Origin of the sequence: Streptomyces sp. NPDC005878, from assembly GCF_040629815.1 — a bacterium.
Classification (GTDB): Bacteria; Actinomycetota; Actinomycetes; order Streptomycetales; family Streptomycetaceae; genus Streptomyces.
The window spans coordinates 1-57671 of sequence record NZ_JBEXWK010000036.1; the positions used below are offsets into that span (position 1 = coordinate 1).

Here is a 57671-nt window from a genome sequence, read left to right on the forward strand (position 1 = left end):
GTCCGGGGCACATCCTGCTGGATCGAAGCGAAGTGGTCATAACGCGACACTCCGCCCAATCGCGTGCGGATCACAGATCCGCGCCCCACGTCTCGTAGGAAGCTCCCTACCGGTCCCGGTACATCACTGGTCCCGGTACATCTCCGCGACCAGGAACGCCAGGTCCAGGGACTGGCTGCGGTTGAGGCGCGGGTCGCAGGCCGTCTCGTAGCGCTGGTGCAGGTCGTCGACGAAGATCTCGTCGCCGCCGCCCACGCACTCGGTGACGTCGTCACCGGTGAGCTCGACGTGGATGCCGCCCGGGTGGGTGCCCAGGCCCTTGTGGACCTCGAAGAAGCCCTTGACCTCATCGAGCACGTCGTCGAAGCGGCGGGTCTTGTGGCCGGAGGCCGCCTCGAAGGTGTTGCCGTGCATCGGGTCGGTGACCCAGGCGACGACCGCGCCGGAGGCGGTGACCTTCTCCACCAGCTCGGGCAGCTTGTCGCGGACCTTGTCGGCGCCCATACGGACGATGAAGGTCAGCCGGCCCGGCTCGCGGTCCGGGTCGAGCCGGTCCACGTAGGTGAGCGCCTCGTCGACCGAGGTCGTGGGGCCGAGCTTGATCCCGATCGGGTTGCTGATGCGGGAGGCGAACTCGATGTGCGCGTGGTCGAGCTGCCGGGTGCGCTCGCCGACCCAGACCATGTGGCCGGAGGTGTCGTAGAGCTTGCCGGTGCGCGAGTCGGTCCGGGTCAGCGCCGACTCGTAGTCGAGCAGCAGCGCCTCGTGCGAGGCGTAGAACTCGACGGCCTTGAACTCGGCCGGGTCGGTGCCGCACGCCTTCATGAAGTTGAGCGCGTTGTCGATCTCGCGGGCCAGCTGCTCGTAGCGCTGGCCGGACGGGGACTGCTTGACGAAGTCCTGGTTCCAGGCGTGCACCTGGCGCAGATCGGCGTAGCCGCCGGTGGTGAAGGCACGGACCAGGTTGAGCGTGGAGGCGGACGCGTGGTACATCCGCTTCAGGCGCTCGGGGTCCGGGATCCGGGCGGCCTCGGTGAAGTCGAAGCCGTTGACGGAGTCGCCGCGGTAGGTCGGCAGGGTCACGCCGTCGCGGGTCTCGGTGCCCTTGGAGCGCGGCTTGGAGTACTGCCCGGCGATCCGGCCGACCTTGACGACGGGCACGGAGGCGGCGTACGTCAGCACGGCGCTCATCTGGAGGAGGGTCTTCAGCTTGGCCCTGATGTGATCGGCCGACACCGCGTCGAACGCCTCGGCGCAGTCACCGCCCTGGAGCAGGAACGCCTCGCCCTTGGCGACGGCCCCCATCCGGGCGCGCAGCTGGTCGCACTCGCCCGCGAAGACGAGCGGCGGATACGACTCGAGGTCCGCGATCACATCGCGCAGAGCCTCGGCATCGGGGTACTCGGGCTGCTGCGCCGCGGGAAGGTCACGCCAGGTGTTTACGTTCACGGTCACCCCCATTACCTTACGGGGTCGCCCCAGCGGTCCATACGCCCGCCCACCTGATGAGACACGCGGGCGGCCGCCCGGTGACGGGACCCGGCGACCCGCCTGCTAGCCTCTGCGCGTTTCAGAAGTGCTTCAGAAATCAACAGAGCGATGCAGGGGTGGGCGTTGAAGCGGAGACACCGCAGAGACCGCAGGAAGAAGCTGATCGCTTACGGAGTGAGCACGGCGGTCGTCGCCGGTGCGGCGATCACCGGGCTGGCGGTGGCCTCCCCCGGACCCGCCACCGCGCACACCGGGCCGGCGGGTGCGGCCACCGAGCTCCAGGCCCGGTTCGCCGACGCCGCGCGCGAGTTCCACGTACCCCAGAGCGTGCTGATGGCGGTCTCGTACCGGCAGACGCTGTGGGAGAGCCACGACGGGCAGCCGTCGACGACCGGCGCGTACAACGTCATGGGCCTGACCCGGGTGACGGCGGACGACGTCGAGCAGCCGACGGACGCCGAGCGTCTGTCGCACCTCAACATGAGCGGCGACCCGGCCGTCATGAAGCACTTCGACGCCCGGCGCGCCCTGAAGAAGGCGCCGAAGGCCGTCGACACGAGCGACCCCCGGCTGCACACGCTGGACGAGGCCGCCAAGCTGATCGACCAGCCGGTGGACGCGGTCCGCGAGGACGAGAACCAGTCCGTCCGCGCGGGCGCGGCGCTGCTGGCGAAGTACCAGAAGGACGCGACGGGCTCGCTGCCCGAGGACGCGGGCCACTGGTACGCGGCCGTGGCCCGCTACAGCCAGGCGCCGGACACCAAGGGCGCGTCGCTGTTCGCGAAGCGGGTGTACGAGTCGATCAGGACGGGCGAGGCCCGCGTCACCGCGGACGGCCAGCGGCTCGCCCTGCCGGCCGACCCGTCGGTGAAGCCGGTCAGGCCGGAGACGATGTCGCTGGCGGCGTTCACCGCGACGACGGCCCAGACGCCGGAGTGCCCGGCGGGGCTGAACTGCGACTTCCGGGCGGCGGCGTACAAGCAGAACAGCTCCACGCCGGACGACTTCGGCAACTACAACGAGTCGAACCGCCCGGCGAACGGCGAGGACATCCGCTACCTCGTCATCCACGACACCGAGGGCGGCTACGACGGGTCCCTGCGGACCTTCCAGGACCCCGCGTCGTACGCCAGCGCGCACTACATGGTCCGCGCCTCCGACGGTCTGGTCACCCAGCTGGTGGCGACCAAGGACGAGGCCTGGCACGCGGCCAACAAGACGATGAACATGCACTCGATCGGCATCGAGCACGAGGGCTATGCCATCAAGGACAACGCCACGTGGTACACCGAGCCTCAGTACGAGTCCTCGGCCGCGCTGGTGAAGTACCTGGCGAACCGGTTCTCCATCCCGCTCGACCGTGAGCACATCGTCGGCCACGACGAGGTGCCGGGAGTGCTGGACACCAATGTGAAGTCCCAGCACTGGGACCCGGGCCCGTACTGGGACTGGAACCACTACATGAGCCTGGTCGGCGCGCCCAGCGGCGACCAGGGCGCGGGCGGCCCGCTCAAGGCCGGCCAGCTGGTCCGCGTGGTCCCGCCGTTCACCACGGCCAACCAGCCGACGGTGACGTACAACGGCAGCACCTACAGCCGTCCGGCGAACTTCGGCTACCTGTACGAGACGCCGTCCACGTCGGGCACGCCGCTGGCCGACCCCTACCTCGGCAGCCAGACCGCGACCGAGGGCCCGAACTGGTCCAACAAGGTCGTCGCCGGCGGCCAGTACGTCGTCGCCGAGGCGCAGACCGACTGGACCGCCATCTGGTACGGCGGCAAGAAGGCCTGGTTCCACAACCCCGGCGGCACCTTCACCGCGCCGGTGGGCAAGACCGGTCAGCCGGTCCTCAAGCCGAAGGCGGGCGCCGCGTCCATCCCGGTGTACGGGCGCGCCTACCCGGAGGACGCGGCCTACGCGGGGACCAACGTCCCGGTCCAGGCCAACAACTCGGCCTCGCTGACCAAGTACACGGTCCCGGCCGGTCAGGCCTACGTCCAGGCGGGTCCGGCGCAGCTGGGCGACTACTGGTTCGCCGGTACGTTCGCGGGCACCGGCACCGGTGACCGCACCCTGGTCCAGGGCAAGACCAACGCGTTCTACCCCATCCGGTACAACCACCGGATGGCGTGGGTGAAGGCCACCGACGTCGAGCAGGCGACCAGCACCGCCCCCGACCCCGGCACCACCCGCTACAACCTGCTCGGCCGGGACTCCTCCGGCGTGCTCTGGCAGTACCAGGGCACGGGCAGCGCCTCGACGCCGTTCTACGGGCGGTACAAGGTCGGCGGCGGCTGGCAGGGGTACAACACCGTCTCCGCGATGACCGCGCTGCGCGCGGACGGCACCGGCGACATGGTGGCCCGGGACGGCACCGGCACGCTCTGGTACTACCAGGGCAGCGGCAACCCGGACGTGCCCTTCAAGGGGCGTCTCAAGGTCGGCGGCGGCTGGCAGACGTACAACTTCCTGACCGGCGCCCGTGACCTCAACGGGGACGGGAAGGCCGATCTGATCGCCCGCGACGGCACCGGCGTGCTCTGGTACTACCAGGGCACCGGCACCCCGGCGGCGCCCTTCGCCGCGCGCGTGAAGATAGGCGGCGGCTGGCAGGGCTACAACGCGATGGTCTCCACCGGCGACCTCAACCGGGACGGCAGGGCCGACCTGGTGGCCCGGGACTCCTCGGGCGTGCTCTGGTACTACAAGGGCACCGGCACGCCGACGGCCCCGTACGCCCCGCGCGTCCAGGTCGGCGGCGGCTGGCAGGGCTACAACGCCCTGCTCGGCCCGAGCGACCTGAACGGCGACGGCCTCCCGGACCTGGTGGCCCGGGACTCCTCGGGCGTGCTCTGGTACTACAAGGGCACGGGCAGCGCGACCGGCGCTCCGTTCGCCGCGCGGATCCAGGTGGGCGGCGGCTGGCAGATGTTCAACCTGCTGGTCTGAGCAGAATCGATTCAGCAGGGCCCGTCCGTCCCTCGTATCCCGAGGGGCGGACGGGCCTTCGCGCATTCCGCGCCTCTTCCGCTAGGGTGCGGGGCATGTTCGCGCACCCGAACCAGAACTGGTGGTGGACCGCTCATCCGGCGGCCCACTGATCGCGCGTACTCCAGACCACGCGAAGGCCGCCCGAGGGGCGGCCTTCTCTGTTTCCCGCGGCCGTTCCTCCTCCCCCAGCACCGGAAGGAACCCGCATGTCCCACCACCCCACCCAGACGCACGCGCTCCTCGGCAGACTCCTCGACGACGACGGTCCGCCCTTCGCGCTGATCCGGCGCCGTACGCCCGGCCGCGACCACGACGTGGTCGAGCTGCTGACCGGCGGCGTACGGGAGGTGGAGCGGCTCGCCGACATCCCCTGCGGCGAGCTGCCCTCCCTGGCCCTGGTGCCGTTCCGGCAGATCCGCGAACGCGGCTTCGACGTACGCGACGACGGCACACCGCTCGCCGTCCTGGAGGCCGACGAGCGGTACGAGCTGCCGCTGGAGGAGGTCCTGGCGGCGCTGCCCCGACACGAGGTGGCGGTCGAGGGCGGGGGCTTCGACGTCGGGGACGAGGAGTACGCCCGGATCGTGCGGCGGGTCATCGAGGACGAGATCGGGCAGGGCGAGGGCGCCAACTTCGTCATCCGGCGCACCTACACGGGCGAGATCCCCGGCTTCGGCCGCGCGGACGCGCTGGCGCTCTTCCGGCGGCTGCTGGCGGGCGAGCGGGGGGCGTACTGGACGTTCGTCGTCCACACCGGAAAGGGAAAGGGGCCTGAAGGGCGGGGGCGGGAGACGGGCGGGCGGACGCTGGTGGGGGCGAGCCCCGAGGCGCATGTGCGGATGGCGGGCGGGACGGTCGTCATGAACCCGATCAGCGGGACCTACCGCTACCCGGCGGCCGGCCCCACCGCCGAGGACCTGCTCGCCTTCCTCTCCGACGAGAAGGAGATCGACGAGCTCTCCATGGTCGTCGACGAGGAGCTGAAGATGATGTGCACGGTGGGCGACCGGGGCGGGGTGGTGGTCGGGCCGCGGCTCAAGGAGATGGCGCATCTGGCCCACACCGAGTACGAGTTGCGGGGGCGCAGCTCGATGGACGCGCGCGAGGTGCTGCGCGAGACGATGTTCGCGGCGACGGTGACGGGGTCGCCGGTGCAGAACGCGTGCCGGGTGATCGAGCGGTACGAGACGGGCGGCCGCGGCTACTACGCGGGCGCGCTCGCCCTGCTCGGCCGGGACGCGAACGGCGCCCAGACGCTCGACTCGCCCATCCTGATCCGTACGGCCGACATCGCGCCGGACGGGCGGGTACGGGTGCCGGTCGGGGCGACGCTGGTGCGCCACTCGGATCCGGCGGGCGAGGTGGCGGAGACGCACGCCAAGGCGGCGGGGGTGCTGGCGGCGCTGGGGGTGCGGCCGGGCCGCCCGGCCGCACCCCGGCCCGGGCCCGCCCTGGGCGACGACCCTCGGGTGCGGGCGGCGCTGGACGCGCGGCGGGCGGACCTGGCGCCGTTCTGGCTGCGGATGCGCGAGCCCGTCGCGCCCTCGGGGGGCGAGGCGTTGGTGGTGGACGCCGAGGACACCTTCACGGCGATGCTGGCGCATCTGCTGCGGTCGACGGGGCTGGGGGTGTCGGTGGTGCGGTACGACGCGGTGGGGCTGCGGGAGCGGGTGCTCGGGCACCGGGGGCCGGTGGTCCTGGGGCCCGGCCCCGGGGACCCCTCGGACGCGTCCGACCCGAAGATGCGGGTGCTGCGCCCGCTGGCGGCGGAGCTCCTGCGCTCCCATCGGCACGGGCTGCTGGGGGTGTGCCTGGGGCACGAACTGATCGCGGCGGAGCTGGGGCTGCCGTTGGTACGCAAGCGGGTGCCGTACCAGGGGGCGCAGGTGCGGATCGACCTCTTCGGCCGTCCGGAGCGGGTCGGGTTCTACAACAGCTTCACCGCGCGGTGCGGGGAGGGGGAAGCGGTGGCGCTGGCCGGGCGGGGGGTGGAGGTGAGCCGGGATGCGGGGACGGGGGAGGTGCACGCCGTGCGGGGGGACGGGTTCGCGGGGGTGCAGTTTCATCCGGAGTCGGTGTTGACGGTGCGGGGGGTGGGGGTGGTGGGGGAGTTGGTGCGGGGGGTTGTGTCCGGGGTTGAGTCCCCCGCCCCGCCCCTTCCCTGAACCCTCCGGGGGTGGGGGTGGTTGCCCTCCGGGGGCTCCGCCCCCGGACCCCTTGCGGGGCTGCGCCCCGGGGCTGCGTTGTTCGGCTGCGGGCCGTGGTGGGTTGCTCGCGCAGTTCCCCGCGCCCCTGAAAGGCCGGCCCTGCGGCCCTTGGCCCCCGGATTCCGTTCGGCTGCCGGTCTGTGGAGGTTGCTCGCGCAGTTCCCCGCGCCCCTGGAAGGCCTGGGCCTGCGGCCCTGCGCCCCGGGCCCCGTTTGGCTGCCGGTCTGTGGGGGTTGCTCGCGCAGTTCCCCGCGCCCCTGAAAGGCCGGGGCTGGAGGGGGTGGGGAACTGCGCTCGGGGGTTCGGGCCGGGGTCAGCCGAAGAAGACGCCTGCTTCCGCGTAGAGCTCCGGGTCCACCGTCTTCAGGCGGGCCGTTGCCTGGGCGATCGGTACCCGGACGATGGCCGTGCCCTGGAGGGCCACCATCTTGCCGAAGTCGCCGTCACGGACCGCCTCGATCGCGTGCAGGCCGAACCTCGTGGCCAGCCAGCGGTCGAAGGCGCTGGGGGTGCCGCCGCGCTGGACGTGGCCCAGGACCGTCGTCCTGGCCTCCTTGCCCGTGCGCTTCTCGATCTCCTTGGCCAGCCACTCCCCGACGCCGGAGAGCCGCACGTGGCCGAAGGAGTCGAGCGTCTGGTCCTTCAGGACCATGTCGCCGTCCTTCGGCATCGCCCCCTCCGCGACCACCACGATCGGCGCGTACGACGCCTTGAAGCGGGACGTGATCCAGCCGCAGACCTGCTCGACGTCGAAGCGCTGCTCGGGGATGAGGATGACGTTGGCGCCGCCCGCCAGGCCCGAGTGGAGGGCGATCCAGCCCGCGTGGCGGCCCATCACCTCGACGACCAGGACCCGCATATGGGACTCGGCCGTGGTGTGGAGGCGGTCGATGGCCTCCGTGGCGATGCCGACCGCCGTGTCGAAGCCGAACGTGTAGTCCGTCGCGGAGAGGTCGTTGTCGATGGTCTTCGGCACGCCCACGCACTTCACGCCGTACTCGTCGCTGAGCCGCGCCGCCACGCCCAGGGTGTCCTCGCCGCCGATCGCGATCATCGCGTCGACCTCGTTCTTGGCGAGGTTCTCCTTGATGCGGCGCACCCCGTCCTCCGCCTTGAGCGGATTGGTGCGCGAGGAGCCGAGGATGGTGCCGCCCCGGGGCAGGATGCCGCGCACGGCCGGGATGTCCAGCTTGACGGTGTCCCCCTCCAGCGGGCCGCGCCAGCCGTCCTTGAACCCTACGAAGTCAAAGCCGTACTCCTGCACGCCCTTGCGGACGACGCCCCGGATGACGGCGTTGAGCCCGGGGCAGTCACCGCCTCCTGTCAGTACTCCGACCCGCATGGAATTGTCCCTTCGCCGTGACGGACGCATGGGAGGCCGCGAGAGGCCTCCACGGGTCACGCTAAGGGTGACGCACGTCACTCCGGGATGGGGTGAAAGGTCAATTCCTTGAATTCAGCGGGGTGTTGACGGGTGGTCATTCACCCGTACGAGCGGAGCACGTCCGCGCGCGCGGGGCTCACACCCCGTCGAGGCCCTGCTCTATCGCGTACCGCACGAGCTCCACGCGGTTGTGGAGCTGGAGCTTGCCCAGGGTGTTCTGGACGTGGTTCTGGACCGTGCGGTGCGAGATGACCAGGCGCTCGGCGATCTGCTTGTACGACAGGCCCTTGGCCACCAGGCGCAGCACCTCGGTCTCGCGCTCGGTGAGCTGCGGGGCCTTCGGCTCGTCGGCGGCCGCGGGCGCCGGGTCCGAGGCCAGACGGCGGTACTCGCCGAGGACCAGACCGGCCAGGCCCGGGGTGAACACCGGGTCGCCGACGGCGGTGCGGCGCACCGCGTCGGTCAGCTCCTCGGTGCTCGCCGACTTCAGCAGATAGCCGGTGGCCCCGGACTTCACGGCCTCCAGGACGTCCGCGTGCTCCCCGGAGGCGGACAGGACCAGGACCCTGAGCGCCGGGTTGGCGCCGACGAGCTCCTTGCAGACCTGCACGCCCGGCATCCCGGGCAGATTGAGGTCCAGGACCAGCACGTCGGGCGTGACCGCCTGGGCGCGGCGGACCGCCTGCGGGCCGTCCCCGGCGGTGGCCACCACGTCGAACCCGGCCGCCGCCAGGTCGCGCGCCACCGCGTCGCGCCACATCGGGTGGTCGTCGACCACCATCACCTTGACCGTCTTCAGCTCACTCATACCTTCGCCTTCCCCCGTGGAACCTTCAGCTCTACTTCCGTCCCCTGGCCCGGCACCGAGATCAGCTCGGCGGTGCCGCCCAGGTCCCGCAGCCGGCCGCGGATCGAGAGGGCGACGCCCAGGCGCCCCTCCCCCTCGGCCTGTGCGAGCCGGCCCTCCGGGATGCCGGGACCGTCGTCCCGGACCGTCACGATCACTTCGTCCCCCCAGTCCTCGACCAGGATCCAGGCCTGGGCCGACTCCCCCGCGTGTCTGCGGACATTGTCCAACGCGGCACTGACAGCGGCCGCGAGCTCCCGGGCCGCCGGGGGCGCCAGCAGCACCGGAGCGCCCGGTTCCGCCAGCGAGACGCGCGATCCGGCGTGCGGGGCGAGCAGGGTGCGCAGGTCCACCTCGGCGCCTTCGGCCTCGGCCCGTGCCTCGGTCTCGTCGTCGTCGACCGTACGGACCAGGGCCCCCAGCGCCGGGTCCTCGGACGCGCGCGTGGTGGGCACCAGGCCGCTGGAGACCAGGGTCCGCAGGGCGACCTCCTGCTCCCCGGCCATCCGGCCGAGCTCCGCGGCCTCGCCGCCGAGCGCGGTGCCGCGCCGCTGCACCATGGCCAGGACCTGGAGCACGCTGTCGTGGATGTCGCGGGCCAGCCGCTCCCGCTCCCGGGTCGCCGCCTCGATCTCCAGGGCGCGGGCGAGGGTCGCCTCACTCGCGCGGGCGACCTCCACCACGTACCCGATGGCGATGGACGCGACCCACACGAGCAGCACGTTGTGGAGCGTGTCCCGGGTGGGGGTGCCGCGTTCGACCAGGTTGGCGGCGGCGACCAGCGAGGAGGCGAAGGCGGCCCAGCGCCAGCCCCCCTTGATCGCGAACGCGAGCACCGAGCCCGCCGTCCAGATGGTCGGCAGCGTCGGGCCGTTCACCGACTGGGCTTCGGCGTCCGCCAGCGGGGTGAGCAGGATGCCGGTGAGCGCGATCGTCAGGTCCACGCCGAGGAACCGCTTGGTGCAGCTCGCCGCGTTCGCCACCCGCGGCACCGTCGCCAGCGTCCACACCGCCAGCACCGACAGGAAGGCCACGGCCACCCAGGCGCGCTCGAAGTGCCGGTACTCGGACACGAAGACCAGCACCGCGTAGAGCATCGTCAGGACGCGGTACGCGGTGAGCGCGCGCCACAGCGGCAGCTCCACGGACATCCTGATGACGCGCTCGCGCTTCGCCATGCTCCCCCACCCCTGAAACGAACGGACGCGACCAGTACCGCGGCCCTAGTCGCCGGGCCGCTCCGCCCGCTTGGCCTGCTCGACTTCGCGGGCCTTCTCGGCCCGCTCGGCCGCCTTCTCCTCGTCGGCCTTCCGCTTGGCCTCGTCCGCGATCTGGCGCTTGGCCGCGGTCGCGTAGATGTCCACGTACTCCTGGCCGGAGAGCTTCATGATCTCGTACATGACCTCGTCGGTCACCGAGCGCAGGATGAAGCGGTCGCCCTCCATGCCGTGGTAGCGGCTGAAGTCGAGCGGCTTGCCGATACGGATGCCCGGCCGCATCAGCTTGGGCATGACCTTCCCGGGCGGCTGGATCTTCTCGGTGTCGATCATCGCGACCGGGATCACCGGCGCGCCGGTGGCCAGCGCCACGCGCGCGAGGCCGCCGGGCTTGCCCCGGTAGAGGCGGCCGTCGGGCGAGCGGGTGCCCTCCGGGTAGATCCCGAACAGCTCACCGCGCTCCAGCACCTCGATGCCGCTCCTGATGGCCGCCTCGCCCGCGCCGCGCGCGCCGGAGCGGTCCACCGGGAGCTGGCCGACGCCCTTGAAGAAGGCGGCCGTCAGCTTGCCCTTGACCCCCGGCGAGGTGAAGTACTCCGCCTTGGCGATGAACGTCACCTTGCGGTCCAGGACCGCCGGCAGGAAGAAGGAGTCCGAGAAGGAGAGGTGGTTGCTGGCGAGGATCGCCGGCCCCTCGGCGGGAATGTTGTCGAGGCCCTCCACCCAGGGCCTGAAGGCAAGCTTCAGCGACCCGCCGATGGAGAACTTCATAGCGCCGTAGATCAACTCGGTTGCCTTCCCTCTGTCCGTCGAACAGACCTTAACCCGTACGGGACCCGCCCTCCCGCGCGCGGGCCGGTGACGGCTCTGGTCGGTGTCAGTCCGGTCGCGTACCGTGAAGTACGACTCCCCCACCCCTGCTCATGAACAGGAGACCCCGGTGCCGGTCCTCCCTGGAGCCGAGCCGTTCCGCCACGAGGGCGGAGAGGTCGGCGTCCTCCTCTGTCACGGCTTCACCGGTTCCCCGCAGTCGCTGCGCCCCTGGGCCGACTTCCTGGCCGAGCGCGGGCTGTCGGTCGAGCTGCCGCTGCTGCCGGGACACGGCACGCGCTGGCAGGACATGCAGCTCACCGGCTGGCAGGACTGGTACGCGGAAGTGGACCGCGCCCTGCGCGATCTGAGCGGCCGGTGCGAGCAGGTCTTCGTCTTCGGGCTCTCCATGGGCGGCGCGCTGGCCCTGCGCCTCGCGGCGAAGCACGGGGACGCGGTCAGCGGCGTGGTGGTCGTCAACCCGGGCAACAAGGTGCACGGCCTGGCCGCGCACGCGCTGCCGGTGGTGCGCCACTTCGTGCGCTCCACCAAGGGCATCGCCAGCGACATCGCCAAGGAGGGCTCGGCGGAGGTGGGGTACGACCGGGTGCCGCTGCACTCGGCGCACGCCCTGCGCACCTTCTTCCGCCTGGTCGACCGCGAGTTGCCGCAGGTCACCCAGCCGCTGCTGCTGCTGCACAGCCCGCAGGACCATGTGGTGCCGCCGGCCGACTCGGCGCGGATCCTCGGCCGGGTCTCGTCCGCGGACGTCACGGAGATCCTGCTGGAACAGAGCTACCACGTGGCGACGTTGGACCACGATGCGGAGCGGATCTTCGAGGAGAGTTACGCGTTCATCGGCCGCCTCGCTCCTAGTGTCGGGATGAAGGGGAGCACGACCGGTGGCTGAGCACGAAGCGGACCGCGAGCCGCAGCCGATCGACGAAGAGGCTGCGTGGGCGGCGATCGTGGCCGGGTACGGCGACGAGCCGTCCGACCCGCCGGGCGCCAAGCCGTTCAAGTCGGTGGAGGACCTGGCGCTCCTGGAGAGCGAGCCCAACGTCACGCCCGAGGCCCCGGCGCGCCCGGAGCCGCCCGAGCCCAAGCCGCTGGGCAGCTCGGTGGTCTTCGCGCCCGGGGTGGGGGTGGGCGGGCCGCGCGACTTCACGGTGAAGGAGCCGTCCGACGACGGCGACGACGACGGCGACGAGGGCCACTTCGTCCCGCCGGAGCCGCCGCCGCTGCCGGAGTCGGACGTGACGGCCAAGTTCGCCTGGCTGGCGGTGATCGGCGGGCCGCTGCTGATGCTGCTGGCGGCGATCCTGCGGTGGGAGTTCACCTGGTGGCTGACCACGCTGGGCGTGGGCGGCTTCATCGGGGGCTTCGCCACCCTCTTCGCCCGGATGAGCCAGGACGACGAGGGCGAGGACGACCCGGGCCGGGGCGCGGTGGTCTAGCTCACCTCCCAGGGGCCCCTTGACTGCCCGGCGTTTGCCTGCGGCTGGGTGGGGGCTGGCCGCGCAGTTCCCCGCGCCCCTTGAATGCCGCTGCGCGGCAATCCCCTGGGGCGCCCCGAAGGGGTGCATCAAGGGGCGCGGGGAACTGCGCGAGCAACCGTCCACAGCCCGCAGACGAATGACGGCCCCAAGGGGCGCGGGGAACTGCGCGAGCAACCGTCCACGGCCCGCAGACGAACGACAGCCCCAAGGGGCGCGGGGAACTGCGCAGCAAGCCCCCCCCACCGGGCCGCCCCCCCGGAGGGTTCAGGGGAGGGGCGGGGTGGGGGGATCCGTCGGGACCCGTAGCGCCGCCAGCACCGGCAGATGATCCGTCGCCGCCAGCAGATCCGCCCCCGACACCCCTTCCAGCCCCACGGGAACCCCGCACCCCAGCACCTCCACCCCCGCCGTGGCGAAGACCGCGTCGATGCGCTGATGGGGATCGGCCGGGGTCGAGGTGTACTCGCCGCCCCAGGGCCGTACCGCCCAGCAGTCCTGGAGGCCGTCCGCCAGGCGGCGGAAGGCCCGGCCGTCGGGGCGGTCGTTCAGATCGCCGCCCGCGACCGCGTGCGGCACGTCCAGCGCCGCGAGGTGGTCGAGCAGCAGCCCCGCCTGGGTGTGGCGCTCGTCCGCCTGGAGGCTGAGATGGCAGCTGAGGACGCCGAGCCGGGCGCCCCCGACCCGTACGACCGCCGAGGCGAAGCCGCGCCGGTGCAGGCCCGGGGTGAGCGGGAGCAGGACGTCCTCGGTGCGCTCCACCACCGCCCGCAGCGAGCACAGCAGCAGCGGCCCCGCGGCCGTGGCGCCGCCGCTGAGGACCACCAGGTCGCTCGCCGCCGCGAGCCGCGCGGCGGCCTTGCGCCAGCGGAAGAAGCGCGGCGCCTCCTGGACGAGGACCAGGTCCGGGTCGCAGGCGCGGATCACCCGGGCCAGTGCCGCGGTGTCGTCGCGCATCGAGCGGATGTTGTAGCTGAGGACCCGGATCACGGCCGAGCCGTTCTCCGTACGGGACGCGGGAAGATCGGTGAGCGGCATGGGGCACAACATAGAGCAGCGCCCGCCGCGTCCGTGAGGGACGCGGCGGGCGCTCAACCACCGTACGGGGGGCGGATGCTCAGCCCTGGCGGGCCAGGTCCGCCGCGCCGACCAGACCGGCCTTGTTGCCGAGCTGGGCCGCGAGCACCTGGGCGTGCGGTCGCCACTGGCCGCCGATCAGCCAGCGCCGGAACGACTTGCGGATCGGGTCGAGGACCAGCTCGCCCTCGTCCGAGACGCCGCCGCCGACGATGAACGCCGAGGGGTCGAAGAGCGAGGCCAGGTCGGCCAGGCCCGCGCCCGCCCAGCGGGCCAGCTCGCGGAAGGAGTCCACCGCGACCGGGTCGCCCTGGCGGGCGGCGGCGCTGATGTGCTTGCCCTCGATGCCCTCGATGGTGCCGTCGCCGAGACCGAGGAGGATCTTGGCGTTCTCGGGGGTCGCGTTGGCGCGCTGGCGGGCGTACCGCACGAGCGCGCGCCCCGAGGCGTACTGCTCCCAGCAGCCCTGGCTGCCGCAGCCGCACAGCAGGCCGTCCGGCACGACCCGGATGTGGCCGAACTCCGCGGCCACGCCGAAGCGTCCGCGGCGCAGCTTGTTGCCGATGATGATGCCGCCGCCCAGGCCCGTGCCGAGCGTGATGCAGATGACGTCCTCGTGGCCCTGGCCCGCACCGAACCGGTACTCGCCCCAGGCCGCCGCGTTGGCGTCGTTCTCCACCACCACGGGGAGCCCGACCCGCTGCTCGACCTTGTCCTTCAGCGGCTCGTGGCGCCAGTGGATGTTGGGTGCGAAGAGGACGGTGGCGCGCTTGTCGTCGACGTATCCGGCGGCGCCGATGCCGACGGCCTCGATCTGGTGCCCCTTGCCGGCCCCTTCGACCGCGGCGCAGATCGCGTCCACGATGGCGTCAGCGGTCGGCGGCGTGGGCACCGTGTGCGTCTCGAGGATGTGGCCCTCCTCGTCGACCACTCCCGCCGCGATCTTGGTGCCGCCGATGTCGACGCCGATGGTGAGTCCCATTAAGTCCCTCAGTTTTCGGTCGAGCCCCGCTAAGGCCCACCGTACCCGAGGGCGGGCACCGGTCAGTCAGTCCAGGTCGATGTGCTCGGTCGGTCCCGCGCCCGCTCCGCCGTCGTCCTTCTTCGCGCCGCCGGAGGCACTGCCGGACGGGCCGGGGGTCCGGCCGGACGCCGGGCCGTCCGCCGTCCAGCGGCGTTCGGCGCCCTCGACCGCCGAGCGGTAGGCGGCCAGCAGCTCGCCGCCGGCCGCGGCGAGGTGGTCGAAGACGTCCGGGTTGCGCTCGATGACCGGCTCGACCACGGCCCTGGCCTGGCCGATCAGCTGCTGTACGGCGTTCTGCGCGGCCGCGCCGGGCAGGGAGGACTGCAGGGAGGCGACCTTGTCGGCGACGGCGTCGACCAGCTTGCGCAGCTCCTCGGCGGCCGAGCCGGGCGGCGCCCCGTGGGCGGCGCGGCGGCGCGCCTTCTCCGCGGCGAGGTCCTCGGCACACGCGTCGGCCCAGGCATCCGCGTCGGGTGCGGGGCGCTCGGTGGCTTCGCTCATGGCGGGCTCCAGCTGCTGAGGAGAAGGGTCTGTCCTTCCGACGTTACCCGAACGGGGGTACGGCGTTCAGGACGTCCGGGGCCACAGGTCGGGGTCCGGGGTGAACCGGATCCTCAGCACGCCGTCGGTGAGCCCGGCGCCGGAGACCGTGCAGCGGCGCAGCGCGGAGGGCAGGGGGGCGATCCGGCGGAACGGTCCGGCGGTGAGCAGGAGTTCGTCGCCCCGGCGGACCAGGCCGAGCTCGTCCTTGCGGGCGCCGGGCAGCGGCAGGTGCCACACCAGGACGCCGTCGCCGGCCAGCCGGTCCTCGACGTGCCAGGCCCGGGCGGGCGCGGCGGCGTGCCCGGCCCACGGTCCGCTCCCGCGGGCCAGCTCGTCCAGGTCCTCCGGGCCCTCGGGCTCGCGGCCCAGGTGCGGGACCTCGTGCAGCGGTACGTCCTCGAACTCCTCGGCCAGCTCCTTGAGCGCGCACTGCTGGTGCCCGGAGAGCGCGGCGAGGAAGCGGTCCGCCGAGCCGGTGGGCAGGACGCGGTTGGCGATCACCGCGTCCGTGGTGAGCTCGTGCAGCGCCAGACCGAGGCGGGCGGCGCGCAGGGCGGCGACGCCCGCCGCGCCCGGCTCGGCGACCAGCCGTACCGTCGTCGCCGGGTCGCGCACCACGGCCTCGACGGCGGCCAGCTCCACGTCCCAGCGGGCGGCCGTCTCGTACAGCCACCTCGCGGGCATCGGGACCCCGGCGAGCTGGGCGAGGACCGGGCGCAGCGAGCGGGCGGCCTGCCGCTCGGGCGGCAGCAGCCGGCGCAGATAGCGGCGCAGCTGCCCGGGCAGGGCGAGCACGGCGATGCTCTGGTGGACCGGGGGCATGTCGACGACGACCAGGTCGTGGCCGCCGGCGGCCGCCTCGCGCACCGCCTTGAGCAGGGCGAGCTGCTCGGCGCCGGGCAGCTCGGTCAGCTCCTCGGCGTCCAGGCGCCCGGCGCCCAAAAGCTCCAGGGCGGCTCCGGCGCGGTCCTGGAGGGCGAGCAGTTCGGTGCGGAAGTCGGCGCGGACGACGTCGAGGCCGGGCGGCTCCTCGCCGTCGAACAGCCGGGGCGTCGGGTCCTCGCGGTCGGCGGTCAGGAGCAGGGCGCGCTCACCGCGCCGGGCGGCCGCGAGCGCGGTCGCGGCGGCGACGGTGGTGCGGCCCGCGCCGCCGGGACCGGTGACGAGGACCGTACGCACGTCAGGCCTTCTCGGCCCCGTCGGCGCCGCCGGCCGCCGCGCCGCTCTCGACGCGCTTCTTCAGTCCGGCGAGGGCCCGGTCGATGATGACCTTCTCGGCCTTGCGCTTGATCATGCCGAGCATGGGGATCTTGACGTCCACGGTCAGCTGGTAGGTGACCTCGGTGTGGCCGCCGGGGGCGTCGGCGAGGCTGTAGGAGCCGTCGAGGGCGCGCAGCATCTGGGACTTGACCAGGCTCCAGCTCACCTTGCGGGAGCCGTCCCAGGTGTACTTGAGGGTGTGGTCGTCCTTGATGGCGCCCGCGTCCAGCACCAGGCGGACCTGCTCGGCACGGCCCTCGGCGTCCCGCGACAGCACCTCGGCCTCCTTCACCTCTCCGGTCCACTGCGGGTACCGGGCGAAGTCGGCGATCACCCCCATCACCTCGGCAGGTGCCGCCTCGATGGTGATAGACGAGCTGGTGTGTTCCGCCATCGTCGTGGCTCCTCCAGTGCGCGGGCCGGTGTGTGGGGGTCGGTAGACGTGCAGGCTATCGCGTGCGGCCGGGGCCTCTCGCCGGTGCCCGGGTCACCACTGGAGCGCGAAGGGCCGGGAAGTGGCGGCGAAGTGGCCGACGTTCACGCATTCGGTGCGGCCGATCCGGACCCGGCGGGCGAGCGGCTGGTGGACGTGGCCGAAGAGGGAGTAGCGGGGCCTGGTCTTCCGGATGGCGTCGAGCAGGGCGCGCGAGCCGCGCTCGAAGCGGCGGGCGACGGTGTCGTAGACGAGCTCGGGGACCTCCGGCGGGATGTGCGAGCAGAGGACGTCGACCTCGCCGAGCGCCTCGACCTTCGCCGCGTACTCCTCGTCGGAGATCTCGTAGGGCGTGCGCATCGGGGTGCGCAGTCCGCCGCCCACGAAGCCGAAGACCCGGCCGCCGATCTCGACCCGCTCCCCGTCCAGGACCGTGGTGCCCGGACCGGCGTACTGCGGCCAGAGGGTCGGTATGTCGACATTGCCGTAGGTGGCGTACGTCGGGGCGGGGAAGGCGGCGAACATCTCGGCGTACTGCTTGCGGACCGCCGCCTCGATGGCGGCCTCCCGGTCGAGCCCGGCCCAGAGCGAACGGCCCAGCTCACGGGCTTCCTCGAAGCGGCGGGCGGTGCGCAGGGCGACGATCCGGTGGGCGTTCTCGACGCCGAAGAGGTCGGGGAAGATCCCGCGCGAGTGATCGGCGTAGTCGAGGAAAAGAACGAGGTCACCGAGGCAGAGCAGGGCGTCGGCGCCGTCGCCCGCCTTCGCCAGGCCCTCGGCGTTTCCGTGCACATCGCTGATCACATGTACTCGCATGCAGCCACCCTAGGCCGCCGGACCTGCGGTTACTTCCGAGTCGCGAAAGGAGTGGACTACTGTGCGTGAAGCGGCGCGAAATCCGTGTGACGCAGCGAACATCTGACCAGGACCCCCTATCGGGAACCCACTACCGGTGGGTAACGTCCGGGCAGTCCAGTCGTGCTCGGAGCAGACCCCCAACAAGTTGCTCCGGGCACCTGCCCGATCTTGGACCGCAGCCGGTGCGTCACACAGAGCCGTGGCACCGGCGCCCGATGAGGAGCAGCAGTCTTGCGCGAGTTCAGCCTTCCGGCCCTGTACGAGGTCCCCACGGACGGCAACCTGACGGATCTGATCCGCCGCAATGCCGCTCAGCATCCCGATGTCGCGGTCATGGGCCGCAAGGTCGCGGGACGCTGGACCGACGTCACCGCCACCCAGTTCCTCGCCGAGGTCCGCGGCGTGGCCAAGGGCCTCATCGCCGCCGGCGTCGAGCCCGGCGACCGGGTGGCCCTGCTGTCCCGTACCCGCTACGAGTGGGTGCTGCTCGACTTCGCCATCTGGAGCGCGGGCGCGGTCACCGTCCCCGTGTACGAGACGAGCTCGCCCGAGCAGATCCAATGGATCCTCGGCGACTCCGGCGCGACCCTGTGCGTGGTGGAGACCGAGGCGCACCTGGCGTCCGTCACCGCCGTCCAGTCGGCGCTGCCCGCCCTCAAGGGCGTCTGGCAGCTGGAGGCGGACGCGGTGGCGCAGCTCACCGCGGGCGGCTCGGACATCTCGGACGAGCTGCTCGACCAGCGGATGTCCTCGGCGCACGCCGACGACCCGGCGACCATCGTCTACACCTCGGGCACCACCGGCCGCCCCAAGGGCTGTGTGCTGACCCACCGCGCCTTCTTCGCGGAGTGCGGCAACGTGGTCGAGCGCCTCAAGCCGCTCTTCCGCACCGGCGAGTGCTCGGTTTTGCTGTTCCTGCCCGCCGCCCATGTCTTCGGGCGGCTGGTCGAGGTGGCGTCGGTGATGGCGCCGATCAAGCTCGGCTGCGTACCGGACATCAAGAACCTCACCGACGAGCTGGCCGCCTTCCGGCCGACGCTGATCCTCGGTGTGCCGCGGGTCTTCGAGAAGGTCTACAACGCGGCGCGGGCCAAGGCGCAGGCGGACGGCAAGGGCGCGATCTTCGACAAGGCCGCGCACACCGCGATCGCCTACAGCCGCGCGCTCGGCACCCCGCAGGGCCCCTCGCTCGGTCTGAAGATCAAGCACAAGGTCTTCGACAAGCTGGTCTTCAGCAAGCTGCGCGCGGTGCTCGGCGGCAAGGGCGAGTACGCGATCTCCGGCGGCGCCCCGCTGGGCGAGCGGCTGGGTCACTTCTTCCGGGGCATCGGCTTCACGGTCCTGGAGGGCTACGGTCTCACCGAGTCCTGTGCCGCGACCGCGTTCAACCCGTGGGACCGCCAGAAGATCGGTACGGTCGGCCAGCCGCTGCCGGGCTCCGTGGTGCGCATCGCGGACGACGGCGAGGTGCTGCTGCACGGCGAGCACCTGTTCACGGGGTACTGGAACAACGAGGCGGCGAGCGCGGAGGCGCTGGCCGACGGCTGGTTCCACACCGGGGACATCGGCACCCTCGACGAGGACGGCTACCTCGCGATCACCGGCCGCAAGAAGGAGATCATCGTCACGGCGGGCGGCAAGAACGTCGCCCCGGCGGTGATCGAGGACCGCATCCGCGCGCACGCGCTGGTCGCGGAGTGCATGGTGGTCGGTGACGGGCGGCCGTTCGTGGGCGCGCTGGTCACGCTGGACGAGGAGTTCCTGGCCCACTGGGCCGCGGACCACGGCAAGCCGGCCGGTTCCTCGGCGGCCTCGCTGCGGCAGGACGCGGAGCTGCTGGCGGAGGTGCAGCGGGCGGTCGACGACGGAAACGCCGCGGTATCCAAGGCGGAATCGGTGCGGAAATTCCGCATTCTCACCTCCCAGTTCACGGAGGAGGCGGGGCACATCACCCCGTCGCTGAAGCTGAAGCGCAACGTCGTGGCGAAGGACTTCGCCGACGAGATCGAGGCGATCTACGCCCACTGACCAGGCCGGTCCGTTCAGGGCGGGCCGATCAGGGCGGGCCGATCAGGACGGTCCGCTCAGGTCCGTCGCTCAGACCGGGACGTCCTCCGCGAGGACGCGCTGGACGTTGCGTTCGGCGAGCGCCGTGATCGTGACGAACGGGTTGACGCCGATGGAGCCGGGGATGAGGGCTCCATCGGTGACGTACAGCCCCGGATACCCCTTCACCCGCCCGTAGTCGTCGGTCGCCCGCCCCAACGGGCAGCCGCCGAGCGGGTGGTAGCAGAAGCCGTCCGCGAACGGGGTGCCGTTGCCGAAGAGGTCGTACCGGTACATCGTCGCGTTCCTGAGGTTGATCCGGTCGAAGAGCTTCTTCGTGGCGTCGACCGAGGGCTGGTTCTGCGCCCTGGTCCAGTTGAGCTTCACGGCGTCGCCGGCCCGGTCGTACGAGAAGGTGCCGCGCTGCGGGTTCCTGGTGATCGCCAGATAGAGGCTCACCCAGTGCTCGAAGCCCATCGGCAGCGGGGCGATCTCGGCGAAGACCGGGTTGGCGGCGTTGTCCCAGTCGTCGATGCCGAGGGCGGGCATGGTGGACTCGTCGGCGCCCACGGTGTCCCACACGTGGTTGGCGCGGGCGGTCATGATGTTGCCGTTGGGGCCCCAGCCGGTGCCGACGGCGGCGTCCAGGGCCGGCAGCGTGCCCCTCTCGCGGGCGCGCACCAGCAGTTCGGTGGTGCCGAGGCTGCCGGCGCCCAGGAAGAGCCTGCCGCAGCCGATCTCCCGGGTCTCCACGACCTTGCCGGTCAGGTCGGTGCGGTCGGCGGTGACGACGTACGTGCCGTCGGGCTCCCGGCGGATCGCGCGGGCGTGGTGCAGGGTCTCGATGGTGACGTTGCCGGTGCCCAGCGCGGCGGCGAGGTAGGTCTTGTCGAGCGATCTTTTGCCGTGGTTGTTGCCGTAGATGACCTCGCCCGCGAGGGCGGAGCGGGTGGCGGTGCCGGCGGCTTCGCGCTGCATGTAGCCGAAGTCGTAGACGTTGGGCACGAAGACGGTCTTCAGCCCGGCGTTCTGGGCCGCCTTGCGGGAGGTACGGGCGAACCTGTACCACTCGGTGGACTCGAACCAGGCCGGGTCGACGGAGTTGACGCCGAGCATGGCGTTGGCGCGTGGGAAGTACGTGGCGTACATCTCGGCGGCGTCGACCTGCGGCAGGACCTGGGTGAAGTAGTCGCGGCGCGGGGTGACGGCCATGCCGCCGTTGACGAGCGAGCCGCCGCCGACGCCGCGGCCCACGTACACGGACATGTCCCCGTGGTTGACGCGGTCGAGGACGCCCGGGTAGGGGCTGATGGCCCTGTTGACGACATCCAGCCAGAGGAACGTGGCGAGAGGTGCCTCGGTGCGGGTGCGGAACCACATGGACCGCTGGTCCGGGGCGGAGGTCGAGCAGAAGACCGTGCCGTCCTGGGCGGGGGTGTCCCAGAGGCGGCCCATCTCCAGGACGAGGGTGTGGACGCCGGCCCGGCCGAGCCTGAGGGCGGCGACGGCCGCGCCGTAGCCGGAGCCGATGACCAGGGCGGGGGTGTGGGTGGCGGGCTGCGCCTGCGCGGCGCGGGCGGAGTCGAGGGTGATTCTGGGCAGGCCCAGGAGGGCGGCCGTCTGGAGGGCGCCGAGACCCAGGAGGTGACGGCGCGTCAGGTTTGGTGTCATGCGCGCAGCATGGGCGGAATTCGGGTTTCCGCCCAGCGGTCACGTTGTCTTAAATCTGAGTGACCGTCAGGGGTGGGAGTGTGATGGTGCCCGGGGGTTGTTTGCGGCGGGGTGGTAGCTCACTCGCGCAGTTCCCCGCGCCCCTTGTGCGCCAGGACTTCGCCTGCGGCCGGGCGGGTGGCCAGCCGCGAGGCTCCCGGCACCCTGGGAGGTTTGTCGCCCGCGGGCCGGTGGGTGGCTGGCCGCGCAGTTCCCCGCGCCCCTAGGAGGTTCGTCACCCGCGGGCCGGTGGGCGGCTCGTCGCGCAGTTCCCCGCGCCCCTAGGAGGTTCGTCACCCGCGGGCCGGTGGGTGGCTCGTCGCGCAGTTCCCCGCGCCCCTAGGTCGTTCGTCGCCCGCGGGCCGGTGGGGGCTCGTCGCGCAGTTCCCCGCGCCTAGGAGGTTCGTCGCCTGCGGGCCGGTGGGTGGCTCGTCGCGCAGTTCCCCGCGCCCCTAGGGGGTTGGCCGCAGCCAGAGAACTCAGCTCAGCCACAGGCCTTTAGGGGCGCGGGGAACTGCGCGAGCAACCCACCACTCAGCCGCAGACGAACGAAAGCCTCCAGGGCACGGCAGCACCGCCCGCAGGGACGTACTACCTAGGGGCGCGGGGAACTGCGCGAGCAACCCACCACTCCGCCGCAGACGAAAGCCGGGCCGGAAAGGGGCGCGGGGAACTGCGCGGGTGAGCCGCACACGGCCCGCGCCCGAGTACCGGCCCGGCCACCGCCACCCCCCTCACAGCACCCCCTTCAACCCCTCCGCCAACAAATCCCACCGCCACTTCTCCTCCACCCACGCCCTCCCCCGCTCCCCCATCCGCCGACGCAGGTCAGGGTCCTGGAGGAGGGTGACGATCCGGGAAGCCGACTCCTGCGCCGAGCCGCCACGCACCACGAACCCCGTCTCCCCTTCCAGCACCGCGTCCGGCGCACCCCCCGAGTCCCCCGCCACCACCGGCAGACCCGTCGCCGAGGCCTCCAGGTAGACGATGCCGAGGCCCTCCACGTCGAGGCCGCCGCGGCGGGTTCGGCAGGGCATGGCGAAGACGTCGCCGGCGCCGTAGTGCGCGGGCAGCTCGGCCCACGGGACGGCGCCGGTGAAGCGGACCGAGGAGGCGACCCCGGTCTTCTCGGCGAGGGCGCGGAGCTCCTTGCCGTACGGCCCGCCGCCCACGATCAGCAGCACCGCGTCCGGCACGCGCGCGAGGATCGACGGCATCGCGTGGATGAGGGTGTCCTGGCCCTTGCGGGGCACCAGGCGCGAGACGCAGACCACGACGGGCCGGTCGGTGAGGCCCAGGCGGGCCCGGACCTCGTCGCCGCCCGAGCCGGGGTGGAAGGTCTTCTCGTCGACGCCCGGCGGCAGTTGGACCATCCGGTCGGCGGCCCGCGCGGTGAGCGCGGCGGCGATCCGGGAGCGGGTGTACTCGCCCAGGTACGTGATCGTGTCCGTGCCCTCGCCGATGCGCCGCAGCAACTGCCGCGAGCCCGGCAGCTGGGCCCAGGCCGCCTCGTGCCCGTGCGTGGTGGCGACCAGGCGTTCCGCGCCCGCCCGGCGCAGCGCGGGCGCCATCAGGCCGAGCGGCGCCGCGGCCCCGAACCACACCGAGGAGCAGCCGTGCTCCTTGAGCAGTCCGACCGCGCGCCGGGTCACCCGGGGCGTGGGCAGCAGCATGGTGGTGCGGTCGCGCACCACGGTGAAGGGCTGCTCGGCGTCGAAGGCGGCGGTCGCCTCGGCGCCCTCGCGGCCCCGCTTCCAGGTGGAGGCGTAGACGACGAGCTGCTCGGGGTCCAGGCGCAGCGCCATGTTGTGCAGGAACGCCTGGATCCCGCCCGGGCGCGGCGGGAAGTCATTGGTCACGATCAACGTCTTGTGCATCGCCGCCGACAGTACCCAACGGCCCCGCCTCGTCGCTCGTGCCGGTCCCCGCCCGGCATCATGACTGCGGCGGGCGAAAGGCCCGATCCACGCGATACAGGGATGGGGTGTGCATGTCGGAAGGAAGCGGCACAGGGCGCGCGAGAAGCGTGCCGGGACTCCTCGCGGTGTTCGCCGCCACCCGGTGCCTGCTGCTGCTCTGCGTCCTGCGGGTGCTGGTCGTGCCGGGCCCGGACGTCACCAGCGACGTCTCGGTCATCTACCAGGGCTGGTACGAGGTGCTGCGGACCGGTACGTATCCGCTGGACGACGTCACCTGGCAGTACCCGCCGGCCGCGGCGCTGGCGATCCTCTCCCCCGCGGCCCTGCCCTTCCTCGACTACGCCTCCGCCTTCTTCGTCCTGGCGCTCCTCGCCGACGTGCTGGTCCTCGGGCTGCTGCTGTACGCGGGCGGGCGCCCCGGCGGGTCCCGCGCGGGCGCCCGGCTCTGGGTGTGGGGCGTACCGCTGCTGGGGCCCACCGCGTACGCGCGCTACGACCTGCTGGTGACGGCGGTCGCGGTGGCCGCGCTGCTGGCCGGGGCGCGCCGACCGCGGGTGCTGGGGGCGCTCGCCGCGTTCGGTGCGCTGCTGAAGGTGTGGCCGGTGCTGCTGCTCGTCCGGGCACCGCGCCGGGCGTGGGCGGCGGCGGCCGTCACCGCGGGCGTCTTCCTGCTGGTGTGCCACGCGGTGGCGCCGGGTGCCTTCGCGTTCCTCGCCTTCCAGCGCGACCGGGGCACCGAGGTGGAGTCGCTGGGCGCCCTGGTCTTCCATGTGGCCCGCCATCTGGGCTGGCGGGGCCGGGTGCAGCTCAACTACGGGTCGGTGGAGTTCCTCGGTCCGTACGTCCCGCTGGTCTCCACGCTGGCGATGGGGCTCACCGCGCTGGCGTTCGGCTGGCTGCTGCTGTGGCGGCTGCGGGCGCGCCGCACCGGCCCCGGCACCCTGGCGGACGCCGCCTTCACGGCCGTGCTGCTCTTCACCACCACCAGCCGGGTGATCAGCCCGCAGTACCTGATCTGGCTGGTGGGCCTCGCGGCGGTGTGCCTGGCCGCGCACCGCTCCCCGATGGCGCGCCCCGCGTATCTGGTACTGGCGGCGGCGGCCGTGACCCTGCTGGAGTTCCCGATCTGGTTCTCGCACGTGGTGGCGAGCGACTGGCTCGGAGTGCTGCTCCTGTCCGTCCGCAACGGGCTTCTGGTGGCGGCGTCGGTGACCGCGTGCCGCCGCCTGTGGCGCGCCACGGTCCCCCGCCCCCCACTACCGGTTCAGCAGGTCCGCACGAGGGTCTTCTCGGTCCTGGTGCGCTGAGCGGTCCACGGCCCGGCCGGTGGCGGTGGCGAGGGCCACGCCGCGCACGCCCAGGCCGGCCGAGGATCGGCGGCGGGTCGAGGGCGAGGGCCGGCGCGACGGCGAGGACCGAGGCCCTTCAGGGATGAGTGGGGTTCGTCAGGACAGTTCTTCGCGGACGTAGGCCCGCCACAGGGCCGTGAACTCCCTTGGCGTGGTGTCCAGTTGGTCGTTGAGGGCCTTCTCCAGCGCGCCCTCGCGGTGCTTCTGGCCGCCCACCTGCGCGTAGAGCGCGGCGAGCTTCGCCTCGCCCCAGCGCTGGGCGATCAGACGGCACGCCAGCCAGCCGCCCTCGTAGGCGCGTGCCAGCCGGTCCGCGCCGCCCTCGAAGCCGAAGTCGGCGTCGGTGGGCAGGTCGCCGGGCGGGCCGTCGCGCCGCACCGCCTCCTGGAGCTCCGGGGCGGCCTCGGCGGGTGTGCGCCCGGTGCCCCGGTAGCCGACCCAGTCCGCGTAGCCCTCCGAGAGCCACATCGGGGTCGCGGAGGAGGTGCGGGTGCGGGTGGCGACATGGGTGGTCTCGTGGGTGAGGACGACCCGTCGGCCGAGGTCGCCCAGGACGCCGTACGCCTCGGGGTTGACGATGACCCGGTCCGCGGGCGCCGCCCCGGCCGCGCCCGCCTCGCCGGTGGTGACCGCCGCTATCCCCCGGTACGAAGCCGGGGGCGCGGCGAGCAGCGCCGCCATCGCGTCGAGCGAGGCGGGCACCAGGACCACCACCCGGCCCGCCCAGCGGCCGGGCCAGGCGGCCGAGACGGCGGGCACCGCGCGGTCGGCGGTGTCCGCGATCCGCTGGAGGGTCCGCCGCTCCTGGCCGACGCCGAGGACCAGGCTGTGCGCGCCGCGCACCACCGACACCGGGCCCTGGCGCCACAGCGGTTCGGCCGCGCCCTCGCCCGCCCGGTCCCCCGTGACGTACCAGCGCCCGGCCCGCTCATCGAGGTCCACCACCCGGGCCGAGGTCACCGGCGCGCTGTCGTACCCGGTGAGCCGGTAGCGCAGCTCGACCCGGGCGGTGGCGCGGTCGCCCCGGCGGCTGACGTCGGTGACCCGGTACGCCCAGGTGCTCAGCGGCACCTGGCGCAGATTGGCGAACTCGGCGCGCTGGGCGTCCCGCAGACCCGCCGCGCCCGGGTCCAGGGCGGCCAGATAGCCGCGCTCGTCGTGTCCGAGGACGGCCGCCGCCCGGCCGTCCAGCGTGCGCTGCACCTGGCCGGTGACGGGGTCGGGGGCCGGGGCGGGGGACGCGCAGGCGGACAGGGACAGCAGCGCGGCGAGACCGTATCCCGCCGTGCGCCGTCGCCCTGTGCCGCTCAGCCAGCCGTCCGCCATCCTCCCGATCGTACGGTCACACCCGGGTGATCGAGGAGATGGGCATCATGCCCACCGGGTCGTAGCGCACCGGCGCGCCCGGGTAGGGGGCGTGGATGACCTGGCCGTTGCCCACGTACATCCCGATGTGGCTGGCGTCGGAGCGGTAGGCGACCAGGTCGCCGGGCTGCGCCTCGGCGAGGGTGACCCGGCGCCCGGCGTACCGCTGCGCCTGCGAGGTGCGCGGCAGTCCGACGCCCGCGTGCGCGTAGGACCACTGCATCAGGCCCGAGCAGTCGAAGCCGGAGGGCCCGTTGGCGCCCCACACATAGGGCCGGCCCACCGCCTGGCGGGCCGCCGCCACCGCGGCCGCCGCGCGCCCGGAGGCGGGCACCGCCCCGCTCAGGTCGGGCAGCGCGCCGCGCCCGGAGCGCGAGACCCGGTCGAAGGCGGCCCGCTCGGCGCTCGGCAGCGCGAGCAGCACCCGGCGGGCCTCGGCGAGCTTGGACTCGACGGTCCGCTTGTGCCGGGCGACCTCCAGGCGGCTGCGCTCCAGTTCGGCGAGCTTGCGGGTGGCCTCGGTGCGCTGCTGGCCGATCCGCCGCTGCTCGTGCTGGAGTTCGCGCAGTTCGGTGCTCTGGCGCTCACCGATCCGGTCGAGGGCCGCCGCCTTGTCGAGATACGTGTCGGGGTCCTCGGAGAGCAGCAGCGCGATCGAGGGGTCGAGGCCGCCCGAGCGGTACTGGGCTCCGGCGATCGCGCCGAGCGCGCCCCGCATCCGGTTGATGCGCTCCTGGCCGCGCGCGACGCTGTCCTGCGCGTGCTTGACCTGATCGCGCAGGAGGTCGGCGCGCTCGTCCGCCTTGTTGTACTGCTCGGTGGCCTCCTCCGCCTGGGCGAAGAGCCGGTCGACCCGCTCCTTGCCGGTGTCGGCCGGTTCGGCGCCGGCGGGGGCCGCGAAGGCCGCCGCGGCGGTGGCCGCCGCGGCGGACAGGACGGTGACCCGGGTGCTCTGGGAGAGCCCGGACTGCGTGGGACGGCGATGGAACGCCACGGGAAGCCGCACTCCTTCCGCTGGTGCGGGCCCCTGCCGCCCGGGCGGGCGGACGAGTTCGGACGATCACGGGGAACCGCACGCCGGAGAGTAGTCGGACGAGCACACGGGGTCCAAAGACCCGGATGTGTACGCACAGTGACGCCCCGCCGGAGAACACAGGTCACCGGCGGGGCGTGGCGTCAGCGCGCGTTGCCGGAATTCGCCCGTTCGGAGGGCGGTGGCAACCGAGTTGTTATACGGCGGGCCGCGGGGCCCGGACCTCAGGCGATGCGGACGCCGAACTGGAACGGCATGTTGCCCATGGCCTCGTAGCGGACGTTGGCGCCCGGCTTGGGGGCGTGCAGCACCTGGCCGTTGCCGGCGTACAGGCCGACGTGGTGCAGGTCGCCGTAGAAGAGGACCAGGTCGCCCGGCTTGAGCTGGCTGCGGCCGATCTGGGTGCCCGCGCCGGCCTGGGCCTGCGAGGTGCGGGGGATGGAGATGCCCGCCTGGCGGTAGGCCCAGGAGGTGAGGCCGGAGCAGTCGAACGAGGCGGTGCCGGTGGCGCCGTACACGTACGGCTTGCCTATCTGCGTCTGGGCGGCGGCCAGGGCCGCGGCGCCGCGGCCGGAGGCGGGCGCCTCGTGGCCGAGGTCGACGCGCTCGTTGGTGCGGTTGGCGCGCGCGTCGTCGGCGGCGAGCGACGCCTTCTCGGCGGCGGTCAGCGAGTTGAGGAGCTTCTGCGCGGCGGCGAGCTTGGTCTGGGTCTCGGCCTTCTTGGTGCCGAGCTCCTTGCGGGTGTCCGCGAGGTCCTTGAGCTTGTCCTGGGCCTCCTTGCGCTGCTGCGCCAGGCTGCGCTGCTTCTCCTGGATCTTCTGGAGCGCCTCGGTCTGCTTGGCGCTCAACTGGTCCAGGGAGGACGCCTTGTCGAGGAAGTCGTCCGGGTTGGCGGAGAGGAAGAGCTGGACCGAGGGGTCGATGCCGCCCGAGCGGTACTGCGCCGAGGCCATCGAACCGAGGCCGTCGCGGAGCTTGTTGAGCTCGTCCTGGCCGCGGGCCACCTTGTCCTGGAGCGCGCCGACCTGCTTCTCCAGCTGGTCCTGCTTCTCCTTGGCGCCGTTGTACTTCTCGGTGGCCTGCTCGGCCTCGTCGTAGAGCTTGTCGACCTTGGACTTCACTTCGCTCTTCGACGGCTTCGGGTCCGCCTGCGCGGCCTGGGACGTGAGAGCGACGGCTGCGGCGGCGGTCGCGGTAAGCACGGTCACGCGGGTGCGGCTCGCAGGCTTGGGTCGACGGTGGGACGCCACGAAGGCGAGCTCCTTCTTCCTCAGCGCCGAACAGCGAAGGACTCGGCGGTACCTCCACGGCCACCCGGACGAGTGATCAACCGCGTGAAGGTTCGAGCCGACCCTAGTGACCTCCCTGTGATCAGTTCAAATCCTGATAGGAAAAAACTCGGTCGACAGAAGGATTCTTTACAGTCATCCCACGCGTAGTAATGGGCACTTGACAGAGCGCTGGGAACCGATCGCCCGAATTCGGGCATTGAACGCAGGAGTTGCTAGACGCGCGAAAGCCGCTTCAAGAGCATGACGGACGCAACCGGACGCGCCCCGGCCTTGGCCACTCCGTCGGCCACCTCGCGGTCGGTCGAGACGACCACCACCGGCCGCCCGGACGGCTCCGCCCGCACCAGCTGGCGGATCAGCTCGTCGGCGGTCACCCCCGGCTTGGAGAAGAGCACCCGGACGCCTCGGGGCGGCGCCAGCAGCACCGGCGCGGCCAGCTCCGCGCCGTCGAAGACGCAGGTGACCTCGGCGCCGGTCTGCGCGGCGAGTACGGAGAGACCGCCGAGCAGCCGCAGCCGCTGCTTCTCCAACGGCATCGTCGGATAGCCGGTCTTGGTGACGTTGTAGCCGTCCACCAGCAGATGCACCTGGGGCAGCGCGAGCAGCTGGTCGAGCAGCGCCGGATCGGTCTCGGAGAGCGCCCGGGCCGCGATGTCCTTCGGGGTCATCTGCCCCGGTTCGACCGCATCCACGGTGTCGGCGGGCCGTACCGAGGCCGGGGGCAGGGCGAGTTCGCGCCGCAGCCCGGAGGCGGCGTCCAGGACCGTGTCGAGCAGCAGCCGCAGCCGCATGTCCTCGATCGAGCGCCCCTCGCGCACCGCGCGGCGGCTCGCCTCGGCGGATGCCTCGGCCTCGGTGAGCCGGGTCCTGATCCGCCGCGACTCGCTCTCGGCGGCGGCCACCCGGGCCGCCGCCTCCGCTCTGATCCCGTCGATCTCCCCGGTGACCTTGCGCAGGGCGGCCTCGCCGCGCTTGACGTCGCTGAGCGCGCTGCGCAGTTTGCGCTGGAGCGCCTCGGCCTCCTTGCGGGCGGCGGCCAGGTCGGCGCGGAGCTCCTCCTGCTCGGTGCGCAGCCGCTCGTGCGCCTCGTCGAGCTCCCGGCGCAGCCGCTCCAGCTCGCGCCGGCCCTCCTCGTCGGCCCGCTCGGCGTCCGCCCGCTGGGCCTCCTCGCCGGCCGCCGCGACCAGCTTCACCCAGCCGACGGGACGCAGGACGTACGCGGCGGCCGCCACGTCCACGGGGTCGGCGGCCGCGGGCGGCGCGCCGGACTCCAGCGCGCCCGCCAGCTCCGGCTGCGCCTCCTTGAACCGCTCCCCGATCCGCTGCCGGAAGACCGGGTCGGACTCCAGGGCCGCGGCCATGGCGGTGCCGGCGAACTTGGCCCGACGCGTCGGGGTGAAACGGGCGTACTGCCGCAACTGGGACGGCAGTTCGGCGACGGTCAGCCCCCCGAAGGCGTCCGAGACCAGCGCGACGACCCGGCGCCGCACCCCTTCGGGCAGCGGTCGGTCGAGCACCTCGGCGGGGCCGTCACCGGCAGCACCGGCCGGTTCGGCACCGCTTGCATGCTCCACGATCCGTCACCTCAACTGTCGTCCGTCACTCACCGGGCGGGCTCACTCGGAGCCGGCACCCGGCCTGTCCACCAGCTCGATCCGGTCCACCGCGTTGCACCAGCGGCAGCGCACCGACTCGATGGTCTCACTGACCACCTCGCGTTCCTCGACCTTCGGCTCTCCGGCGAGGTCCAGATGGACGTACTCGACGACCTTGGACGAGCGGGTCACGTCGAAGCGGGTCAGATTGCCGCAGAGGGTGCAGCGCCACCGCGTGGTGGCGGTGGGCAGGGGAACGCTCGTCATGTGGTGCTGTCCTCTTTTCACGGTCTTCCCACGGTTCGTGCAGAAGATGTGGTCGGGGATCTCGCGGTGCGCCGTCGAACTGCGGATGTACTGCCCGTAACCCTACGGCCTAGCGGGTACCCCCCGGCACGGCGAGGCGGTCTGTACCGTTCGGGCCCGGTACGCCATGCTCTGTTCATGATCAAGCCGAGCGCCGTCCGGGTGGCGGTGGTCCGGGGCCCGACGGTCACCTACGCCGTGCTGGCGGCCTGCTGCCTGGTCTTCCTCGTCAGCCCCGTCTCGGGCCTCAATCCCTCGTACGGGACGGGGGACGCGCTGCTCGCCGCCCAGAGCGCGTATTTCGCCCGGTGGGGTGTCATCCCGAACGAACTCACGGCCGGTGATCCCGGCGCGCTCCTCACCCCCCTCACGGCGCTCTTCGTGCACGGCAACTGGCTGCACCTGCTGGGCAACATGCTCTTCCTCTACGTCTTCGGCGTGATGGCCGAGGAACGCATGGGCAGGCTCGGCTTCGCGCTGTTCTACCTCGGCGCGGGCTACCTCGCCCTGCTCGTGTACGCGGTGGCGCACGCGGCGTCCGACCAGACGCTGGTGGGCGCGTCGGGGGCGATCTCGGGCGTCCTGGGCGCCTTCCTTTACCTCTTTCCCCGGGCCCGGGTGACCAGCCTCTTCCCGTTCCTCTTCTTCCTGCCGCTGCGCTTCCCCGCGGCGCCGGTGCTGGTGTTCTGGTTCGTGCTCCAGTGGCTGGCCGTACGGGCGGCTCCGGCGGGCCCCGGAGTGGCCTATCTGGCCCATCTCGTCGGCTTCGGCCTGGGCTTTCTCTACGCCTGGGTCCGGTTCCGCGGGACGGCTAGAGTGAAACGACCGCAACGGCCGAAGCCGTCGGCGCCGGCCGCCACCGAGGGAGAGAACCAGCCGTGATCACCGCGATCGTGCTCATCAAGACCAGCGTGGACCGGATCCCCGAGATCGCGGAGTCGATCGCGTCGCTGGAGAACGTCAGCGAGGTGTACTCGGTGACCGGCACCTACGACCTGATCGCCCTGGTCCGGGTGGCCCGCCACGACGACCTCGCGGACATCATCCCCGGCCGGATCAGCAAGATCCCCGGGGTCGAGGTGACGGACACGCACGTGGCGTTCCGGACGTACTCCCAGCACGACCTGGAGGCGGCGTTCGCGATCGGCCTCGACGCGTAGCCCTTGAGCGGGCGGCACAGCGGTCCGGGGTGCGTTCCTCGGGCGAACGCCGATGCGGGGCGCATGGGCAACCCCGGCCGCGCTGTCGTCCGCAGGCCGTCCGTGGCCGCTCGCGCAGTTCCCCGCGCCCCTCAAAGCGCCCCTTCGGGGCGCCCCGGGGATGCCGCGCAGCGGCATTTCAGGGGCGCGGGGAACTGCGCGAGCAACCGACCACGGCCCGCAGAAGACCGCAGGTTTCAGGGGCGCGGGGAACTGCGCGACCAGCCCACCACCGGCCCGCAGAAGACCGCAGGTTTCAGGGGCGCGGGGAACTGCGCGAGCAAGCCGGCACGGGCCGCGGGCGGACGACGGGGTGGGGGCGCAGCCCCCGGAGGGGGCCGGGGCGTGGCCCCGGGGGCGTCACTTCGCCGGGACGCAGCGGCCCCCCTCCACCTGGTACGCCCACTTCGCCCCCTCCCCCACCAACTCCCGCACCGCCCCCACGAACCGCTCCACATGCTCGTCCGGCGTCCCCGCCCCGAAGCTGACCCGGATCGCGTTCAGGGACCGCTCCCCCGGCTCCCCCTCCGGCGCCCCGCACTCCCCCTGCTCCTGCGGCTCCCCGCCGAGCAGCGTCCGTACCAGCGGGTGGGCGCAGAACAGGCCGTCCCGCACCCCGATCCCGTACTCCGCCGACAGCGCCGCCGCGAAGTGCGAGCTGTTCCAGCCGTCCACGACGAACGAGATCACCCCGACCCTCGGCGCGTCGTCGCCGAAGAGGGACAGCACCCGTACCTGCGGCACCGCCGCCAGCCCCTCCCGCACCTTCGCGATCAGGTGTCGCTCCCGCTCCACCAGGGCGTCGAAGCCCGCCTCCGTGAGCGCCTTGCAGGCGGACGCGATGGCGTACACCCCGATCACGTTCGGCGATCCGGCCTCGTGCCGGGCGGCCGTGGTGTGCCACTCGACGTCCACCCCGCCGTCCGCGCGCCGCGCGACGGTACGGGAGGCGCCGCCGCCCGCGAGGTACGGCTCGGCCTCCTGGAACCAGTCCGCGCGCCCGGCCAGCACCCCCGAGCCGAACGGCGCGTACAGCTTGTGCCCGGAGAAGGCGATCCAGTCGACGTCCGACTCCCGTACGGAGACGGGGTGGTGGGGCGCCAGCTGCGCCGCGTCCAGCACGATCCGCGCCCCGTGCGCGTGGGCAGCCGCCGTCAGCTCCCTCACCGGCCACAGCTCGCCCGTGACGTTGGAGGCGCCGGTGACGCAGACCAGCGCCGGGCCGTAGGGCTCGCGGTCGGCCAGCGCGCGCTCCAGGATCGCCACCGCCTGCCGCGGCGTGCGCGGCGCGTCGAGGTACGTGACCTGCGCGTCCCGCCACGGCAGCAGCGACGCGTGGTGCTCGGTCTCGAAGACGAAGACCTGGCAGTCGGCGGGGAGCACCCGGGCCAGCAGGTTCAGCGAGTCCGTCGTCGACCGGGTGAAGACCACCTGGTCGCCGGGGCGGCAGTCGAGGAACTCGGCCACCGTCGCCCGGCTGTTCTCGAACAGGTCGGTGGAGAGCTGCGAGAGGTAGCCCGCGCCCCGGTGCACGCTGCCGTAGTAGGGGGCGTACGCGGCCACGTCGTCCCACACCCGCTGGAGGGCGGGGGCGCTCGCCGCGTAGTCGAGGGCCGCGTACGTCACCTCGCCGCCGGTGACCAGCGGCACGGTGACGTCCCGGCCGAGCACCGGCAGCGGCCCCGCGCAGCAGGCCTCCTCGGACGAGGACGACGACGACGGAGAAGAGGACGAGAGGGGGGCGGACGCGGTGGTGAAGGCGGGCGTGGACGTGGACGCGTATGCGGACATGGCGGTATCTCCCTGCGGGACAAGGCGAATCGGCTGTGGAACCCCCGGGGCACGGCGGACCGACCGGCGGCGCCGGATGCACGGGGGGTGACCTCGACGTACGCGCGGAGGGCGTACGGAGGTGTACAGAAGAAGGGGCCGGAGGCCCTATCGCATTCGCTTGCTCACGAGACTGCTCCCTTGAGGACCAGGACCCCAGGGGCGCGCCACCCGGAGAACGGGTGCGCAGGGGTCCGCGCTTGCCGCCGACCTCGCTGCCTGCGGCCTGGTCTTCACCCGGGGCACCCCGCCACGGACGGAGGGTTGCCGGACAGCGGGCCGGGGCCGTAGTCGCTGTCACTCATGACCTTGGAAAGCATCCTGCCATACGTCGGCGTACGCGCAAGGCGCGGTCCGGCATCCGGACCGCGCCGTGCGTCACACCTTCGGGCGGCGGCTACGCGTTGCTGGCCGCCACCCACCGCTCCAGGGCCCGTCTCGCCGATCCGGAGTCCACCGACTCGGCCGCCCGGGCGATCCCGTCCCGGATCTGCTCCATCAGGGTGCCCGGGCCCGGGTCGAGGGCGACCAGCGCCGCCGCCGAGTTGAGCAGCACCGCGTCCCGTACCGGCCCGGTCTCCCCGGCCAGCAGCCGCCGGGCCACGTCCGCGTTGTACGAGGCGTCGGCGCCGCGCAGCGCCTCCACCGGCACCAGGTCGATGCCCACGTCCCTGGGGTCGAAGGCCTCCTCGCGCACCGCCCCGTCCCGTACCACCCAGACGCGGGAGGTCGCGGTGGTCGTCAGCTCGTCCATGCCGTCGTCGCCCCGGAACACCAGCGCCGAGGAGCCGCGTTCGGCGAGGACGCCGGCCACGATCGGCGCCATCCGCGCGTCCGCGACGCCGGTCGCCTGGGACGTCACCCGGGCGGGGTTGGTGAGCGGGCCGAGGAAGTTGAAGGTGGTGCGGATGCCGAGTTCGCGGCGGGCGGCGGCGACGTACCGCAGGGCGGGGTGGAACTTCACCGCGAAGCAGAAGGTGACGCCCGCCTCCTCGGCGACCTGGACCACCTGCCGGGGTGTGAGGTCGAGGTTGACGCCGAGCTTCTCCAGGACGTCGGAGGCGCCGCTGGCGGAGGACGCGGCCCGGTTGCCGTGCTTGACGACCTTGGCGCCGGTGCCCGCGACCACGATGGCCGACATGGTGGAGATGTTGACGGTCTTGGCGCCGTCGCCGCCGGTGCCGACGATGTCGACGGTCCGGCCGGGCACCTCGATCAGGTTGGCGTGCTCGTACATCGCGCGGACCATGCCGGTGATCTCGGCGACGGTCTCGCCCTTGGCCCGCAGGGCCACCGCGAACCCGGCGATCTGCGCGTCGGTCGCCTCGCCGCGCATGATCGAGTCCATCGCCCAGGCGGTCGCCTCGGCGCTCTGGTCGGTGCCGCTGAGCAGGGCGTCCAGTACGCCCGGCCAGGAGTAGGCCGCCACGCTGTCGCCGCCTGCCGGGGTCACAACGTTCATGGTCCGCTCCTGGGTCCACCGACGGATAGGGAATGGGAACACCCTATCCAGCCCCGGGAACGGCGAAGGGCCCCGTCCATCGCCTGGACGGGGCCCCGTGCTGTGTGGCGTACAGCGTCGCGCTGGGTGGGGATCAGTGGTGGCCGTGGCCGCTGGTGATCTCCTCGTACTCCTCGGCGGTCGGCTTGGCGATCTGGCTCTGCTCGCCGAAGTAACCCTTGTGGAGCTTGACGCGCAGCTTCTCCATGCGGGAGACCTTGCGCTTGACACCGTTCTCGTCGACGGCCGCCGGCAGCTCGGCCGGACGGGTCTGCTCGTGCGCGGTGAGCTTGTACAGCTGGCCCGCGTCGAGCGGCTCGTGGACCTCGACGAACTCACCGTGCGGCAGCCGCTTGATGATGCCGGTCTCGCGACCGTGCAGCACCTTCTCGGCGTCCCGGCGCTGGAGGCCCAGGCAGATCCGCTTGGTGACGATGAACGCGACGACCGGTCCGACGAAGAACGCGATCCGGACGAACCAGGTGATGGCGTTGAGCGACAGGTTGAAGTTGGTCGCCCACAGGTCGTTGCCACCGCCGACCAGCATCACCATGTACGCGGTCACCCACGCCACACCGATACCGGTGCGGACGGGAGCGTTGCGCGGACGGTCGGCGATGTGGTGCTCGCGGGTGTCCTTGGTGATCCAGGCCTCGATGAACGGGTAGGCCGCGATCGCGAAGAGCACCAGCGGGAAGATCACCAGCGGGATGAACACACCGAGGACCAGCGTGTGGCCCCACAGGTTGATCTCCCAGCCCGGCATCACACGGATGAGGCCTTCGGCGAAGCCCATGTACCAGTCGGGCTGGGCGCCGGTCGACACCTGGTCCGGGCGGTAGGGGCCGATCTCCCAGATCGGGTTGATCGAGGCGATCGCGGCGATGACCGCGATGACACCGAACACCAGGAAGAAGAAGCCGCCGGCCTTGGCCGTGTAGACGGGCAGCAGCGGGGCGCCCACGACGTTCTTGTTGGTGCGGCCGGGGCCCGCGAACTGGGTGTGCTTGTGGTAGAAGACCAGGATCAGGTGAGTGATCATCAGGCCGAGCATGATGCCGGGCAGCAGCAGGATGTGGACCGAGTAGAACCGGGCCACGAAGTCGCCGCCGGGGAACTCGCCGCCGTAGATGAAGAACGACAGGTACGTGCCGACGACCGGCACGCCCAGGATGGCGCCCTCCATGAAGCGGACGCCGGTGCCCGAGAGCAGGTCGTCCGGGAGCGAGTAGCCGGTGAAGCCGGTGAACATGCCGCAGAAGAACAGCAGGAAGCCGAAGAGCCAGTTGACCTCGCGCGGCTTGCGGAACGCGCCCGTGAAGAAGACGCGCATCATGTGCACGAACATGCCGGCGAGGAAGATCAGCGCCGCCCAGTGGTGGATCTGCCGGATGAGCAGACCACCGCGCACATCGAAGCTGATGTGCATGGTCGAGTTGAACGCCTCGGACATCTGTACGCCCTGGAGCGGAACGTAGGAGCCGTCGTAGACGACCTCGTTCATGCTCGGGTGGAAGAACAGTGTCAGGTACACGCCCGTGAGGATGATGATGATGAACGTGTACATGCAGATCTCGCCGAGCATGAAGGACCAGTGGTCCGGAAAGATCTTGCGCATGTTGGTCTTGGCCAGGGTGTAGATCCCCAGCCGGCCGTCGGCCCAGTCGGCGAACTTCTCGCCCTTGCCGGCCTCGCGGCGTTCGTCAGTCGTGGTGGTGCTCATCCGCGCTCCCAGAAGGCAGGACCGACGGGCTCTTCGAAGTCGCCGAGCGCTTCGAGGTAACCCTCGCTGTTCACGCCGATGCGCAGCTGCGGCAGAGCGTGACCGGCCGGGCCGAAGATGACGCGGGCCCCGTCGGAGAGGTCGAAGGTGGACTGGTGGCACGGGCAGAGCACGTGGTGGGTCTGCTGCTCGTACAGGCTGATCGGGCAACCGACGTGGGTGCAGATCTTCGAGAACGCCACGATGCCCTGGTGCGACCACTCCAGCTCGCGCTTGTCCTTGATGTTCTCCGGCTGGAGCCGGACGATCATCAGGGCGGCCTTGGCGATCTGGGTCTGGAAGTCGTGCTGGTCCTCCTCCAGGCCCTCGGGCTTGGCGAAGGTGAGCGAACCGACGGCCACGTCCTCGGGACGCAGCGGCTCGTTGGTGTTCATGTTGATGAGGGCCTTGCCCTTGGCCCACATCGTCTTGCGCAGCTTGTCCTCGGGCAGGGTGCCCAGGTCGCGCAGGAGCACCACACCGGCCAGCGGCACCATGGCCAGCGCGCCGTACATGGTGTTGCGGATCAGCTTGCGGCGGCCGAAGCCGGACTCGCGGACGCCGTCCGCCCAGTCCTGCATGACCTTCTCGCGGACCTCCGGCGGAGCGGCGATCTCGTGACGGTCGTCCGACATCTCCTCGTCGGCCATCAGCGTGCGGGCCCAGTGGACCGCGCCGGCGCCGATGCAGAACAGCGCGACACCCAGGGTCAGACCCAGGGAGAAGTTCAGCGCGCTGACGTGCCCGAACGGGAAGATGTAGACGATCTTGTCGATCGGGAAGATCACGAAGGACGCGATGAAGGCGACCGTGGCGACCATCGAGAGCATGAAGAGACCGGCGACCACGCGCTCGGAGCGCCTGGCGGCCGCCTCGTCGATGTCCTGGACGCGCGGACGGTGGGGCGGCAGCCCCGGGTCCGCGAACGGGTCGCGGGCGCGCTCGACCGAGCCGTGCTCGGGGTCCTGCTCGCTGGGCAGGTTCTCGGAATTGTCTTGGCTACTCATGACTTCTTGGCCTTAGCGGAGTGGGCCGCGATCCAGATGGCGACTGCGATGAGGGCACCGAGGCCGAAGATCCACGCGAACAGACCCTCACTGACGGGACCGAGGCCCCCCAGCGACAGGCCACCGGGGCTCGCCGTCTTCTCACTGTTCACGGCGTCCAGGTACGCGATGATGTCCTGCTTCTGCTTCTGCGGCATCGTCGTGTCGGGGAAGGACGGCATGTTCTGCGGGCCGGTCTGCATGGCCTCGTAGATGTGCTTCGGGTCCACACCCTCCAGGCTGGGGGCGTACTTGCCGTGCGTGAGCGCACCGCCCTTGCCGGAGAAGTTGTGGCACTGGGCGCAGTTGGTGCGGAACAGCTCGCCACCCTTGGCGATGTCCGCGCCTTCCGGGCTGTACTGCTTCTCGGTCGGCTTGATCGGGCCGGCGCCCAGGGAGGCGACGTACGCGGCGAGCTGGTCGATCTCGGCCTGCGAGTAGATGACCTTCTTCTTCGGCACCTGGGCGCCGGGCTGCTGCGCCGGCATCCGGCCGGTGCCGACCTGGAAGTCCACGGCGGCGGAGCCGACGCCGACCAGGGACGGGCCGTCAGAGGTTCCCTGACCGCCGGTTCCGTGGCAGCTGGCGCAGCCGACGGAGTAGAGCTTCTTGCCCTCGTCGATGGCGAGGGACTGGGCGGTTTCGTCGGCCTTCGCCTTGTCCGCGGGCGCGAACGCGGCGTACAGCCCCCCGGTGGCCGCCAGCGCGAGGAGTAGGACGACGAGCGCCGCCAGCGGATGGCGTCGTCGTGCGGAGAGCTTTTTCACGGATTACCCCGGTGTCAGGATCTTCTGCGTCAGTGCGGGATGGTGTCGGGTCTGCGTGCCCGATTACTTGATCAGGTAGATCGTGGCGAAGAGGCCGATCCAGACCACATCGACGAAGTGCCAGTAGTAGGACACGACGATGGCGGCGGTCGCCTGTTCGTGGGTGAACCTTCTGGCCGCGTAGGTCCTGCCGAGAACCAGCAGGAAGGCGATGAGACCGCCTGTCACATGCATGCCGTGGAAGCCGGTGGTCAGGTAGAACACCGAGCCGTACGGGTCGGAGGACAGCGAGAGGCCGTCCTTCTTCACCAGCTCGGTGTACTCGAAGACCTGGCCTCCGATGAAGATCGCACCCATCACGAAAGTGATCATGAACCAGGTGCGCAGCTTCTTCACGTCGCCCCGCTCGGCGGCGAAGACGCCGAGCTGGCACGTGAGGGAGGAGAGCACCAGGATCGTGGTGTTCGTCGCCGAGAACGGAAGGTTCAGCGAGGACGCCATTTCCTTCCAGTGCTCGGCACCCGTCACCGATCGCAGGGTGAAGTACATCGCGAAGAGGGCCGCGAAGAACATCAGCTCGGAACTCAGCCAGATGATGGTTCCGACGCTGGTGAGGTTCGGCCGATTGACCGACGGGTGCGCGTGCCCGGTTTCTACTGTCGTTGCTGTCGCCACGACCGACATTATGTCGGTCGCTTATCTCGCGCTCACTCCGGGGGGTGCCGTTCGGTGTGTCCGCACCCCGTGTCCTGCCCGAACGGCCCATCCGGGCGCTCGCCGAACCGGTGTTGACACGGTGTCGGACGGAGTAGCATCCGCGCATCGGCTCCCGAGCCCGTACCGCCGTCGAATCGGAGGAACAATGCAGTCGAGCGCCACCGTACTTGTCTACAGCGACGACGCGAACACCCGTGAGCAGGTGCGGCTCGCCGCCGGGCGCAGGCCAGCCTCCGACGTTCCCCCGGTGACCTTCCTGGAGTGCGCGACCCCGCACGCCGTCCTCAAGGAGCTGGACCGCGGCGGCATCGACGTGTGCGTCCTGGACGGGGAGGCCGTCCCGGCCGGGGGCATGGGCATCTGCCGGCAGATCAAGGACGAGATCTTCCAGTGCCCGCCCGTGCTGCTGCTCATCGGGCGCCCGCAGGACGCCTGGCTGGCCACCTGGAGCCGCGCGGACGCCGCGGTGACCCTCCCGGTCGAGCCGGTCGAGTTCGCGGCCGCGCTGGCCGCCCTGCTGCGCCAGCGGCGCCCGGACGGCGCCCTGGCCACCCGGGCCTGATCCGCCCGCCCCGACCCCCACCGGGCAGGCCCTAGACCTGCGGTCGCAGCCGGGCGGAGTTCAGCTTGCTCTGCCCGGCCTTCGCGTCGGCCTGGAGCACGCTGCCCTTGCGCCACTTCTCCCAGTCGACGTTCCAGTCGCCGAAGCCGTTGTCGAAGGGCGTCATGTCCTCGCCGATGCTGTTGACGACCTTCACGATGTCGCCCTCGGTCACGGTCTCGAAGAACCAGGCCGCGTTCCCGGTGGACATGCCCGTACAGCCGTGGCTGACGTTCGCCGCGCCCTGCGAGCCCACCGACCAGGGGGCCGCGTGCACGTATTCGCCGCTCCAGGTCACCCGGGTGGCGTAGTAGACCGGCAGGTCGTACGCGTCGGCGCTGCCGGCCGAGATCCCGACCGTCTCCCCGCGCATACGTACGTAGTACTGCTTGCCCAGCACCACCTTGACGCCGTTGCGGGTGGAGAAGCCCGGCTTCCCGGTGGTCACCGGAATGGTATTGATCACTTCTCCGTTGCGTTTGACCGTCATGTAGTGCGTGGCGGCGTCCGTGATGGCCTCGATGCGGTCACCCGTGGTGATCTTCAGGGGCTTGGCGGGACCGCCGTACAGCTTGTCCGCGATCCGCACGCCCTCCAGGCGCGAGGTGGCCCGGACGGTCGCGTGCGCGGGCCAGTAGTCCTTGGGCCGGTAGTGGAGCGTCTTGTCGTCCACCCAGTACCAGGCGCCCTCCACCGAGGGCTTGGACTCGACCTTGAGGGCACGTTCGACGACCGAGCGGGCCGCCTTGTCCTTCACCGGCCGGCTGAGCTCCGCCGTGATGGGCTGCCCGACGCCGTACTTGCCCGCGTCCGGGCCGAACTCGACCTTCACGGTGTCCTTGGGCGCGGTGGTGTCGAACGTGAGCGTACGGCGGCCCGGAGCGCCGTCCGTGTCCTCCGTGGAGACCACCACCGTGTAGTGGGTCCCGGCGACCAGCGGCGAGGTGGAGTGCCAGCGGTTGCCGTCGCCGTCGAGCTCGCCCGCGAGGTAGCGGCCCGCCGCGTCCGCGACCGTCACGTCCGTGATCCGGCCGCGGCCGCCCCTGGCGGTGATCTCCAGGGGCTTGTCCGGGTCCGCCTTCGCACTGCCCGCCGGACCGTTGTACGCGATCTGGCCGGCCGCGTCGTACGGCTTGGCCGAGAGCGGGTTGCCGTCGGAGTGGCCGCCGCACCCGGCGGCCCCCGCCCCCAGGGCGGTGACCAGCAGGGTGCAGCCGAGGACGGTACGGGTACGCGGTGCCTGACTCATGCCCACACGTTATGAAGAGCGGACCGGTTCGGCGCGCCGGAGGACTGCAAACGGGCGGCGCACCCCCTGGGCGGCCCGTGAGCGGCCCCCGGGTACGCGGAAGGGCCCCGCGGACTCCTACGAGCCGCGGGGCCCTTCACGGGTGCGTGCGGGGACCTACTGGTTCTGGTTCTCGCCGCGGTAGTACTCGAACACCCAGCCGTAGATGCCGATAAGGATCAGCGGCGCCGAGAAGTACAGCAGCCACCAGCCCATCGCGATGGCCAGGAACGCCAGCGCGCCACCAATGGCGAGCGACAGCGGCTGCCAGCTGTGCGGGGAGAAGAACCCCAGCTCACCGGCGTCGTCCGCGACATCGGCCTCCTTGTCGTCCTGCGCGCCCGCGTCGACCCGCCGGGCCGTGAAGGCCAGGTAGAAGCCGATCATCACGCTCAGGCCGAAGGCCATCACGAGAGCGGTGGCACCGGCCGGCTCCTTCGACCACACGCCGTACACGACGGCCATGATCAGGATGAAGACGGAGAGCCAGAGGAACATCTTGCCCTGGATCTTCACTTGCCCGCCTCCTTGCCGCCGGCGAGAGCCGCGTTGTCACCGGCGCCGTGGTTCTCGAGCTGGTCGAGAGCCGCGATCTCCGGGTGGTGCAGGTCGAACGCCGGGGATTCGGAGCGAATGCGCGGCAGGGTGAGGAAGTTGTGCCGCGGCGGCGGGCACGACGTCGCCCATTCGAGCGAACGGCCGTAGCCCCACGGGTCGTCGACCTCGATCTTCTTGCCGTACTTGGCGGTCTTCCAGACGTTGTACATGAACGGAAGGATCGACAGGCCCAGCAGGAAGGAGCTGATGGTCGAGATCGTGTTCAGCGCGGTGAAGCCGTCGGCGGCGAGGTAGTCCGCGTAACGGCGCGGCATGCCCTCGGCGCCGAGCCAGTGCTGCACCAGGAACGTGCCGTGGAAGCCCACGAACAGCGTCCAGAAGGTGATCTTGCCCAGGCGCTCGTCCAGCATCTTGCCCGTGAACTTCGGCCACCAGAAGTGGAATCCGGAGAACATCGCGAAGACCACGGTGCCGAAGATGACGTAGTGGAAGTGCGCGACGACGAAGTACGAGTCGGAGACGTGGAAGTCCATCGGGGGCGAGGCCAGGATGACGCCGGTCAGACCACCGAAGGTGAAGGTGATCAGGAAGCCGACGGCCCAGAGCATCGGGGTCTCGAAGGACAGCGAGCCCTTCCACATCGTGCCGATCCAGTTGAAGAACTTCACACCGGTCGGTACCGCGATGAGGAACGTCATGAACGAGAAGAACGGCAGGAGCACGCCGCCCGTGACGTACATGTGGTGCGCCCACACGGTCACGGACAGACCGGCGATGGCGATCGTCGCGCCCACCAGGCCCATGTAGCCGAACATCGGCTTCCTGGAGAACACCGGGATGACTTCGGAGATGATGCCGAAGAAGGGCAAGGCGATGATGTACACCTCTGGATGGCCGAAGAACCAGAAGAGGTGTTGCCACAGCAGCGCGCCGCCGTTGGACGCGTCGAAGATGTGGGCACCGAACTTGCGGTCCGCCTCCAGGGCGAACAGCGCGGCGGCCAGGACCGGGAACGCGAGCAGGACCAGCACACCGGTCAGCAGGACGTTCCACACGAAGATCGGCATCCGGAACATCGTCATGCCGGGAGCGCGCATGCAGATGATCGTGGTGATGAAGTTGACCGAGCCGAGGATCGTGCCGAAGCCGGAGAAGGCCAGACCCATGATCCACATGTCGGCGCCGACGCCCGGCGAGCGGACCGCGTCCGACAGCGGGGAGTAGGCGAACCAGCCGAAGTCGGCCGCGCCCTGCGGGGTGAGGAAGCCGCCGACCGCGATGGTCGAGCCGAACAGGTAGAGCCAGTAGGCGAACATGTTCAGCCGCGGGAACGCCACGTCGGGCGCGCCGATCTGCAGCGGCATGATCCAGTTCGCGAAGCCGGCGAACAGCGGCGTCGCGAACATCAGCAGCATGATCGTGCCGTGCATCGTGAACGCCTGGTTGAACTGCTCGTTCGACATGATCTGCGTGCCGGGGCGGGCGAGTTCGGCGCGCATGAAGAGCGCCATGATCCCGCCGATGCAGAAGAACGCGAACGACGTGACCAGATACATCGTGCCGATCGTCTTGTGGTCAGTGGTGGTCAGCCACTTCACGACGACGTTCCCCGGCTGCTTGCGCCGGACCGGCAGCTCGTTCTCGTACGAGTCGTCTGCTGCCGCGGCACCCTGGGATTCGTTGAGGATGCTCACAGTTTGTTCGTCTCCGCGTTCTTGGCGGGGTCGGTCTGAGCGATGCCCGCCGGCACGTAGCCGGTCTGGCCCTTCGCCGCCAGCTCCTTGAGGTGCTGCTGGTAGCGCTCCGGGGAGACGACCTTCACGTTGAAGAGCATCCGGGAGTGGTCGACACCGCACAGCTCGGCGCACTTGCCGAGGAAGGTGCCCTCCTGGGTCGGGGTCACCTCGAAGGAGTTGGTGTGCCCCGGGATGACGTCCTGCTTCATCAGGAAGGGGACCACCCAGAAGGAGTGGATGACGTCACGGGACGTCAGCACGAAGCGGACCTTCTCGCCCTTGGGCAGCCACAGGGTGGGCCCGGGGTTTCCGGTCTGCGGGTTCCGCGTGCCGGGGATGCCGACGTCGTACACGCCGTCGGCGCCCGCCGGGAAGGCCTTGGTGAAGCGGTCCGGGATGGCGGACAGCTCCTTGGACTTCGCGGCGTCGCCCGTGGCCGGGTTGCCGTCCACGTTCTCGACGTAGTTGAAGCCCCAGCTCCACTGGTAGCCGACCACGTTGACGGTGTGGGCCGGCTTCGGGGAGAGCTCGAGGAGCTTCGACTCATCACGCGCGGTGAAGTAGAAGAGCACCGAGACGATGATGAGGGGGACGACCGTGTACAGCGCCTCGATGGGCATGTTGTACCGGGTCTGCGGGGGTACCTCGACCTTGGTGCGGCTGCGCCGGTGGAAGATGACGCTCCACAGGATCAGGCCCCAGACCAGCACGCCCGTGGCGAGCGCAGCCGCCCACGAACCCTGCCAGAGGGACAGGATCCGCGGAGCCTCCTCCGTCACCGGGGTGGGCATACCTAGGCGAGGGAAGTCTTTCCAGTTGTACGAGCAACCGGAGGCGGTAGCCAGGACCAGGCCCGCAGTCGACACCTGCAGCAGCTTCCGCCGCATCGGGCGCCTCGACGTGGGGGAACCGCCCGCGCCCTCTAGGCAGCGGGGGAGGTCGGAGCCGTTGGGACTCACGTAGCGCCTTCCCGAGAGTCTCGCCCGCGCCGGCCGGCTCCGGCCGTCCGTCTCGCTGGTCGGTCGCCGCCCTGGCCGCGGGCAGGGGTTTGGATGTTTATGCGGACCAAACCCTACTGGACGCTATTTGGGGTCGCGCGGGGAGGGTGCCCAACGCGCCGCCGGGGCCCCCGAAGGGGTGGAATCCGGGCCTCCGCGAGCCATCTGACGGGTCTTCCCGTACGGGTGTACGGGGGGTGAGGCGGCGCGGAGGGCCTCCCGAAGCGGCGCGGCAACGGGCCCGGACGACCCCCGGACGCCGGGACGCCCGGACGCCCGCACCCCGCACCCCGCACCCCGCACCCCGCACCCCGCCGGGGATAGCGTGATCGGGTGCCCTACTTCGATGCCGCCTCCTCCGCCCCCCTGCACCCCGTCGCCCGTCAGGCCCTGGTGGCCTCCCTCGACGAGGGGTGGGCCGATCCCGCCCGGCTCTACCGCGAGGGCAGGCGGGCCCGGCTGCTGCTCGACGCGGCCCGGGAGGCCGCGGCCGAGGCGGTCGGGTGCCGCCCGGACGAGCTCGTGTTCACCTCTTCGGGTACCCGGGCGGTGCATTCCGGAATTTACGGTTCCGTCGCCGGGCGCCGGCGTGTCGGCCGCCATCTGGTGGTGTCGGCGGTCGAGCACTCCTCCGTCCTGCACGCGGGCGGGGCCCTGGAGGCGGACGGCGGCGAGATGACCCAGGTGCCGGTCGACCGGACCGGCGCGGTCTCCCCCGCCGCGTACGCCGCCGCCCTGCGCCCCGACACCGCGCTCGCCTGCCTCCAGTCCGCCAACCACGAGGTGGGCACCGCGCAGCCGGTGGGCGAGGTGGCGGCGGCCTGCCGGGAGGCGGGGGTGCCGCTGCTGGTGGACGCGGCCCAGTCGCTGGCCTGGGGTCCGGTCGAGGAGGGCTGGTCGCTGCTGGCCGCGAGCGCGCACAAGTGGGGCGGGCCCGCGGGGGTCGGGCTGCTGGCGGTCCGCAAGGGCGTCCGGTTTGCCCCCCGGGGCCCCGCCGACGAGCGGGAGTCGGGCCGGGCGGCCGGCTTCGAGAACATTCCGGCGATCGTGGCGGCGGCGGCGTCGCTGCGGGCGGTACGGGCGGAGGCGGCGGCCGAGGCGGAGCGGCTGCGCGAGCTGGTCGACCGGGTGCGCGCCGGGGTGGCCCGGCTGGTGCCGGACGTGGAGGTGGTCGGGGACCCGGTGCGGCGGCTGCCGCATCTGGTCACCTTCTCCTGTCTCTATGTCGACGGGGAGACCCTGCTGCACGAGCTGGACCGCGAGGGTTTCTCGGTTTCGTCCGGTTCGTCCTGTACGAGCAGCACCCTGACGCCCAGCCATGTGCTGCGCGCGATGGGGGTGCTGAGCGAGGGGAACGTCCGGGTCTCGCTGCCGCCGGGCACCGAGGCGGCGGACGTGGACCGGTTCCTCGAGGTGCTGCCCCGGGTGGTGGCGTCGGTGCGGGCGCGGCTGGGCGCCCCGGTGTCCTCCCCCGCCCCCGCCGTGCCCTCGGGCGACCTGACCCTGGACGCCCTCGGCAAGCGCTGCCCGATCCCGGTGATCGAACTCGCCAAGGTGATCGGCGACGTCCCGGTCGGCGGCACGGTCACGGTCCTCGCCGACGACGAGGCCGCCCGGCTCGACATCCCGGCGTGGTGCGCGATGCGGGGACAGGAGTACGTGGGCGAGGAGGCGCGGGAGCGGGGCTCGGCGTACGTGGTGCGACGCGTCTCCTGAGCGGGGCGGGGTGCGTTTTTGCTGTGGTGAGGGGTACGCCCCGAGGGGGCCGGGCGCGGCCCGGGCCCTTCAGGGGCGCGGGGAACCGCGCGACCAGCCCCCGCCCACCCGCACCCGCCGACGGCGGAACCGTGGCAGACGCGGTGCGCAGCCCGGCGGAACGGGGGCGCCGCCGCGCCCACCCGTGCCACCCCCGTGGCGGGTACGCCCACGTAGGTGGCACGGGTGGGTGACCGGGCGGGCGGTCAGGACAGGAACGTCTTGACCTCGGCCGCGGCCTCGTCGCCGTACGCCTTGGTGAAGCGGTCCATGAAGTGCGCCCGGCGCAGCTGGTACTCCTGGGTGCCGAGCGTCTCGATCACCAGCGTCGCCAGCATGCAGCCCACCTGCGCGGCCCGCTCGTGGCCCACGCCCCAGGACAGCCCCGACAGGAAGCCCGCGCGGAACGCGTCGCCGACGCCGGTCGGGTCGACCTTGGCGTCCTCCTCCGGGCAGCCGACCTCGATCGCGCCCTCGCCGACGCGCTCGATGCGCACACCGCGCGAGCCGAGGGTGGTGACCCGGTAGTCGACCTTCCCCAGGATCTCCTCGTCGCTCCAGCCGGTCTTGGACTCGATGAGCCCCTTCTCGTACTCGTTGGAGAAGAGGTACTTCGCGCCCTCCAGGAGGGTGCGGATGTCGTCGCCGGACATCCGGGCGATCTGCTGCGAGAAGTCCGCCGCGAAGGGGATCCCCCGCGTCTTGCACTCCTCGGTGTGGCGCAGCATCGCCTCGGGGTCGTCGGCGCCGATCAGGACGAGGTCGAGACCGCCCACGCGCTCGGCCACCGACTGGAGCTCGATCTGGCGGGCCTCGCTCATCGCGCCCGTGTAGAAGGAGCCGATCTGGTTGTGGTCGGCGTCCGTGGTGCACACGAAACGGGCGGTGTGCAGGACCTCGGAGATACGGACCGAGTTCGTGTCCACCCCGTGCCGGTCCAGCCAGGCGCGGTACTCGTCGAAGTCGGAGCCGGCGGCGCCGACGAGGATCGGCCGGGTGCCGAGCTGCCCCATCCCGAAGCAGATGTTCGCGCCCACACCGCCCCGGCGCACGTCGAGGTTGTCGACGAGGAAGGAGAGGGAGACCGTGTGCAGCTGATCGGCGACGAGCTGGTCGGCGAATCGGCCGGGGAAGGTCATGAGGTGGTCGGTGGCGATGGAGCCGGTGACTGCGATACGCACGGCTAGGACACTCCTGCGTGGAGGACTGTTGACAGCTAACGCTAACGGGTCGTCGCGGTTCCTCTGAAGGGCTGAAACTACCCGATAGTAGTCCTTTTTCCGCATGGTTCCCGCTGGCTACGGTGCGGAATATGGAAACCATGAAGCGCACCGGGAACGTCACACCGGCCGCCACGGCCGAACCGAGCCTCGCCGAGCTGCGCGGCGCCTGCGCCCGTATGGCCCCCCACTGGGTGGTCCCGGCGGCCGCCGCACCCGCGCCCGTGCCACCCTCGCGGATCCACGGGGTGTCCGTGCCGCCGGATTCGGTGGAGCTCATCGCCACCATGTCCGAATACGGCGACTGAGCCCCTCCGGGACCCGGCCCGGTGGTGCTCCCGGGAGCACCGCCGGCGGGATCGGGGCGACGGGGCAGCGCGCGGAGGGAACCGCGCGCTCCCCCGCTCCGTCCAAGCCCTGTCCCCCGTAAAGGGGATGCGGGATACGACTGGACAGGAGCGATGCGGTGAGCAGCGAGCACACGCAGGACGAGTCGCCACAGCGGCGGACGCGACGATCGCCGTTCGTCCTCGCCTCCGTCGCGGCCGCGGTGCTGGTCGCGGGCGGCGGCGGGGTCTACTGGGCCTCCACCGCCTCGGGCGGTTCGCCCGCCGGCGGCGCCGCGGACGCGAAGGCCGGGGCGGGAAGGGACGACGGTCCGCCGCCGATCGGCCTGGACAGCGGCAGGGAGGGCATCGCCCCCGGCGAACCGGACCCGAACGGGGTGGTCTACCGCGCCGAGGGGAAGCTGCCCGAGGGACCGGCCGAGGCGGCGGTCTACCGGCCGGCCGGCACGGTCGGCGACGCCGAGGTGGCGAAGCTCGCCAGGGCCCTGGGCATCGACGGGCCGCCGCGTCTGGAAGGCGGCGTGTGGAAGGCCGGGATCAGCAAGGACGGCGGCGGTCCCGTCCTGACGGTCAACCAGAAGGCGCCGGGCAGCTGGACGTTCGCCCGCTACGGCTCCGGTGGTACGGACAACTGCCCCAAGGGCAGCAAGTGCCCCATGCACACCACCGGCCAGGGCGTGGCCCCGGGCGAGCACGACCCGACCGGCCACGGCTCCGCGCCCGGTGAGCAGGCCGCCAAGGCGGCGGCCGCGCCCGTGCTGAAGGCGGTGGGCCAGGAGGACGCCAAGCTGGACGCGTCCCAGCTGATGGGCGCGGCCCGGGTGGTGAACGCGGATCCGGTGATCGGCGGTCTGCCCACCTTCGGCTGGACGACCGGTATCCAGGTCGGCTCCGACGGGCAGGTGGTCGGCGGCAGCGGTCTGCTGAAGGCGCCGCACAAGGGCGCCACCTATCCGGTGCTGAGCGCCGAGGAGACCCTGAAGCAGCTCAACGGGTCGGGCGGCGGACGCCCGACGGGCAAGGACTGCACGGGCCCGGTGCCGCTGGACGACCCGCAGGGCGAGCCCACCCGGGGCCGCCTGCCGAGCGACCCGCAGCGCAAGCTGCCCAGCGACCCCCAGGGCGGGGTCCAGCAGCCCTGCAAGCAGGGCACCCCCTCGACGGTGGTCGTCGACAAGGCGGTGTTCGGACTCTCCGCGCAGTACGTGGACGGGCAGCAGGCGCTCGTACCGTCGTGGCTCTTCCAGGTGAAGCGGACCGGCTCCGAGCGGCCGGTCACCGTCACCGCGCCGGCGCTGGCCCCGAAGTACCTGGCGAAGCCGCCGGCGCCGCCGGCCGGGCCCGGCACCGCGCTCCCCGCGCCCTCCGGGTCGTCCCCCACGGGCCGCCAGGCGCTGGTGTCGTACGCGGTGGCCGACGACGGCCGGTCCCTGGCCGTCACCTTCTGGGGCGGGGTCTGCGACACCTACGCGGCGACGGCCGACGAGAGCGGCGATCAGGTCCGGGTCTCGGTGGGCGTCGCGCACCACGACCCCCAGAAGATGTGCGTCATGGTCGCCAAGAAGGAGACCGTTTCGGTGACGCTGCACCAGACGCTGGGAGCGCGCGAGGTGGTGGACGCCCGCACCGGCACGCCGCTGCCGAAGGGCTGAGCCGGCCGCGCCGCGCATGACGTATGACGCACCGCACATGACGAAGGCGGGCACCCCCCGAGGGGGCGCCCGCCTTCGTCGTCGCGCCGAGGCGCGATGGACACGACTCAGCTGAAGGAGTCGCCGCAGGCGCAGGAGCCCGTCGCGTTCGGGTTGTCGATCGTGAAGCCCTGCTTCTCGATGGTGTCCACGAAGTCGATCGAGGCGCCGCCCAGGTACGGGGCGCTCATGCGGTCGGTGACGACCTTCACACCGTCGAAGTCCTTCACGACGTCGCCGTCGAGCGAGCGCTCGTCGAAGAAGAGCTGGTAGCGCAGGCCGGAGCAGCCGCCGGGCTGGACGGCGACGCGCAGGGCGAGGTCTTCCCGGCCTTCCTGGTCAAGGAGGGCCTTGACCTTGGCCGCGGCGGCGTCGGACAGGAGGATGCCGTCGCTCACAGTGGTGGTCTCGTCCGATACGGACATCTGCTTCTCTCCCGGGTTGTACGGAGACTGCTTGCCGACGGTTGCAACCGGCGGGGCGCCGGATTCATTCCGGGCCGTGCGTGGGCCCTGGCCGTGCCGGGGCCCACCTTCATGCTCGCACACCCCGGCGCGGGCCGGAGAAGGCTGGGGAAAACCCGGGGGCAGGCGCCACCGCCGGGACGGAGGCCGGGCGAAGGGGGGTGTGTCACATCGACGCTATGGCCATCGTCAAACTGACGTGAAGCGGTTATGATAGATAGCGTCATTTAGACGAAAACTCGTCTGCGAAAGAGAAAGGGTGCGTGACGTGACCACCGCCCAGCCCAGGCAGGATCTCGCTGTCCAGCCGTCGCCGCTCGCCCTGCTGCTGCTCGGCCGTGAGGCCGACCCGAAGAGCGAGCGCGGTGTGGAGTGCCCCGGCGACCTGCCGTCCCCGTCCGACCCGGACCTGGTGGCGCGCGCCCGTGCGGCCAAGGAGAGGCTCGGGGACAAGGTCTTCGTCCTCGGCCACCACTACCAGCGCGACGAGGTCATCCAGTTCGCCGACGTGACCGGTGACTCCTTCAAGCTGGCCCGGGACGCCGCCGCGAAGCCGGAGGCCGAGTACATCGTCTTCTGCGGTGTGCACTTCATGGCCGAGTCCGCCGACATCCTGACCTCCGACGAGCAGAAGGTCGTGCTGCCGGACCTGGCCGCCGGCTGCTCGATGGCCGACATGGCCACGGCCGAGCAGGTCGCCGAGTGCTGGGACGTACTGACCGAGGCGGGGATCGCCGAGCAGGTCGTGCCCGTCTCGTACATGAACTCCTCCGCCGACATCAAGGCCTTCACCGGCAAGCACGGCGGCACCATCTGCACCTCCTCCAACGCCAAGAAGGCGCTGGAGTGGGCCTTCGAGCAGGGCGAGAAGGTGCTCTTCCTGCCGGACCAGCACCTGGGCCGCAACACCGCCGTCCGCGACATGGGCATGTCGCTGGAGGACTGTGTGCTCTACAACCCGCACAAGCCCAACGGCGGCCTCACCGCCGAGCAGCTGCGCGACGCCAAGATGATCCTGTGGCGGGGCCACTGCTCGGTGCACGGCCGGTTCTCGCTGGACTCGGTCAACGACGTACGGGAGCGGATCCCGGGCGTGAACGTGCTGGTGCACCCCGAGTGCCGGCACGAGGTCGTGGCCGCGGCGGACTACGTGGGCTCGACGGAGTACATCATCAAGGCCCTGGAGGCCGCGCCGCGCGGGTCGAAGTGGGCCATCGGCACGGAGCTGAACCTGGTCCGGCGTCTGGCGAACCGATTCGCCGCGGAGGACAAGGAGATCGTCTTCCTCGACAAGACGGTCTGCTTCTGCTCGACGATGAACCGGATCGACCTGCCGCACCTGGTGTGGACCCTGGAGTCGCTGGCGGACGGCAAGCTCGTCAACCGGATCCAGGTGGACGCGGAGACGGAGAGCTTCGCGAAGCTGGCGCTGGAGCGGATGCTGGCGCTGCCGTAGCGGGTCGCCCTTCCGCGCGGGGGTTCGGGGCTCCGCCCCGGCCCCGAGCGGGGCTGCGCCCCCGCGCCCCCCTTTTTTCGTCTGCGGGCCGGTGGGGGCTGGTCGCGCAGTTCCCCGCGCCCCTGGACGCGCCCCCGCGGGGCGCCCAGGGGATTGCCGTGGAGCGGCAATCCCCTGGGGCGCGGGGAACTGCGCGAGCAACCCGCCACCACCCGCAGCCGACGTCCGGCCAAGAAACGGGCGCCCAGGGGCGCGGCCCCGGTTATTCGATCCTCGGGCGCACCAGGCCCGACTCGTAGGCGATCACCACGAGTTGGGCGCGGTCGCGGGCGCCCAGTTTGGCCATCGCCCGGTTGACGTGGGTCTTCACCGTGAGCGGGCTGACCACGAGGCGTTCGGCGATCTCGTCGTTGGACAGGCCCCCCGCCACCTGGACCAGGACCTCGCGCTCGCGACCGGTGAGGGCCGCCAGGCGCTCGGCGTGGGCGCCGGGCGGCTCGCCCGAGCCGTCCCAGCTGCCGCCCTGGGCGAGGAAGCTGGCGATCAGGCCCTTGGTGGCCACGGGCGACAGCAGCGCCTCGCCCGCCGCCGCGATCCGGATGGCGTTCAGCAGCTCGTCCGGCTCGGCGCCCTTGCCCAGGAAGCCCGACGCGCCCGCCCGCAGGGACTGCACCACGTACTCGTCGACCTCGAAGGTCGTGAGCATGACGACGTGGACATCGGCGAGATCCGGATCCTGGCTGATCATGCGGGTCGCGGCGAGCCCGTCCGTACCGGGCATCCGGATGTCCATCAGCACCACGTCGGCCCGGGTCGCCCGGGCCACCGCGACCGCCTCGGCCCCGTCGGACGCCTCGCCCACCACGAGCATCCCCGGCTCGGAATCCACCAGCACCCGGAACGCGGAGCGCAGCAGCGCCTGGTCGTCCGCGAGTACCACCCTGATCGTCATGCGCAGCCTTCCCCCGGTCCCTCGGCCGCCCGGACGGCGTCGGCCGCCTTGCGGGCCTCCGCGGTGCGGGCCGTGTCGGCCGCCTTGACGGGCAGTATCGCCTGCACCCGGAAGCCGCCGCCGTAGCGGGGTCCCGCCGTGCAGGTGCCGCCCAGCGCGCTGACGCGCTCGCGCATCCCGAGCAGCCCGTGGCCGCCGCCGTCGCCCGCGGTGGCGCCTTCGCCGGTGCCGGTGCCGTTGTCGATGACCGTGACCTCCGCGTTCGGCCCCACCCGGACCACGCTGACCTCGGCCCGCGCGTCCGGGCCCGCGTGTTTGCGTACGTTGGTGAGGGCTTCCTGGATCACCCGGTACGCGGCGAGGTCCACGGCGGCCGGCAGTCCCGCGCGTACCGCCGGGTCCAGGGCGGCGAGTTCGACCGGCAGTCCCGCCCGGCGGAAGCCGCCCAGCAGGTCGTCCAGGAGCGCGAGGCCCGGGGCCGGCTCGGTGGGGGCCTCGGGGTCGCCGGACTGGCGCAGCAGGCCGACGGTGGCCCGCAGCTCGTTCAGCGCCGAACGGCTGGCCTCCCGTACGTGCGCGAGGGCCTCCTTGGCCTGGTCGGGGCGCTTGTCCATGACGTGGGCCGCGACCCCGGCCTGCACGTTGACCAGCGCGATGTGGTGCGCGACGACGTCGTGCAGATCGCGGGCGATGCGCAGCCGCTCCTCCGCGACGCGGCGCCGCGCCTCCTCCTCGCGGGTGCGCTCGGCCCGTTCGGCGCGCTCGCGGATGGACTCGACGATGGCCCGGCGGCTGCGCACGGCGTCCCCGGCGGTCGCGGCGAGGCCGGTCCAGGCGAGCACGGCGACGTTCTCCTGCGCGTACCAGGGCGCGTCCCCGAAGACCATCGCGGTGGCGGTGAGGACGCCCATGGTGGTGATGCCGACGCGGTAGGTGGTGGCGCGGTCGGTGTGCGCGGCGACCGTGTACAGCGCGACGACGGGGGCGATCGCGATGGGGGCGGGCGAGTTGCCCGCGAGCAGGTCGGCGACGGTGACACCGCCGGTCAGTCCGAGGACCGCGAGCGGGTTGCGGCGGCGCAGCACCAGGGAGACGGCCCCGAGCACCGCGAGGACGAGGGCCGTCACGCTGGGGGTCCGGGTCCCGAAGACGGGGCCGTTGGAGCCGTGCGGGTCGGCGAAGGACCCGACGACCATGCAGACGAGGACGACCCCCGCGAGGGCGGCGTCCCCGGCGAGGGGGTGGGCGCGGAGCCATCCATGGATGCGGGCGAACGTCACGCCTCCTTACGGTACGGGGCGCGCCCACCGCACGGAGCCGCCCCCGCGTACCCGGCCGGGACGAAGTCCTAGCCCGGGATCAGGCCGTCGTCGCTGAGCATGTTCCTGACCTCGTCCAGGGTGGCGTCCTCGGCCGGGAGGATGAGCTCCGACGGCTCCAGGGCGTCGTCCGGGAGGGGCTCGCCCAGTCGGCGGACCGCGTCGAGCAGGGCGGCCAGGGTGCGGCGGAAGCCCGCCTCGTCACCCGCCTCCATCTCCTCCAGCAGCTCGTCGTCCAGCTTGTTGAGCTCGGTGAAGTGGCTGTCCGCCAGCTTCACCTGGCCCTCCCCCATGATCCGCACGATCATGGCGACTCCTCCTTGGCCCTCGGCCCTACTGCTTGTCGAAGCGGGGGGTCTGCTGCTGCGGACGGTCCTGCGGGGCGCCGGTGCCGCCCTCAAGGGCCTGCTGGCCCGACGTACCGCCGGTCAGCTCGGCCTTCATCCGCTGCAGTTCCAGCTCTACATCCGTACCACCGGAGATGCGGTCCAGCTCGGCCTGGAGGTCGTCCTTCTGGAGGCCGGACTGGTCGTCGAGGGCCCCGGAGGCCAGCAGCTCGTCGATCGCGCCCGCCCGCGCCTGGAGCTGGGCGGTCTTGTCCTCGGCCCGCTGGATGGCCATGCCGACGTCGCTCATCTCCTCGGAGATGCCGGAGAAGGACTCGGCGATCCGGGTCTGCGCCTGGGCCGCCGTGTAGGTCGCCTTGATGGTCTCCTTCTTCGTACGGAAGGCGTCGACCTTGGCCTGGAGCCGCTGGGCCGCAAGGGTGAGCTTCTCCTCCTCGCCCTGGAGGGTCTGGTGCTGCGTCTCCAGATCGGTGACCTGCTGCTGGAGCGCGGCGCGGCGGGACAGCGCCTCGCGCGCCAGGTCCTCGCGGCCGAGCGCCAGCGCCTTGCGGCCCTGGTCCTCCAGCTTGGTGGACTGGCTCTGGAGCTGGTTCAGCTGCAGTTCGAGCCGCTTGCGGGAGGTCGCCACGTCGGCCACGCCGCGGCGCACCTTCTGGAGCAGCTCCAGCTGCTTCTGGTACGAGTAATCGAGGGTCTCGCGCGGGTCCTCGGCCCGGTCAAGGGCCTTGTTCGCCTTCGCGCGGAAGATCATCCCCATACGCTTCATGACACCGCTCATGGGCTTCGCGCGCCCCCTTCTGACGGACTCCGGCTCCAGCTTGCGACAGAACCCACAGTACGGGCCCTGCATCCATTACCGCACTGTTCGGACGTGGATGCGGTCATCCCCAAGGACGACTGCGTCCCCGCGCGCTCCGGCGCAAGGAGTAGGTGAGGCAGTAGGTGACGGTCGGGGACCGGGCCCTCACGTCCCGCGTCCACGTCCGTCCGTACCCCTGGTGACGCAAGGCGTTGCGGGATCGTTCCCCACCGGCCTGTGGTCCATGCGCGCGACCCCGTACCCTTGGTCTTTGTGTTCCGTAGCCGTTCCAACGCAGAGAAGGCCCCCACCGACAAGGTGACGGCGGACCTCTCCAAGCAGCCCCGCGACCCCGAGGCCCCCAAGGGCCGGCCCACGCCCAAGCGCAGTGCGGCTCAGACCCAGCGCCGTCGGGCGTCGACCGTGCCGACCGACCGCAAGGAGGCCGCCAAGCGCCAGCGCGAGGTCCGCCGGACCGAGCTGGCCAAGCAGCGCGAGGCGCTCGCCAACGGCGACCAGCGCTTCCTGCCGGCCCGCGACAAGGGTCCCGTGCGCAAGTTCGTGCGCGACTATGTCGACTCCAGGTTCTGCATCGCCGAGTTCTTCCTGCCGCTCGCCGTGATCATCCTGGTCCTGTCGATGGTCCGGATCGGCAGCCTTCAGAACATCGCGCTGCTGCTGTGGCTCGCCGTGATCGTGCTGATCGTGGTCGACTCCATCGGTCTGGCCTTCCGTCTGAAGAAGCAGCTCAAGGAGCGCTTCCAGGACGAGCCGACCAAGGGCGCGGTGGCGTACGGCCTGATGCGTACGCTCCAGATGCGCCGGCTTCGGCTGCCGAAGCCGCAGGTCAAGCGCGGGGAACGGCCCTGAGCACGGACGTCGCCGCCTTCAGCGGCGCCTCCGGCAACTGGCTGAAGGGCCTGGGCGGCCTGCGCAACACCGTGCGCCAGGAGCTCGTGGCCCGTCAGCTCGACGAGCAGATAGCCGGCCGGTTCCCGGTCGGCCAGCGGCTGCGCGTCCTCGACGTCGGTACGGGCCAGGGCACCCAGGCCCTGCGCCTGGCCCGGGCCGGGCACACGGTGACCGGCCTGGAGTCCGACCCCGAGATGCTCAGGGTCGCGCGCGAGGCGCTGCTGACGGAGCCGGAGGGCATCCGCGAGCGGGTCCGCCTGGTCGAGGGCGACGGCAACGAGACCGGCGTCCACTTCCTGCCCGGCTCCTTCGACGTGGTGCTCTGCCACGGGGTGCTGATGTACGTGCAGGAGCCCGACGCGATGCTCGCGGGGCTGGCCCGGATGCTGGCTCCCGGCGGGCTGCTGTCGCTGCTCGTACGGAACGCGGACGCGCTGGCCATGCGGCCGGGGCTGGCCGGGGACTGGGGCGGGGCGCTGGCCTCCTTCGACACCGACGCGTACACCAACCGGCTCGGGCTCTCCGTCCGGGCCGACCGGCTCGACACGCTGACGCGGACGCTGGACGGGATCGCGGCGCCGCTGCACGCCTGGTACGGGGTGCGCGTCTTCACCGACAACGTGCCCAACGACGTGCAGCTGCCCGCGGCCGACGAGCTGGACCGGCTGCTGGCCGCCGAGGACAGGGCCGGGCGCACCGACCCCTACCGGCGGGTCGCCGCGCTGCTTCATCTGTGCGGGGTGCGGGGGTAGTCCCGCCGGGTGCGGGGCGGGTCCGGCCGGTTCCGTCCGCTCGCGCCCCCGGGGAGTCAGGTCGGCCGGGGCCTGGTGCGTCCTTCCTGTGTGACCACTGACGACTCCCCCTCCAAAATGCCCGCCCGGGACACCTGGCGGGCCCTCTACCGCCACTTCCGCCCCCATCGCGCCACCGTCGCCCTGGGGGCGCTGCTGACCCTGGCCGGGTCCGCCACCGGACTCGCGCAGCCGCTCGCCGCCAAGGCCCTGGTGGACCGGCTCGGCGGGGACGAGCCGGTCGCGGGCGTGCTCGTCCTGCTCACCGCGCTCGTCGTGCTGGGCACGGTGGTCGAGTCCTGCGGGGCGTACGTCCTGGAGCGCACCGCCGAGTCCGTCGTCCTCGCCGCCCGGCGCTCCCTCATCGGCCGGCTGCTGCGGCTGCGGCTGCCCGAGGTCGAACGGCTGCCCCCGGGCGACCTGATGTCCCGGGTGACCTCCGACACCACCCTGCTGCGGGCCGTCACCACCCAGTCCGTGGTCTCGGCGGCGACCGGCGGGCTCACCTTCCTCGCGACGATCGCGATGATGGCGTACATGGACGCCGTCCTGCTCGGGGTGACGCTCGGCGTGATCGTCCTGATCGGCTCGGCGGTGGCCCTGGTGATGCCGCGGATCGCCCGGGCGACCGCGCGGGCCCAGGAGTCGGTGGCCGAGATATCCACCGTCCTGGAGCGCGCGTTCGGCGCCTTCCGCACGGTCAAGGCCTCCGGCGCCGAGGGACGCGAGACGGCGGTCGTGGACGCCGCCGCCGAGGAGGCCTGGCGGCACGGGGTGCGCTCGGCCAAGTGGCAGTCGCTGGCCGGGACTTCGGTCGGGCTCGCGGTGCAGGTGTCGTTCCTGTCGGTGCTCGGCATCGGCGGCGCCCGGGTCGCCTCGGGGGCGATCTCGGTGTCGACGCTCGTGGCGTTCCTGCTGTTCCTGTTCTATCTGATCGACCCGGTCTCCCGGCTGGTGCAGGCCGCCACGCAGTACCAGGTGGGCTCGGCGGCGATCGCCCGGATCGAGGAGGCCGAGCGCCTGGAGACCGAGGAGCCGGAGCCCTCGGCGCGGGCCGACGCGCCCGCCACGGGGGCCGCCCGGGTCGTCTTCGACGAGGTGACCTTCCGCTACCGCGACGACCTCCCGTACGTCCACCACGGTGTCTCCTTCGAGGTGCCCGGGGCCGGGATGACCGCGTTCGTGGGGCCCTCGGGCGCGGGCAAGACGACCGTCTTCGCGCTGATCGAGCGGTTCTACGAGGCGACCGGCGGCCGGATCCTGATCGACGGCCGGGACGTGCGCGACTGGCCGCTGGCCGAGCTGCGCGCCGCCATCGGCTACGTCGAGCAGGACTCCCCCGTGCTCGCCGGGACCGTCCGC

The 57671-nt window shown here is 71.9% G+C and carries 51 protein-coding genes and 1 riboswitch (1 of these 52 running past the window's edge); of the genes, 17 read left to right on the forward strand and 34 right to left on the reverse strand.

The features are described from left to right. Positions 1-123 precede the first annotated feature (123 nt). Positions 124-1455, reverse strand: coding sequence for a class II 3-deoxy-7-phosphoheptulonate synthase (locus tag ABZ404_RS34235; protein ID WP_358836183.1), 1332 nt, complete (start codon positions 1453-1455; stop codon positions 124-126). Between the two features lie 159 nt (positions 1456-1614). Between ABZ404_RS34235 and ABZ404_RS34240 the strand changes: the two genes are divergently transcribed. The 3 genes from ABZ404_RS34240 (at position 1615) to ABZ404_RS34250 (ending at position 6647) form a co-directional block, all read left to right on the forward strand. Next, positions 1615-4440 (forward strand): N-acetylmuramoyl-L-alanine amidase, encoded by a 2826-nt coding sequence (locus ABZ404_RS34240; protein WP_358836184.1) that lies wholly within the window; start codon positions 1615-1617, stop codon positions 4438-4440. A gap of 95 nt (positions 4441-4535) precedes the next feature. After that, entirely contained in the window at positions 4536-4592 is a 57-nt protein-coding gene (locus ABZ404_RS34245) for a trp operon leader peptide (protein WP_358836186.1), read from the forward strand. A 96-nt stretch (positions 4593-4688) separates the two neighbouring features. Beyond that, entirely contained in the window at positions 4689-6647 is a 1959-nt protein-coding gene (locus tag ABZ404_RS34250) for an anthranilate synthase family protein (protein WP_358991241.1), read from the forward strand. A gap of 355 nt (positions 6648-7002) precedes the next feature. Here the strand turns inward: ABZ404_RS34250 and ABZ404_RS34255 are convergent, their stop codons facing one another. The 4 genes from ABZ404_RS34255 to ABZ404_RS34270 all read right to left on the reverse strand — a co-directional run bounded on the left by ABZ404_RS34255 (position 7003) and on the right by ABZ404_RS34270 (position 10923). Then, complete coding sequence (locus ABZ404_RS34255) at positions 7003-8031, reverse strand: 6-phosphofructokinase (RefSeq protein ID WP_358836933.1); 1029 nt, start codon at positions 8029-8031, stop codon at positions 7003-7005. A 178-nt stretch (positions 8032-8209) separates the two neighbouring features. After that, on the reverse strand, positions 8210-8881 hold the full coding sequence (locus ABZ404_RS34260) for a response regulator transcription factor (RefSeq protein ID WP_358836932.1): 672 nt from the start codon (positions 8879-8881) through the stop codon (positions 8210-8212). Continuing rightward, entirely contained in the window at positions 8878-10098 is a 1221-nt protein-coding gene (locus ABZ404_RS34265) for a DUF5931 domain-containing protein (RefSeq protein ID WP_358836931.1), read from the reverse strand. Before ABZ404_RS34265 ends, ABZ404_RS34260 begins: the two co-directional genes overlap by 4 nt. Before the next feature lie 45 nt (positions 10099-10143). After that, on the reverse strand, positions 10144-10923 hold the full coding sequence (locus ABZ404_RS34270) for a 1-acyl-sn-glycerol-3-phosphate acyltransferase (RefSeq protein ID WP_358836930.1): 780 nt from the start codon (positions 10921-10923) through the stop codon (positions 10144-10146). Positions 10924-11077: 154 nt separating this feature from the next. Here ABZ404_RS34270 and ABZ404_RS34275 point away from each other — a divergent pair, with 154 nt between their 5' ends. Both ABZ404_RS34275 and ABZ404_RS34280 read left to right on the forward strand, forming a co-directional pair. Then, positions 11078-11857, forward strand: a complete 780-nt coding sequence (locus tag ABZ404_RS34275) for an alpha/beta fold hydrolase (protein ID WP_358836929.1) — start codon at positions 11078-11080, stop codon at positions 11855-11857. After that, the gene (locus tag ABZ404_RS34280; RefSeq protein ID WP_358836928.1) at positions 11850-12404 is read left to right on the forward strand and encodes a hypothetical protein; all 555 of its coding nucleotides are present in this window, start codon (positions 11850-11852) and stop codon (positions 12402-12404) included. Before ABZ404_RS34275 ends, ABZ404_RS34280 begins: the two co-directional genes overlap by 8 nt. Before the next feature lie 306 nt (positions 12405-12710). On the opposite strand, the gene ABZ404_RS34285 is transcribed toward ABZ404_RS34280, so the two are convergent. From ABZ404_RS34285 to ABZ404_RS34310, 6 genes are all read right to left on the reverse strand, one after another. Further along, positions 12711-13481: an endonuclease/exonuclease/phosphatase family protein gene (locus ABZ404_RS34285; RefSeq protein ID WP_358836927.1), complete on the reverse strand. Its 771-nt coding sequence runs from the start codon at positions 13479-13481 to the stop codon at positions 12711-12713. A 79-nt stretch (positions 13482-13560) separates the two neighbouring features. After that, positions 13561-14502 (reverse strand): ROK family glucokinase, encoded by a 942-nt coding sequence (locus ABZ404_RS34290; protein ID WP_358837808.1) that lies wholly within the window; start codon positions 14500-14502, stop codon positions 13561-13563. 66 nt (positions 14503-14568) lie between these two features. Next, the gene (locus ABZ404_RS34295) at positions 14569-15045 is read right to left on the reverse strand and encodes a DUF5304 family protein (protein WP_358837809.1); all 477 of its coding nucleotides are present in this window, start codon (positions 15043-15045) and stop codon (positions 14569-14571) included. Positions 15046-15111: 66 nt separating this feature from the next. Then, on the reverse strand, positions 15112-16266 hold the full coding sequence (locus ABZ404_RS34300; RefSeq protein ID WP_358991244.1) for an ArsA-related P-loop ATPase: 1155 nt from the start codon (positions 16264-16266) through the stop codon (positions 15112-15114). Between the two features lies 1 nt (position 16267). Beyond that, positions 16268-16741: an SRPBCC family protein gene (locus tag ABZ404_RS34305; protein WP_358835265.1), complete on the reverse strand. Its 474-nt coding sequence runs from the start codon at positions 16739-16741 to the stop codon at positions 16268-16270. A gap of 93 nt (positions 16742-16834) precedes the next feature. After that, positions 16835-17596, reverse strand: coding sequence for a metallophosphoesterase (locus tag ABZ404_RS34310; RefSeq protein ID WP_358835264.1), 762 nt, complete (start codon positions 17594-17596; stop codon positions 16835-16837). Between the two features lie 273 nt (positions 17597-17869). On the opposite strand from ABZ404_RS34310, the gene ABZ404_RS34315 reads away from it, so the two are divergent. Then, positions 17870-19666 carry an AMP-dependent synthetase/ligase gene (locus tag ABZ404_RS34315; protein ID WP_358835263.1) on the forward strand — a complete coding sequence of 599 codons (1797 nt, stop codon included), beginning with the start codon at positions 17870-17872 and terminating at the stop codon, positions 19664-19666. 69 nt (positions 19667-19735) lie between these two features. Here ABZ404_RS34315 and ABZ404_RS34320 read toward each other — a convergent pair whose 3' ends face one another. Beyond that, on the reverse strand, positions 19736-21355 hold the full coding sequence (locus ABZ404_RS34320; protein ID WP_358835262.1) for a GMC oxidoreductase: 1620 nt from the start codon (positions 21353-21355) through the stop codon (positions 19736-19738). A gap of 773 nt (positions 21356-22128) precedes the next feature. After that, a complete protein-coding gene (locus ABZ404_RS34325) occupies positions 22129-23271 on the reverse strand; it encodes a glycosyltransferase family 4 protein (protein WP_358835261.1) in 1143 nt (380 codons plus the stop codon). Between the two features lie 113 nt (positions 23272-23384). On the opposite strand from ABZ404_RS34325, the gene ABZ404_RS34330 reads away from it, so the two are divergent. Next, positions 23385-24620, forward strand: a complete 1236-nt coding sequence (locus tag ABZ404_RS34330; protein ID WP_358835260.1) for a glycosyltransferase 87 family protein — start codon at positions 23385-23387, stop codon at positions 24618-24620. A 138-nt stretch (positions 24621-24758) separates the two neighbouring features. Here ABZ404_RS34330 and ABZ404_RS34335 read toward each other — a convergent pair whose 3' ends face one another. From ABZ404_RS34335 to ABZ404_RS34355, 5 genes are all read right to left on the reverse strand, one after another. Further along, positions 24759-25988 carry a hypothetical protein gene (locus tag ABZ404_RS34335; protein ID WP_358835259.1) on the reverse strand — a complete coding sequence of 410 codons (1230 nt, stop codon included), beginning with the start codon at positions 25986-25988 and terminating at the stop codon, positions 24759-24761. A 16-nt stretch (positions 25989-26004) separates the two neighbouring features. After that, positions 26005-27021, reverse strand: coding sequence for an NlpC/P60 family protein (locus ABZ404_RS34340; RefSeq protein ID WP_358835258.1), 1017 nt, complete (start codon positions 27019-27021; stop codon positions 26005-26007). 263 nt (positions 27022-27284) lie between these two features. Beyond that, positions 27285-28310 carry an NlpC/P60 family protein gene (locus ABZ404_RS34345; RefSeq protein WP_358835257.1) on the reverse strand — a complete coding sequence of 342 codons (1026 nt, stop codon included), beginning with the start codon at positions 28308-28310 and terminating at the stop codon, positions 27285-27287. 254 nt (positions 28311-28564) lie between these two features. Continuing rightward, positions 28565-29929: an NYN domain-containing protein gene (locus ABZ404_RS34350; protein ID WP_358991268.1), complete on the reverse strand. Its 1365-nt coding sequence runs from the start codon at positions 29927-29929 to the stop codon at positions 28565-28567. A gap of 39 nt (positions 29930-29968) precedes the next feature. Further along, on the reverse strand, positions 29969-30214 hold the full coding sequence (locus ABZ404_RS34355) for a hypothetical protein (RefSeq protein ID WP_358835256.1): 246 nt from the start codon (positions 30212-30214) through the stop codon (positions 29969-29971). A 177-nt stretch (positions 30215-30391) separates the two neighbouring features. Here ABZ404_RS34355 and ABZ404_RS34360 point away from each other — a divergent pair, with 177 nt between their 5' ends. Together ABZ404_RS34360 and ABZ404_RS34365 are read left to right on the forward strand one after the other, a co-directional pair. Further along, positions 30392-31135, forward strand: coding sequence for a rhomboid family intramembrane serine protease (locus tag ABZ404_RS34360; protein ID WP_358835255.1), 744 nt, complete (start codon positions 30392-30394; stop codon positions 31133-31135). Next, complete coding sequence (locus ABZ404_RS34365; RefSeq protein ID WP_067158275.1) at positions 31132-31413, forward strand: Lrp/AsnC ligand binding domain-containing protein; 282 nt, start codon at positions 31132-31134, stop codon at positions 31411-31413. Before ABZ404_RS34360 ends, ABZ404_RS34365 begins: the two co-directional genes overlap by 4 nt. 399 nt (positions 31414-31812) lie before the next feature. Here ABZ404_RS34365 and ABZ404_RS34370 read toward each other — a convergent pair whose 3' ends face one another. From ABZ404_RS34370 to ABZ404_RS34395, 6 genes are all read right to left on the reverse strand, one after another. Next, entirely contained in the window at positions 31813-33243 is a 1431-nt protein-coding gene (locus tag ABZ404_RS34370; RefSeq protein WP_358833672.1) for an aminotransferase class V-fold PLP-dependent enzyme, read from the reverse strand. Between the two features lie 230 nt (positions 33244-33473). Beyond that, positions 33474-33591, reverse strand: a riboswitch (SAM riboswitch). 88 nt (positions 33592-33679) lie between these two features. Then, complete coding sequence (trpD, locus tag ABZ404_RS34375; RefSeq protein ID WP_358833671.1) at positions 33680-34744, reverse strand: anthranilate phosphoribosyltransferase; 1065 nt, start codon at positions 34742-34744, stop codon at positions 33680-33682. Between the two features lie 133 nt (positions 34745-34877). After that, complete coding sequence (locus ABZ404_RS34380) at positions 34878-36506, reverse strand: cytochrome bc complex cytochrome b subunit (RefSeq protein ID WP_358833670.1); 1629 nt, start codon at positions 36504-36506, stop codon at positions 34878-34880. Next, positions 36503-37552 (reverse strand): Rieske 2Fe-2S domain-containing protein, encoded by a 1050-nt coding sequence (locus ABZ404_RS34385; RefSeq protein WP_358833669.1) that lies wholly within the window; start codon positions 37550-37552, stop codon positions 36503-36505. Before ABZ404_RS34385 ends, ABZ404_RS34380 begins: the two co-directional genes overlap by 4 nt. Continuing rightward, on the reverse strand, positions 37549-38358 hold the full coding sequence (locus ABZ404_RS34390; protein ID WP_358833668.1) for a c-type cytochrome: 810 nt from the start codon (positions 38356-38358) through the stop codon (positions 37549-37551). Before ABZ404_RS34390 ends, ABZ404_RS34385 begins: the two co-directional genes overlap by 4 nt. Before the next feature lie 63 nt (positions 38359-38421). Then, positions 38422-39042, reverse strand: a complete 621-nt coding sequence (locus ABZ404_RS34395; RefSeq protein WP_358833667.1) for a heme-copper oxidase subunit III — start codon at positions 39040-39042, stop codon at positions 38422-38424. Between the two features lie 178 nt (positions 39043-39220). On the opposite strand from ABZ404_RS34395, the gene ABZ404_RS34400 reads away from it, so the two are divergent. Further along, a complete protein-coding gene (locus ABZ404_RS34400; RefSeq protein ID WP_358833666.1) occupies positions 39221-39637 on the forward strand; it encodes a hypothetical protein in 417 nt (138 codons plus the stop codon). A 31-nt stretch (positions 39638-39668) separates the two neighbouring features. Here ABZ404_RS34400 and ABZ404_RS34405 read toward each other — a convergent pair whose 3' ends face one another. From ABZ404_RS34405 to coxB, 4 genes are all read right to left on the reverse strand, one after another. Beyond that, on the reverse strand, positions 39669-40925 hold the full coding sequence (locus tag ABZ404_RS34405) for an Ig-like domain-containing protein (protein WP_358833665.1): 1257 nt from the start codon (positions 40923-40925) through the stop codon (positions 39669-39671). Positions 40926-41081: 156 nt separating this feature from the next. Beyond that, positions 41082-41480 carry a cytochrome c oxidase subunit 4 gene (locus tag ABZ404_RS34410; RefSeq protein WP_358833664.1) on the reverse strand — a complete coding sequence of 133 codons (399 nt, stop codon included), beginning with the start codon at positions 41478-41480 and terminating at the stop codon, positions 41082-41084. Beyond that, a complete protein-coding gene (ctaD, locus tag ABZ404_RS34415) occupies positions 41477-43216 on the reverse strand; it encodes a cytochrome c oxidase subunit I (RefSeq protein WP_358833663.1) in 1740 nt (579 codons plus the stop codon). The genes ABZ404_RS34410 and ctaD overlap by 4 nt, the downstream gene beginning before the upstream one ends. Next, a complete protein-coding gene (gene coxB, locus ABZ404_RS34420) occupies positions 43213-44145 on the reverse strand; it encodes a cytochrome c oxidase subunit II (protein ID WP_358833662.1) in 933 nt (310 codons plus the stop codon). Before coxB ends, ctaD begins: the two co-directional genes overlap by 4 nt. Before the next feature lie 444 nt (positions 44146-44589). Here coxB and ABZ404_RS34425 point away from each other — a divergent pair, with 444 nt between their 5' ends. Next, positions 44590-45972 (forward strand): aminotransferase class V-fold PLP-dependent enzyme, encoded by a 1383-nt coding sequence (locus ABZ404_RS34425; protein ID WP_358833661.1) that lies wholly within the window; start codon positions 44590-44592, stop codon positions 45970-45972. Between the two features lie 245 nt (positions 45973-46217). On the opposite strand, the gene ABZ404_RS34430 is transcribed toward ABZ404_RS34425, so the two are convergent. Further along, positions 46218-47192, reverse strand: a complete 975-nt coding sequence (locus ABZ404_RS34430) for a carbohydrate kinase family protein (protein ID WP_358833660.1) — start codon at positions 47190-47192, stop codon at positions 46218-46220. Between the two features lie 131 nt (positions 47193-47323). Here ABZ404_RS34430 and ABZ404_RS34435 point away from each other — a divergent pair, with 131 nt between their 5' ends. Together ABZ404_RS34435 and ABZ404_RS34440 are read left to right on the forward strand one after the other, a co-directional pair. After that, positions 47324-47539, forward strand: coding sequence for a hypothetical protein (locus ABZ404_RS34435; RefSeq protein WP_358833659.1), 216 nt, complete (start codon positions 47324-47326; stop codon positions 47537-47539). 158 nt (positions 47540-47697) lie between these two features. Next, the gene (locus ABZ404_RS34440) at positions 47698-49230 is read left to right on the forward strand and encodes a hypothetical protein (protein ID WP_358833658.1); all 1533 of its coding nucleotides are present in this window, start codon (positions 47698-47700) and stop codon (positions 49228-49230) included. Between the two features lie 107 nt (positions 49231-49337). Here the strand turns inward: ABZ404_RS34440 and ABZ404_RS34445 are convergent, their stop codons facing one another. Continuing rightward, entirely contained in the window at positions 49338-49694 is a 357-nt protein-coding gene (locus ABZ404_RS34445) for an iron-sulfur cluster assembly accessory protein (protein WP_159692765.1), read from the reverse strand. Positions 49695-49992: 298 nt separating this feature from the next. On the opposite strand from ABZ404_RS34445, the gene nadA reads away from it, so the two are divergent. Then, positions 49993-51189 (forward strand): quinolinate synthase NadA, encoded by a 1197-nt coding sequence (gene nadA, locus ABZ404_RS34450; protein ID WP_358833657.1) that lies wholly within the window; start codon positions 49993-49995, stop codon positions 51187-51189. 262 nt (positions 51190-51451) lie between these two features. Here nadA and ABZ404_RS34455 read toward each other — a convergent pair whose 3' ends face one another. The 4 genes from ABZ404_RS34455 to ABZ404_RS34470 form a co-directional block, all read right to left on the reverse strand. Continuing rightward, positions 51452-52141, reverse strand: a complete 690-nt coding sequence (locus ABZ404_RS34455; RefSeq protein WP_358833656.1) for a response regulator transcription factor — start codon at positions 52139-52141, stop codon at positions 51452-51454. Then, positions 52138-53421 carry a histidine kinase gene (locus tag ABZ404_RS34460; RefSeq protein WP_358833655.1) on the reverse strand — a complete coding sequence of 428 codons (1284 nt, stop codon included), beginning with the start codon at positions 53419-53421 and terminating at the stop codon, positions 52138-52140. Before ABZ404_RS34460 ends, ABZ404_RS34455 begins: the two co-directional genes overlap by 4 nt. Before the next feature lie 68 nt (positions 53422-53489). After that, the gene (locus ABZ404_RS34465; protein WP_358833654.1) at positions 53490-53768 is read right to left on the reverse strand and encodes a hypothetical protein; all 279 of its coding nucleotides are present in this window, start codon (positions 53766-53768) and stop codon (positions 53490-53492) included. A gap of 25 nt (positions 53769-53793) precedes the next feature. Next, on the reverse strand, positions 53794-54585 hold the full coding sequence (locus ABZ404_RS34470) for a PspA/IM30 family protein (RefSeq protein ID WP_358833653.1): 792 nt from the start codon (positions 54583-54585) through the stop codon (positions 53794-53796). Positions 54586-54879: 294 nt separating this feature from the next. Between ABZ404_RS34470 and ABZ404_RS34475 the strand changes: the two genes are divergently transcribed. The 3 genes from ABZ404_RS34475 to ABZ404_RS34485 form a co-directional block, all read left to right on the forward strand. Next, entirely contained in the window at positions 54880-55476 is a 597-nt protein-coding gene (locus ABZ404_RS34475; protein WP_358833652.1) for a DUF3043 domain-containing protein, read from the forward strand. Between the two features lie 59 nt (positions 55477-55535). Next, positions 55536-56270: a methyltransferase domain-containing protein gene (locus ABZ404_RS34480; protein ID WP_358833674.1), complete on the forward strand. Its 735-nt coding sequence runs from the start codon at positions 55536-55538 to the stop codon at positions 56268-56270. A 117-nt stretch (positions 56271-56387) separates the two neighbouring features. Further along, a protein-coding gene (locus tag ABZ404_RS34485; protein WP_358833673.1) for an ABC transporter ATP-binding protein crosses the window boundary here: on the forward strand, positions 56388-57671 show its 5' portion. Its footprint extends 450 nt past the window's final position; only the first 1284 of its 1734 coding nucleotides appear in the window; its start codon is at positions 56388-56390; the stop codon falls past the right edge of the window.

Coding starts and splice junctions, on each gene's coding strand:
- ABZ404_RS34385 (WP_358833669.1), bottom strand. CDS start 37,552: ATGAGTAGCCAAGACAATTCCGAGAACCTGCCCAGCGAGCAGGACCCC.
- ABZ404_RS34445 (WP_159692765.1), bottom strand. CDS start 49,694: ATGTCCGTATCGGACGAGACCACCACTGTGAGCGACGGCATCCTCCTG.
- ABZ404_RS34395 (WP_358833667.1), bottom strand. CDS start 39,042: ATGTCGGTCGTGGCGACAGCAACGACAGTAGAAACCGGGCACGCGCAC.
- trpD (WP_358833671.1), bottom strand. CDS start 34,744: ATGAACGTTGTGACCCCGGCAGGCGGCGACAGCGTGGCGGCCTACTCC.
- ABZ404_RS34360 (WP_358835255.1), top strand. CDS start 30,392: ATGATCAAGCCGAGCGCCGTCCGGGTGGCGGTGGTCCGGGGCCCGACG.
- ABZ404_RS34405 (WP_358833665.1), bottom strand. CDS start 40,925: ATGAGTCAGGCACCGCGTACCCGTACCGTCCTCGGCTGCACCCTGCTG.
- ABZ404_RS34325 (WP_358835261.1), bottom strand. CDS start 23,271: ATGCACAAGACGTTGATCGTGACCAATGACTTCCCGCCGCGCCCGGGC.
- ABZ404_RS34335 (WP_358835259.1), bottom strand. CDS start 25,988: ATGGCGGACGGCTGGCTGAGCGGCACAGGGCGACGGCGCACGGCGGGA.
- ABZ404_RS34260 (WP_358836932.1), bottom strand. CDS start 8,881: ATGAGTGAGCTGAAGACGGTCAAGGTGATGGTGGTCGACGACCACCCG.
- ABZ404_RS34295 (WP_358837809.1), bottom strand. CDS start 15,045: ATGAGCGAAGCCACCGAGCGCCCCGCACCCGACGCGGATGCCTGGGCC.
- ABZ404_RS34285 (WP_358836927.1), bottom strand. CDS start 13,481: ATGCCGCTCACCGATCTTCCCGCGTCCCGTACGGAGAACGGCTCGGCC.
- ABZ404_RS34455 (WP_358833656.1), bottom strand. CDS start 52,141: ATGACGATCAGGGTGGTACTCGCGGACGACCAGGCGCTGCTGCGCTCC.
- ABZ404_RS34355 (WP_358835256.1), bottom strand. CDS start 30,214: ATGACGAGCGTTCCCCTGCCCACCGCCACCACGCGGTGGCGCTGCACC.
- ABZ404_RS34310 (WP_358835264.1), bottom strand. CDS start 17,596: ATGCGAGTACATGTGATCAGCGATGTGCACGGAAACGCCGAGGGCCTG.
- ABZ404_RS34435 (WP_358833659.1), top strand. CDS start 47,324: ATGGAAACCATGAAGCGCACCGGGAACGTCACACCGGCCGCCACGGCC.
- ABZ404_RS34255 (WP_358836933.1), bottom strand. CDS start 8,031: ATGCGGGTCGGAGTACTGACAGGAGGCGGTGACTGCCCCGGGCTCAAC.
- ABZ404_RS34380 (WP_358833670.1), bottom strand. CDS start 36,506: ATGAGCACCACCACGACTGACGAACGCCGCGAGGCCGGCAAGGGCGAG.
- ABZ404_RS34370 (WP_358833672.1), bottom strand. CDS start 33,243: ATGTCCGCATACGCGTCCACGTCCACGCCCGCCTTCACCACCGCGTCC.
- ABZ404_RS34465 (WP_358833654.1), bottom strand. CDS start 53,768: ATGATCGTGCGGATCATGGGGGAGGGCCAGGTGAAGCTGGCGGACAGC.
- ABZ404_RS34400 (WP_358833666.1), top strand. CDS start 39,221: ATGCAGTCGAGCGCCACCGTACTTGTCTACAGCGACGACGCGAACACC.
- ABZ404_RS34470 (WP_358833653.1), bottom strand. CDS start 54,585: ATGAGCGGTGTCATGAAGCGTATGGGGATGATCTTCCGCGCGAAGGCG.
- ABZ404_RS34250 (WP_358991241.1), top strand. CDS start 4,689: ATGTCCCACCACCCCACCCAGACGCACGCGCTCCTCGGCAGACTCCTC.
- coxB (WP_358833662.1), bottom strand. CDS start 44,145: ATGCGGCGGAAGCTGCTGCAGGTGTCGACTGCGGGCCTGGTCCTGGCT.
- ABZ404_RS34330 (WP_358835260.1), top strand. CDS start 23,385: ATGTCGGAAGGAAGCGGCACAGGGCGCGCGAGAAGCGTGCCGGGACTC.
- ABZ404_RS34305 (WP_358835265.1), bottom strand. CDS start 16,741: ATGGCGGAACACACCAGCTCGTCTATCACCATCGAGGCGGCACCTGCC.
- ABZ404_RS34265 (WP_358836931.1), bottom strand. CDS start 10,098: ATGGCGAAGCGCGAGCGCGTCATCAGGATGTCCGTGGAGCTGCCGCTG.
- ABZ404_RS34290 (WP_358837808.1), bottom strand. CDS start 14,502: ATGGGACTCACCATCGGCGTCGACATCGGCGGCACCAAGATCGCGGCG.
- ABZ404_RS34320 (WP_358835262.1), bottom strand. CDS start 21,355: ATGACACCAAACCTGACGCGCCGTCACCTCCTGGGTCTCGGCGCCCTC.